Genomic DNA, 57,671 nt, shown 5'->3' on the forward strand with positions numbered 1-57,671 from the left:
TGTGTGGGAGGCCTTTTTCATTCAATCTCATCCATCATCATTACGATGAAAATAAAAAAGATTGTAGAAAAACATGAGTTTCTCTACAATCTGAGAACCGGCGATATCGCCGGTTCTTTCAGCGTGTAGACAAACCCTCGCATTCTTTGTCAGTCCTGCGTGCTGGTGCTCACGAATGCCAAATTCGCTCCGCTCCAGTACTCGTCCTTCCTAGGGTTGCAAAGGTTTTCTATCACGCTAAAAAGAAGACAAAGGGCTAAAATCAAGTTCATGTTAGCCCTTTATCAACAAAATGAAAAGAACCGGCGACCGCCGGTTCTTTTTGTTATATGGAAGTTCATTATTCGCTTATGATGATATTTTTACTTTTTTTCTCGTTGTTTCCCATTTGCCTCTGCTTGGACTATGAACAAGATCGTTATAGGCAAGCACGTTTAAGTCTCTTTGGATGGTTCTAGGTGTGATCCCGAATTCATCAACCAGTTCTTGTGTCGTCACAAGACCTTTCTCTTGAATGAACATATAAACTGATTTTATTCGAGTCATCATACGGTTTGTTGAAGGTTTCAAAAAACCACTCCCTATCAATAAGATCGGATGGACTTGACTAACCACAACTTACTACACTAAAACTGCGACATAAGGACATGCAACAATGGTAAATGTTCGTGTTTCTTAATGTTTTATTCTATTATACACGTTATTATGCATCTAGTTCCACCAAAAAGTCAACTTTACGTGTTTTTAAACTTGTCTTCATGAATGAAATTATGGTATATATCATGATTTGAATCCGGTTACAACCCAATAAACACAAGGCGTATAAAGAAGTTTACCACTTAAGAAAGATCAAAAAATAAACACAGAAAATTTACAAAATAAAAAATCATTCATACAAAAAAGACACATTCAAATGAGAAATGTGTCTTTTTATTTTGGCTATCCTTCTAAGAAAAAGAGCTGCAAGAAAAATAAGACGGCAAAAATGAGCACAAGAATATGCACTTCTTTCCATTTTCCTTTTGCCAGCTTCACAAGTGGATATGAAATAAATCCTAGTGAAATTCCTGTAGAGATGCTAGATGTCAGCGGCATGGAAAGAATCACAAGAAAAGCAGGAAATGCTTCGTCAAGCTCATTCCAGCGAATACGTGACACTGAATTCATCATCAAACAGCCGACAATGATTAAGACAGGTGAAGTGATGGACGGCAAAGACGAAATGGCTTGAACGAGCGGACCAAAAAACAAAGCCACAATAAACAATGCAGCAACGGTTAAAGAGGTCAGTCCAGTTCTTCCGCCAGCAGCAACTCCTGATGATGATTCAATGTAAGCTGTGGTTGGGCTTGTTCCAAACATTGAGCCAATTGTCGTCGCAGCAGAGTCAGCAAGTAAGGCTCTGCGTACTTTTGGGAGATGACCATTTTTCATTAAACCTGCTTGTTCCGCAACCCCGATCATTGTTCCTGTTGTATCAAAAATCGTCACAAGTAAAAAGGAGAAGACAACAGCATACAAGTGATGGGAAAACACATCGCCAAACGCAGCGAATGGATTTGTAATCAGCATTCCTTCAGGCAGTGCTGGGGTATCCACTAACACTTTAGGAAAATGAAGCTGACCTGTTGCAAGTGCAATTAACGTGGTTGCTAACATGCCGATAAACAGCGCTCCATTCACTTGAAGAACCATCAATATGACAGAAATCATTAAACCAACGAGTGTCAAAATGACAACAGGTGAGCTTAAATTGCCAAGCTTCACAAGATTTTGTGGATCAGCAGTGATGATTCCAGACTGTCTTAGCCCAATGAATGCAATAAATAATCCGATACCTGCTGTAATCCCGTACTTTAAATTATCTGGAATCGCCTCAATGAGTTGTTTTCTAAGGGATGTTAACGATAAAATAATAAAGAGTATTCCAGCAACAAATACCGCACTAAATGCTGTTTGATAGCTGAGACCTCCACCACCGACAACAGTGACGGTGAAATAGACATTCAGCCCCATACCTGGTGCAATGGCAATCGGATAGTTTGCAAAGAGTGCCATCCAGAGTGTACCGACAACAGCAGCGATAATGGTTGCAGTAAAGACTTGGTCAAAAGGAATGCCTGCATCTGAAAGGATTCCTGGATTGACGGCTACAATATATACCATCGTAAAGAATGTCGTCATACCAGCGAGTAATTCTTTCTTTATATTGGTTTGGTTCTCTTTTAACTGAAACATAAAATCCTCCATTTACGAACATTATTACAAAACACTTAATATAATATTCGCTTTAAGGGTGGATTGCAACCTTTTTTCAAGGAGGAATGGAAAAATGAATTGGGAAGCAGAAGTCATACGAAAAAAAGACAGTTTGATTCAGGATACACAATCTTTTTTACAAATTGAAAGTGTCTTGGATGAAGAAGGCGGCACAGCAGGAAAACCGTTCGGTGAAAAAGTGGATGAGGCTCTTCAGTATATGCTCAAAAAAGGGCAGGACGAGGGCTTCAAAGTGAAAAATGTTGATGGTTATGCTGGTCATATTGAATATGGAGAAGGCGAAGATATCGTCGGTGTGCTATGCCATGTGGATGTCGTGCCTGCGGGAGACGACTGGACAACCCCGCCATTTTCAGCGGACATAAGAGAAAATAAAATCTTTGCAAGAGGAGCCATTGATGATAAAGGGCCGACCATGGCGGCGTTTTACGCATTGAAAATGTTAAAAGATGCCGGTCTGCCGCTGTCGAAAAAGATTCGAATCATCATTGGCACAGATGAAGAAAGCGATTGGAGATGCGTCGATCACTATTTCAAGCATGAGGCGATGCCGCAAATTGGGTTTGCGCCAGATGCTGATTTTCCAATTATTCATGCTGAAAAAGGGATCATAGATGCCATCGTATCCTTTACATACGAACAATCAGAAGAAAACAAGCGTTACATCCTTAAGCAATTCACATCAGGCATGCGTCTCAATATGGTCCCAGATGAGGCTCGCGCGATTGTGGCAGCAGCAAATGATCACGATGCTGAAGCCTTAAAAACGGCTTTTGCAGCCTATCTTGCGGAAAATCAGTTAACCGGTGAGACAAATCATACAGCAGATGGACTGACATTCACATTAAAAGGTGTATCAGTTCATGCAATGGAGCCGGCGAATGGCACAAATGCGGGCATTCATATGGCGAATTTCTTATGTGCGCATGAATTAGATGAAAGAGGGCTCGCTTTTACATCACAAATAAATGCTTTATTTGATCAAGACACAAGAGGACAAAAACTCGGCATCGCTTGTAAAGATGATATTAGTGGTGACTTGACCTTGAATGTTGGCACAATCCGCTATTCGCAAAACGAAGAAGCGAAGCTTGGGCTGAATGTCCGCTATCCCGTGACAGCGGACGGTGAGGAAGTCAAAAAAGGGATTGAACGAATAAAAGGGGCAGCGATTGAGAAATTTGATGACAGTCCTCCTCATCACGTCTCAAAAGACCATCCACTTGTGAAAACATTACAGCGCGTTTACGAAGAACAAACAGGAGATCCTGCCCATCTTATTGCAATAGGGGGAGGAACGTATGCAAGGTCATTAGAAGCAGGCGTTGCCTTTGGTCCTTTATTCCCAGGAAGACCTGATTGCGCACACCAAAAGGATGAATATATCGAAATCGATGATTTACTAAGAGCAACTGCGCTATATGCACAAGCCATGTATGAATTGGCGAAATAAAAAAGGAAAGAGAAGAGGGGATTCACCGTGAAAAAAATGTTCTTATGCTCTTCATTCAAAGACAGCTATTCTCTCTTGTCTGACTTTGCAGGCGGCACCTTAAAAGGAAAAAGTGTGACATTCATTCCGGTAGCCAGTGAAGTGGAAGAAGTCACGCACTATGTCGATGCAGCAAAAGAAGCCTTTCATCAATTAGAAATGCGTATAGAGACTGTTCAGCTGACCGGGCAAACAGTTCAAGAGATCACACAGATCATTAGGAAGAATGATGTCATGTATGTATCTGGCGGCAATACCTTTTATTTGCTGCAAGAATTAAGAAAGCACGGGCTCGATCGTGTATTGAAAGAAGAGATCGGCAAAGGCAAGCTGTATATCGGAGAATCCGCGGGGAGTATTATCATGGCGCCAAGCATTGAATACATCTCACTGATGGATGATCAGGAGAAAGCGCTAGAGTTATCTTCCTTTGAAGGATTCAATGAGATCAACAGCTATCCGGTACCGCATATAAACAATCCTTATTTAGGTGAAGCCGCGCAGCATATCATAGAGAAAGATCAAAATACGCTCTCTTTATGCCCGCTCACTGATGAACAAGTTTTACTTGTGACAGGCGAACAGACTGAGGTCAAGACGGTCTGAGTTGTTCCTTTCAGCGTGTAGACAAACCCTCGCATTCTTTGTCAGTCCTGCGCTCTGGTGCTCACGAATGTGAAATTCGCTCCGCGCCAGTACTCGTCCTTCCTAGGGCTGCAAAGGTTTTCTATCACGCTGAAAAGAAGACAAAGGGCTAAAATCAAGTTCATTTTAGCCCTTTGTCAACAATCTGAAAGGAACAGGAGCATATGCCCTGTTCCTTTTTTAATCTTGAAACACATCACTTGATAAATAACGTTCACCCGTGTCTGCTGTCATACAAATGACAATGTGATCCTTTGGCATTTGCTTGGCTGCTTCAATGGCTGCATAGCATGCCGCGCCAGATGATGGACCGACTAAAATACCTTCAAGACGGGCGAGCTTTCGTGTGATGTCGTAAGCATCTTCATCACTCACTTGTACAATCTCATCATACACCTGTTCGTTTAAAATTTGTGGGATAAATCCTGGACTTGTGCCAACAAGCTTATGTTTGCCAGGTTTCCCGCCTGATAAAACAGGAGACCCCTTTGGCTCTGCCACATGTATCGTCAATTCCGGGAATGCTTTTTTGAGTTCCTCTCCAGTGCCTGTAATGGTTCCGCCAGTTCCAGCAGTTGCGACAAAAGCGGCAAGCGGCTGTCCAATCTGTTGCACTGCATCAATAATTTCTACAGCCGTTGTCCCTCTATGAGCATCGGGGTTCGCACCATTGTCAAATTGCATGGGAATAAAGCTGTTAGGAATTTGAGCAGCTAATTCTTCTGCCTTGCGAATACAGCCTGGCATTTTTTCCTCCCCCGGGGTTAAGACGACCTGTGCGCCGTATGCCTTTAAAATATTGATTCTTTCTTGGGTCATCGTATCAGGCATGATCAGAATGGCTTTGTAGCCTCTTGCAGCAGCGTTCATCGCTAAGCCAATTCCTGTATTCCCGCTTGTTGGTTCAATAATCGTTGCCCCTTTTGTGAGCTTTCCTTGTTTTTCTGCCTCAAGGATCATATTGTAAGCAGCCCGATCTTTTACACTTCCGCTAGGATTAAATGATTCCAGTTTTAAATAAATAGCAGCGCCATGTTCTGGCTGAAGGCGCTGTAATTTTACAAGTGGTGTATGACCTATTAATTCAGCTATATTTTGTGCAACCTTCATCATGTGACACCCTTTCTTCTCATTCCGCATTACTTTAGTTATACTATCATCAATGGGGATTCGTAAAGTTTGTTAAAAAGGACAGGTGAAAATATGGCCGAAAGCCGTCATTATTTTATCGGGATTCCAATCCCTGAACAACTCGCGAATCAAATGAAAGCGGATATAGACAAGAGGAGCGGACTTTCCTTTCAAAAATGGACAGCACCCATTGATTATCATGTCACCCTTGTGTTTTTAGGTGCGATTCCAGAGGACCGTTTAAATAAGATTTCTGAGCTACTTGCACAGCTGTCTCCTGAGGTGTCTGCTTTCCCGCTCAAGCTGAATGAAGTAGGGATATTTGGCCAAAAGGAGCGGCCGAGAGTCTTTTTTGCAAAGCCTAGTGAAAGTAAGCCATTGATGGATCTAAGAGAAAAGGTGAAAGCAGCCGTTTTGACAGCAGGTCATCCTGTCGAAAAGAGACCCTTTCATCCACATATGACGATTGCGCGCAAATGGAATAGGGAACAGTCCTATATAGAACAAGCACCCTTACGGAAAGAACCATATTCGATGGAGGTTTCTAGTATCGCTTTATTTGAAATCCGTCTAAAAGAAACCCCGCGTTATCACGCGATCAAACAATTTACACTACATAAATGATTCTAGAGGTTGGAGTGAGCAGCAGATGGCGCAAATTATTAAAATCCAAGATTATATATCACGATATGAACAAGACCCGCATCATTACATCAATCAGTTTATTCGGTTGAAAAAACAAAGATGGGACGAGTTAAAAAAGGCTTCCAAAGAGCAGGTGCAAAAGCAGGCTGACCAAGCCATCGAGCAAGCACCTGAACAAGAGGAAGAAAAGAGAAAGAAATTCTCCTTAAAAAGAAAGCAAAAAGAAGCCGATATGAAAAAGGAACGGGACCTGAGTCTTTTTAACGAGCCAACAGATATAGAACAAGGTGTCTTTACAAACGTTCCTACCGATGAAACGAAGCTGATTCACTTTTTTAAAGATCATCTTTACGATGTTCAGTTAAAATGGGCCAGCTCGACGATCTCTCATATTTCAACTGTCTCCCATCACATTCGCTATGATGAAAAGCTGCGGATGCTTGCAAGGCAGCTGCCAGATTCTTATTTTGTGATGTACAAGCCGGTGCTGCTCATTCAAAAAGCTGAGATGGAATTGTGTCCAGTGCTCATTACACCGCTTGAAGTCATCTGTTTATCTTTCTTAGAAGCAGAGCCAGACAGCGTATATATTGGATCGAAGGAACGTTTTTGGGAAAAGCGGGCGACGGGAAAAGCTGTTCAATCCGTTTTAAACCCTTGTGCAAGCCTTCTTCGCTCTGGAACTGTTGTGTCAAAAATTTTACAGCAAAGTGGTGTAGAGCTTCCTGTGAAAAAAATACTCATCAGCCGCACCTCGTATATTGATTTGCCCGAAGTTCCATTCGGGATGGAGGTTGTCGATAAGAAGAAAGCGGAGGATTGGTTTGACAAGCAGCGGAAAAACACGGCGCCGACAAAGCACCAGCAATTCAAAGCGACAAAGGCATTGCTCGCTTATGGTGAATCAGACAGCAAAAGAAGGCAGGAATGGCTCGATTAAAGGCATATCAAGGTCACCAAAAAATGAGACCTGAGTGGAGCTAATATATGAATGAATGGTACTTTATCGTCAATCCAGTAGCAGGACAAGGAAAAGGACTCCGCACTTGGAGAAGCATAGAGAAAGAATTACAAAAGGTAGAGATCTCATACAGATCGTTTCTTACCCAGCATGAAGGACATGCCGAAGTTTTGGCGAGACAAATTAGCGCTATGCAAGACGACAGATTGAAACGGCTGATCGTCATTGGCGGTGACGGCACATTTCATGAAGTACTGAATGGTTTAAAAGAAATTGATCATGTGCAGCTAAGCTTTGTCCCAGCAGGTCATTGGAATGATGCTGCGAAGGGGCTGGGCATCCAGCGTCATGATGTGATCAAAGAAGTGAGAAAACAAAAGAGGATGCTGACGAAAACATTTTCTCTCGGTTCCTTTCAAGATCATGCAGAAAGTCCGCAATCTGTTCTTTTTCTCAATCATATTGGTGTTGGTTTTGATGCGCATGTCTTGAAGAGAACGGTCCATTTTAGAGGGAAAAAGTGGCTCAACCGACTCAAACTCGGATTTATCATCTACCCGCTGTCCTTTCTACATTCGTTATGGTCTTTCAAACCGTTTGACCTTGCTCTTTTTATTGAAAATGAGAGAAAAGTTTTTCGCCAAGTGTGGTTTGTGATCGTATGTAATCACCCATATTATGGAGGCGGGCTGGAAGCAGCGCCGGAAGCAAGTGCGAGGCAATCAGGATTTCAAACAATCGTTGTCACGGATTTGAATCCATTGAAAGTCCTCTTATTTTTAAGTGCAATGGTTTTTAAAAAGCACCTTGTAATGGAGGGAGTCACCCTTTTTCAGCATGAAGAAGCCTACTTGGAGGCAGATGAAAAAATCCTATTTCACGCTGATGGAGAAGTGATTGGCGCCACTCCAGTGTTTGTTAAGGCTAGTGAGCGATCGTTAAAATTACGTGGCTAAGAAGCAGCCAGTGTGCGCACGAGCAAAAGAAACATGAAAAAAGACTTCCCTTTTCATAAGGTTCTTGTCCTGTTTTTCTAGTTTTGCTTGACGAGTATAAGAAGGTAGCGATAAAATCTATAGGACGGCTATTGTTTAGCATCTCATTCTCAATAGCTGTCCTTTTTGTTTTTATGATCATATAAATAAAAAATAAACAGCCAATTGATCTCAATCGGCTGAATTTTGTCGACTAAAAAAGCATGATTTAAAATATTTTAAGAAATGATGGGTTGAAAATTGATATGAACTGGTTGGGACAAATATTAGGTAGCGAATGGCACATCTCTCCTGCTGGAGGCGCTACAGGAGATGCGTACTTCGCAACACACAATGACCAAAAGCTATTTTTAAAACGCAATACGTCACCGTTTCTTGCGGTTTTGTCAGCTGAAGGCATTGTGCCGAAGCTTGTCTGGACAAAACGGATGGAAAATGGGGATGTCATCACTGCGCAGCACTGGCTGAGCGGCAGAGAGCTGAAGCCAAAGGACATGAATGACCGTCCTGTAGCGGAGCAGCTAAGAAAAATTCATACATCAAAAGAGCTGCTCGATATGCTGAAACGATTAGAAAAGCACTCGCTTGACCCGGCATCGATCTTGATGCATCTCAAGGCATCGATCTTAAAAGAGCAGATTGACTCACATGATATCACGCGCGCCATCCAGTATTTAGAGAAACATGTGGAGGCAGTTCATTTCGAGGATAAGGTCGTATGCCATTGTGACCTCAACCATAATAATTGGCTGCTGACAGATGAAAACCAGCTCTATTTAATTGATTGGGACGGGGCAATGATTGCGGATCCAGCGATTGATCTTGGACCGCTCTTATACCATTATGTTGAAGAAGAGAACTGGGAAAGCTGGCTCTCTATGTATGGTGCTCCGCTGACCGACAACTTGCGAAAACGCATGGCATGGTATGTGCTGGCTGAAACCGTCTCGTTTGTCGTTTGGCATAAAAGAAAAGGAAATGAAAAGGCGCAAAAAGAAGTGCAAGCCGAGCTACATGCACTCTTAAAACGGTTAAACATCCATTAAGACAGTGGAATGTTCTCGAGCCAGTCAGATAGATGCGATTGATGCGCTTCGATATGTGCATCAATTGAACTGACAGAGGTACCTTTTTGGCTGTAATCATAAATATCTGTTAGTAGCTGACGAACGTCAGCATCCAAATCTTCTTTTGCCAGCATTAATTGAATCACGCGTCCCACCTGTTCATATTCTGCAACAGTCCCGCAGCAATCCAGCTGGTGATCAGTTAAAATATCTTTGATTAATTGAAGCTGATGTTGGCGGTTTAATCCCATACGTATGCTCCTTTCAGGGCGTGTCATTTATGTGGTTAAACTGTGCATTCAGCTTTGATTTTATACATGAAGCAGACCAGCCCAATTAGCAGCTGGTCTTTTTCATATGTGCGGATAAGATGCTGTCTTGCGGCTCTTTATGTTTCATGGTATCTTGATAAAATGTAAAGAAAATAGAGGTGTATCAAATTGAGAATGCGACATAAACCATGGGCGGATGATTACTTAGCTGAAAATGCTCATATTGCTTTAGCCAACCCTGAACAATACAAAGGGAATTGGCATGAGCTGTTTGGAAATGATCATCCAATCCATATAGAAGTCGGTACAGGAAAAGGGAGCTTTATTGCCGGAATGGGCAAGCTTCATCCTGAGATAAACTATATCGGCATTGAATTATTTAAAAGTGTCATTGTGACGGCAGTCGATAAAATCAAAGAAACAGATGTAGAAAACGTAAAGCTTCTAAACATCAACGCAGAGACACTGACAGATGTCTTTGCGGAAAATGAGATTGATCGGGTGTATTTGAACTTCTCTGATCCGTGGCCAAAATCAAGGCATGAAAAACGTAGGTTGACGTTTAAAGCCTTTTTAAAGCGATATGAACAGATCCTCCGTCCCGGCGGTGAATTACATTTCAAAACCGATAACCGCGGACTATTTGAATATTCCTTGAAAAGTTTTTCGTCTTACGGACTCCTTTTAACATATGTGAGCCTTGATTTACATGAGGATGGTCTCGAAGGAAATGTCATGACAGAATATGAAGAGAAATTCTCTTCCATGGGACAACCGATCTATCGATCAGAAGTAAAATTCCCTGAATAACAAGCGAACAAAGCTGGCTGCAACGAACGATTGCGGTTAGCTTTTTTTGATAAAAAGATTAGCACATGCGATTTTCCTTTGTATTTGCTACGATAGAAAAAGGAGGGATGACAGCAATGGAGACAATGAAAATAGGTGAAATGGAACTGTTCTGGTTAAATGGGGGAGATACACACATGGATGGCGGTGCCATGTTTGGCGTGGTGCCAAAGCCATTATGGTCAAAAAAATACCCTGTGAATGATCGAAATCAAATTGAATTACGGTGTGATCCAATGCTCATACGGTGGAACGGTCTTCATCTGTTAGTAGATTCCGGCATCGGGTCAGGGAAGCTGACAGAGAAACAAAAACGCAATTATGGCGTCACAGAGGAAACGAAAATAGAAGAATCACTTGCGGCTCTCGGTTTGCGCCCATCTGATATAGATTACGTCTTAATGACTCATTTGCATTTTGATCATGCAAGCGGGCTGACAAAACGTGAAGGCGATGAGCTCGTGTCTGTTTTTCAGCAGGCAAAAATCATCACGTCCAAAATTGAATGGGACGAAATGAGAGCGCCGAACATCCGCTCAAGAAATACATATTGGAAAGAAAACTGGGAGCCTGTTGCCGATCAAGTCATGACATTTGAAGATAGCATCGAAGTAACAGAAGGCATTCGCCTGCATCATACAGGTGGACATAGCAATGGGCATAGCATCTTAACGCTCACAAGTCAGGGAGAAACAGCTATTCATTTAGCGGATATCATGCCGACACACGCTCATAAAAACCCGCTTTGGGTCTTGGCATACGATGATTATCCAATGACCTCGATCCCGGCGAAGCAAAAATGGCAGGCATTTGCCGAAGAAAACAATGCATGGTACTTGTTTTATCATGATGCCATCTACCGTGCTGTAAAGTGGGATGAAGACGGGGCAATGACCCATGAGGTCAAAAGAGAAACCGGAAGATAAAAGATCATCTGTATGTTTTTTCACCTTTCACACAAAATAACGACAAAATGAACTTGTGAAAGGAAGAGTGCAGGTGAATCAATTTTATCGTGTACATGGTGATGTCATCGAGACACCGTTAAGAGGGATCGAAGTCATGTCTGTCCCTTATTTAAACAAAGGGGTCGCATTTACAAAGGAAGAGCGGGAAGAGCTTGGGTTAAAGGGATTTCTGCCGCCGAAGGTGTTAACACTAGAAGATCAAGCAAAGCGTGCATATGAACAGTTCAAAGCACAGCCAGACGCACTTGGGAAAAATGTCTATTTAACTGCGCTTCATGACAGAAATGAAGTGCTCTTTTATAAATTATTAAATGAGCATTTGGCAGAAATGCTGCCGATTGTTTACACACCGACCGTAGGAACAGCGATTCAGCGTTACAGCCACGAGTATAGAAAGCCAAGAGGAATTTATTTATCCATTGATGACCTAGAAGGAATGGAAGAAATTTTTGCATCTTACGGAGTAGATGAATCAATTGATCTCATTGTCGCAACAGATGCAGAAGGAATTTTAGGCATCGGTGACTGGGGTGTAGGCGGAATCGCCATTTCAGTCGGGAAGCTGGCTGTTTATACAGCCGCAGCAGGTATTGATCCTAGCCGTGTACTGGCAGTGGTGCTTGATGCTGGAACCAACCAAGAAAGCCTTTTAAATGATCCGCTTTATGTGGGAAATCAGCACTCCCGCGTTCGAGGAGAGCGCTATGATCAGTTTATTGATCAATATGTTGAGCTTGCCCGTGCGACTTTTCCAAATGCACTTCTTCACTGGGAAGACTTCGGTACAAAAAATGCGCGCGCCATTTTGGAAAAATATAAGGACCGTATTTGTACGTTTAATGATGATATTCAAGGAACTGGAGCCGTCTCACTTGCTGCCGTTCTTGCTTGTGCAAAAGCATCGAAGGTTCCGCTGAAAGATCACCGAATCGTGATCTTTGGAGCAGGTACAGCAGGGATTGGTATAGCCGAGCAAATTCGTGATGCCATCGTGAGAGATGGTGTCAAAGAAGAGGAATCATATGATCATTTCTGGTGTATTGATAAAACGGGATTGCTCACAGATGATTCACCCGACATTCAGCCATTCCAAAAGCCGTATGCAAGACGTTCTGATGAAGTGAAGGATTATGCACGTAATGGTCCAAAGAATTCAATTGATTTGTTAGAGGTCGTGAAGCAGGCGAAACCTACGATCTTAATTGGTACCTCAACTGTAGGTGGGGCATTTACAGAGGAAATAGTGAAAGAAATGGCGTCACATGTAGAGCGGCCAGCGATTTTACCGATGTCAAACCCGACACCTCTTTCAGAGGCAAAGCCGGAAGATCTCATTGAATGGACAGAAGGACGTGCGCTTGTCACAACGGGAAGCCCGTTTGATCCAGTTGAATATGGCGGTGTGACATATGAAATAGGGCAGGCAAATAATGCTCTTGTGTTTCCAGGGCTTGGTCTTGGAACGATTGTGTGTAAAGCCCGCCTCATGACAGACAGCATGTTTGTTGCGAGTGCTGAAGCGATTGCGAGCATGGTCAATGTCGGAAAACCGGGTGCTGCGATGCTTCCAAGTGTTGATCAGCTCAGAACGGTTTCAGCGACAGTGGCTGTCCGTGTGGCACAAGCAGCGATTGACGAAGGAATTGCGGAAGAAACCCCTGATGACCTCATTCAGGCTGTGCAAGACGCCATGTGGCACCCTGTATACAAAAAAATCAAAGCCATCTAAAAAAAGCTTCGCAAGGACTTGTCTTTGCGAAGCTTTCTTATTAAGCAACAGAATCAATGACATCAACGATCATGCCTGTTTTTGCATCAATCATGACTTCATACTGTTCCAGCTCGCCAAAGGCGGAGCGTGTAATGCCAGATTTGTACACATCAATCGTTTCACCATTTACGGTATACGGTTCTGGTACAGTATAAATCCAAGAGCCATCAATCGGACCGCGCTGTTTAAAAGCGGATTTCACAATTTTTAACGCTTTTTCAGACGAGATATACGTCGGGAAAAAGACTTTCTTTGCAACAATTGCAGCGGCTACGCCAATACTCGCACCAATCAGAACATGTTTTAACTTCAACGTGCTGCACCTCCGTATTGCTGTTTTTTCCATTATACAAAACTTGTCCAGCGATGTTAAGAAATCCGAATACTTGAAAGCATATTCAAAATTTCTGGAGAGATACTTGGAAAACCGAAAGAATTCTTATAGTATAAAGTGAGTGTTATTTTTATAGGAATTTATATGGTCATTACATAGAAATGAGGGTAACTGTCAAATGAACGAAGAAACAATGTCACTTTTCCGAAATTTAACAGAACTACAAGGAACTCCAGGTAATGAGCACCATGTGCGTGCTTTTATGAAAAAGGAACTTGAGAAATATTCCGATGAACTCATACAGGATCGTCTTGGCGGAGTGTTTGGTGTCCGCAAAGGCCCAGAGAACGCGCCGAAGATTATGGTGGCTGGTCATATGGATGAAGTCGGCTTTATGGTGTCATCCATTACGAAAAACGGAATGATTCGTTTTCAAACACTTGGCGGCTGGTGGAGTCAAGTGATGCTTGCGCAGCGTGTGGATGTTCATACGGATCACGGGCCAATTCCGGGCGTTGTATCGAGCACACCTCCTCACCTTCTGACACCAGAACAAAAAAGCAAACCAGTAAAACCGTCAGATATGCTGATTGATATTGGTGCAGACAGTGAAGAAGAAGCGAAAGAGCTTGGTGTTCGCCCAGGGCAGCAAATCGTTCCTGCAACGGTCTTTACCCCAATGGCCAATCCGAAAAAGATTTTAGCCAAAGCTTGGGATAACCGTTATGGGTGCGGACTTGCCATTGAATTATTGAAAGAATTAAAAGACGAAGCTCTTTCATGTCAGCTATATTCAGGCGCAACCGTCCAAGAGGAAGTAGGGCTCAGAGGGGCTGAGGTAGCTGCGAATATGATTCAGCCTGATCTGTTCTTTGCTCTAGATGCGAGTCCCGCAAATGATGTGACGGGAGACAAATCACAATTTGGCCAGCTTGGAAAAGGTGCACTTCTTCGTATTTATGATCGCACGATGATTACGCACCGAGGCATGAGAGAATTTGTCCTCGATACAGCCGAAACAAACAATATTCCATATCAATATTTCGTATCGCCAGGCGGTACGGATGCTGGACGTGTCCATATCTCAAATCAAGGTGTACCGTCTGCTGTTATTGGTGTATGTGCGCGTTACATTCATACAAGTAACTCTGTCTTGCATGTGGATGATTATGCAGCGGCAAAAGAATTAATTGTTCGTCTTGTGAAAAATTGTGATCAAAGCACGGTGGATTCGATTTATCAACAAGTGTAAACGATAAGAAAAAGGCTGCCTCTTTTAAGAGCACAGCCTTCAGCGTGTAGACAAATCCTCGCATTCTTTGTCAGTCCTGCGTGCCGGTGCTCACGAATGTCAAATTCGCTCCGCGCCGGTACTCGACCTTCCTAGGGCTGCAAAGATTTTCTATCACGCTGAAAAGAAGAAAAAGGGCTAAAATCAAGTTCATTTTAGCCCTTTTTCTTATTCTTGTTCAAACACGTATGACAACGCCTTAATTGCTTGATTCACTGTTTCGACAGTGATATTTGCTTTGTTTGATAGTTCCTTTAGTGGATGATGTAATTCTTTAGGACGAATCAAAATAAGGGGTTTTCCTTTGGCGATGGCAGAAGAAGCATCCATTGCCGTGTTCCACTGTTTATATTTCTCACCAAAGCGGGCGATGACAACGTCTGCCTTATTTAATAATAGTTCGGTGCGGAAATTGTTCAAATCAGAAGCCGCATCGTCTTTCAAGATGGCATTTGGCTGCCCGCCTAAAATATCTTCTCCGATGTTATCTGATCGGTCATGATTCTCCATTGGACCAACAAACGTCACTGGCAGCTTCAAAGATTGGCTTTTCTCCTTGATTTCATCACGCCACTGGCTATGAATTTCTCCAGCTAAATAAACCGTTAATTGCATAACAATCTCCTCCTTGTGCACAAACTTAGTAAAGGTTTGCCCTGTTTCTTTTCATGTTACACAAGAAGTGCTTGATAAAGCAAAAAAAATATGATTATGATATTCATGGTAGAGACTATTTTTCATCGTAAGAAGACTACATATAATGGGAAGGACAGGCCTCTTCGTCTTTCCTATGAGAAAGCAGGAAGACGACGTTGATGACTTATTTAAAAAGAAAGGGTATTTCCCTTTCGCCAAAGGTCTATTTTATTGATGCACTCTCTTATATGGCTTTAGGTCTATTTGCTACATTAGTGGTAGGGCTGATTTTAAAAACAGCAGGCGGCCTGTTATCATTTCCTCTCATCGTGGAAATGGGAACGCTCGCAATGGGGCTGATGGGACCAGCAATTGGCGTAGCGGTTGCTTATCGCTTAAACGCTTCTCCTTTAATTATTTTCGCAAGTGTTGTTTCAGGTGCCGCCGGAGCAGAGCTTGGGGGACCTGCTGGAAGCTTCGTGGCTGCTCTTATTGGTGTGGAATTAGGCAAACTCATCAGTGGTGAGACAAGAATTGATATTATTTTAACGCCGCTTGTGACCATTATCACAGGTTTTCTCACCGCTGCTTTCATCGGCCCTGGGATTCAGGCGGTGATGACAGGGCTCGGCAGGCTGATCGTATGGGGGACTGACCAAAGTCCACTCATCATGGGCATGCTGGTTGCAACCATTGTTGGACTTGCTCTTAGCTCACCGATTTCAAGTGCTGCGCTTGCGCTGATGCTTGATTTAAGCGGTCTTGCTGCTGGTGCGGCGACGATTGGCTGCTGCGCGCAGATGGTCGGCTTTGCTGCTGCAGGATTTAGGGAAAATCGTTTTGGCGGTCTTGCTGCGGTAGGCATTGGTACATCAAAACTACAGCTGCCGAACATTGTGAAAAATCCGCTCATTCTCATTCCGCCGACGATTGCAGGACTGATTCTTGCACCAATTGGTATCATTGGCTTTGGGATGGTCAATAATGCGGCAGGAGCGGGTATGGGAACGAGCGGACTTGTCGGCCAGCTCATGACACTCACAGTCATGGGATTTCATCCTTCCGTTTTCCTCGCTATTGCTCTCTTGCATATCGTTGGCCCGGCAGTGATTAGTTTGGTAGTATCAGAATGGATGAGAAAGAAAGGCTATATACAATTCGGAGATTTAAGTATACAAACTGGAGGAATCAAACATGAAAAAAATTGAATCAAACGAAGAATTACAAAAAGTGATTCAAGAAGACTTAACCGTATTACTATTTTCAGCTGACTGGTGCCCGGACTGCACATTTATTGAGCCGTTTTTGCCAGAGCTTGAAGCAAACTATCCAGAATTTGAATACTTCTATGTGGATAGAGATCAGTTCATCGACACTTGTGCAGAGTGGGAAATTTACGGAATTCCAAGCTTTTTAGTCTTTAAAAACGGACAAGAGATCAACCGTTTTGTCAGCAAAGATCGTAAGACAAAGGAAGAGATTGAAGCATTTTTAACAGATTCTCTTTCTAAATAACGAAAGGAGAGTCTTATCATGGCGAAAATGACATCAAGACAGCTTGCCAATCAATTGAAAAGCCGTCTGACGAACGACAACTGGATACACCAGTTCGACAGGGAAAAAGATACGCTTCGTGTGGAAGATAAACATACAGGAAAGGGCATCACGCTTGAGCTCCCGCCGATTATTGCAAAGTGGGAAGTAAAGCCTGATGAAACACTGGATGAGATCGTTTATTATGTGAAAGAGGCGCTCAGCGCAATGAAAGGTGAAGCGCAGCACATCTCAGGCAAAGAGAAGCACATTTATCCGGTCATTCGTTCAACGTCCTTTCCAGAAACATCAAGTGATGAGATTCCGCTCGTTTTTGATGAGCATACAGCAGAGACAAGAATCTACTATGCACTTGACCTTGGAAGCACCTACAGATTAATTGACGAGAAGATGCTGCAAAAGGAAAACTGGACAAAAGAACGAATCAGAGAAACCGCAAGTTTTAACGTCCGTTCACTAAAGACTGTCGTGAAAATGGATGAAGTGGCGGGCAACCGTTTTTATTTTTTCCGTGCAAACGACGGGTACGATGCAAGCAGAATTTTAAATGAATCGATTTTACAAGAATACGCGCAAAAAGTAGAGGGGCAAATGGCCATTTCCGTTCCCCATCAAGATGTGTTCATCATTGCAGATGTACGCAATGAATCAGGCTATGATATTTTAGGGCAAATGTCGATGAGCTTCTTCGCCAGCGGCACGGTTCCGATTACGGCCTTGTCATTTTTATATGACGAAGGCAAGCTTGAACCGATCTTTATTCTTGCAAAAAGCAGACCAAAACAGCAGTAGAAGGGAATTTTGAAGAATGAACGTTTTTTATAATGCAGAAGGTGTCGGCGACACACTCCTTATTTCATTGAAAGATGTAACAAGAGAAGAAGTAGGTCATGAAACGTTTGGAGATGTCGTAAGAATCTTCAATCAAGACACAAAAGAAACAACAGGTTTTAATATTTTCAATGCATCTACTTACATGAAAATTGAAGAAAACGGATCTGTACCGCTTTCTGAAACGCTTGTTCAAGATATCAATGAAATTTTAAACCGCAACGGTGTCAGTGAAACATTAACAGTGGATCTATCACCTAAGTTTGTGGTCGGTTATGTGAAAGAAAAAGAAAAACATCCAAATGCAGATAAACTGAACATTTGCCAAGTAGATGTTGGCGATGAAACCTTACAAATCGTGTGCGGTGCACCAAACGTTGATCAAGGTCAATATGTTGTGGTTGCAAAGGTCGGTGCTGTGATGCCGAGCGGTTTGGTGATCAAAGATGCTGAACTAAGAGGTGTTCCTTCAAGCGGAATGATTTGTTCTGCAAAAGAATTAGATCTTCCGAATGCGCCTGCTGAAAAAGGAATCCTTGTTCTAGAAGGAAGCCGCCAAGCTGGCGAACCATTTGAAGCGTAACCTCCCATAAACGGGTACAAATGAGCGAAGAATGTGTTATACCAAAAGTCACTAAGTACGTACTTAGTGACTTTTTTTCATCTACAGACAGCATGAACAGCAAAGCGTAGCACTTTTCTCGCTTTTCTGCATGAAAAAGCAATGGTATACTAAAAATCGCCCAAGAAAACGTAAGGGGAGTTAAAGTGAGTGATAAATGATGAGTTGGTTAGATAAATTTTTTAGTGTATTTTTAGGAGAAGAAAAAAAAGAAGAAAAAGCTGAGAGGCCTGAAACAGGTCCGATTGCACCAAAGCAGCCAGCTGTTGAACAGCATAAAGAATATAAAAAAGTTGAAGATACGAAAGTGTATTATGAATATCCAAAAGGCAATTTCCGCTTTCCTCTCGTTCCAGATGAACCTGCACGTGAGGCAGCAAAGCAACAAGAAAGAAGGCGCACGCTGCCAAGTCAGCCAAAGGCAAAGCAGACGACCTATCAGCCAAAACAAACAGTGCAGCCTGATCTTAATAAAAAGCCTTTTAAACCAGAGCAAATCCCTTCACCCATCTATGGCTACCACCAGGATATGCGTCCAAAACATGCGGCAGCCAAAGAAGACACATCTTCTGTCAAAATGAAATCGGCAGCAGAAACGTCACAGCGTGTCACACTGTTATCAGAAGAAGCAGAGCGTGAACGGAATGTAAGACAGCAAATGAACATCCCGTCTATACGAAAAGAACAACGTATGGAAGACATGATGTCAGCCCAAACAGAAGAACAAGTAGAGAAGCAACCTGTCACGACGCCGCTTACTTTGCAAGAGGAACTCGCTTATCAAGATCACGTTCAATCAACGATGGAACGTTTATATGACGAGCCTTTCAGTGAGACAGAGGATCAAGATCAAGTTTTATCACAGACTGAAGACGATCCGGAAGCATTCTTACATATGGAGCAAGCTGAAGCATCTAAAGCGCCTCTAGAGATGGAGCAAGAACAGGCAGTCACCGTTGAACAAGAAGAGCCGATGATTCCGCTTGAAGATGATGCTGAAAAAAAAGAGAGCTTTACATTTGAAACAGCTGAAAGCGCATCACCAGCACTCGACATGGAGATAGAAAGCCCAGTAGAAGAAACTGCGGTGCTGGAAGAGAACGAAGTAGAGGCTGCGGAGGAAACAACAGAGGCTGCATGGATAGAAGAAAGTCAAGCAGACGTGTCAGCGGCAGCATTTGAACAAGAAGAACCGGTGAACATACAAGATTCGCAAGATGATGATTCTCTGCCGGAAGAAAAATTAACAGATGATGAAGTCATGTCAGTTGAAGAAGCATCAGATGAATTTGCTGACTCTGGACAAGCAGAGATCGCCGGGGATAGGGCAGAAGAACTTGAGGAAACACCTAAAGAAACGCCTGAAATAAAACGTGAAGAACCAAAACCGTCTTCTCCACAGCCAAAGCGCTCAAGCGGTCAAACCCCCACCGTTCCTTTTAACGTCATGATGTTAAAAAGTGATCAGCGCGTGCAAGGACAGAAGAAAACGGCAGATGCACAAGGATATGTATTTCCGAGTTTAGCCCTTCTAGACGTTCCGCCAGCACAAAAAGAAGAGGACGGAACATGGGTGAAAGAACGGGCAGAACTGCTCAATGCCACACTGAAAAATTTCAATGTCAGAGCAAGTGTTGTTCATGTGACGCAAGGTCCTTCTGTTACAAGATTTGAAGTGCATCCTGAACCAGGCGTGAAAGTGAACAAAATTACAAACCTGTCAGATGATATCAAACTCAGTTTGTCAGCAAAAGATATTCGCATCGAAGCGCCGATTCCTGGGAAGAACACGATTGGAATCGAAGTGCCGAACCTTCACAGTAAAATGGTTTTCTTAAGAGAAATGATCAGAAGCAGTGCTTTTAGAGACAACCCATCTCCATTAACGGCAGCGCTCGGATTGGATATTTCCGGTCAGCCCGTTGTGGTTGATTTGCAAAAAATGCCGCACGGCTTAATTGCCGGAGCAACAGGTTCAGGGAAAAGTGTCTGTATTAATACCATTCTCGTAAGCCTGATGTTTAAAGCCTCACCTGATGAAGTGAAAATGCTGTTAATCGACCCTAAAATGGTCGAACTGGCGCCGTATAATCACATTCCGCATCTTGTGAGCCCAGTTATTACTGATGCCAAGACAGCAACAGGTGCTTTGAAATGGGTAGTAGATGAAATGGAAAGACGCTATGAACTGTTTGCACACTCTGGTGTGAGAGAAATCAAACGATTTAACGAACTGGTGAAAGAAAAACAAATGGGTGAAAAACTACCATATCTCGTCGTTGTCATTGATGAGTTGGCTGATTTAATGATGGTCGCACCAAATGAAGTCGAAGAAAGCATTTGCCGAATTGCCCAAAAAGCAAGAGCATGCGGGATTCACTTACTCATTGCGACGCAAAGACCTTCTGTTGATGTCATTACAGGCCTCATTAAAGCAAACATCCCAACAAGAATTGCTTTCTCTGTTTCAAGCCAAGTGGATTCAAGAACCATTATTGATATGGCAGGTGCTGAAAAGCTTCTTGGAAAAGGAGACATGCTGTTCTTAGAAAATGGCTCTGGCAAACCGACAAGGCTGCAAGGGAACTTTGTATCAGATCGAGAGATTGATGAAGTGGTAGCGCATGTGAGAAAACAGCGCAAACCTGTGTTCCTTTTTGAACAGGAAGAATTGATGCTCCAAGGCTCTGCCATTACAGACGAAGATGAATTGTTTATGGACGCATGCAGATTCGCCATCGAGCAAAATAGTGCTAGTACATCCAGTTTGCAAAGAAGATTTAGAATTGGCTACAATCGAGCAGCGAGATTAATTGATATGATGGAACGTGAAGGAATGATCTCTGGGGCAAAAGGCAGTAAGCCAAGAGAGGTCCTCATGACACTGAGTGACTTAGAACAATTGATCTAAACAAACCACTTCATTTTTTTGATAAACATGGTATGATAGCACATAGGTGCAATTTTTGAATTGGACGCTTTTCGCATGCCTGTCTGAACGCTTTTTAACGAAAATGAGCGAAAGCAGGTGTTAGAAATGGGAAAGTTGTCGGATACTAATCATAGTTAATATTGATTAGAATAGGAAGATCGGAAAAAAATCTTTATTTGGAGCTGCGATTTGTGATCAGCTAGAGACAAAAATCACAAGTTGCAAATTGAAATGAGCGTCATATACTGTAAGTCAGATAGACGTTTGTTGGAGGTACAATTATGACTGTTTATCATTTTGTTGGAATAAAAGGGACAGGTATGAGTCCACTGGCCCAAATTCTTCATGATACTGGGTATACTGTCCAAGGATCGGATATCGAAAAACATATCTTTACACAGAAAGCATTAGAAGAACGAAATATTAAAATTCTTCCATTTGACCCAGATAATATTCAGCCAGGGATGACGGTGATTGCAGGAAATGCATTCCCAGATACACACCCTGAGATTGAGCGTGCTCTTTCTGAAGGGATTCCTGTCATTCGTTATCATAAATTTCTTGGAGAATACATGGATTCATTCACAAACGTTGCAATTACGGGTGCTCATGGTAAAACATCGACAACAGGTCTGCTTGCACATGTGATGCAAGCGGCAAAACCAACTTCCTACTTAATCGGTGATGGATCTGGAATGGGGAAAGAAAACAGCGAGTATTTTGTATTTGAAGCGTGCGAATACCGCAGACATTTCCTCAGCTACCATCCAGACTATGCGATCATGACCAATATTGATTTTGATCACCCTGATTATTTCACGGATATTGATGACGTGTTCGATGCGTTTCAAAACATGGCACTTCAAGTGAAAAAAGCCATCATCGCCTGCGGTGATGACGAGCATCTTCTCAAGATCCAAGCAAAAGTACCTGTTGTGTACTACGGATTCAATGAAGAAAATGATTTCCAAGCACGAAATGTTGTGAAAAACACAGAAGGCACGACATTTGATGTATTTGTACGTAATACGTTTTATGATACCTTCTACATTCCTGCTTACGGAAACCACAATGTCCTTAACTCATTAGCGGTTATTGCATTATGCCACTATGAGGCCATTGATGTAGAGCTCATCAAAGGTGCTTTAACGACATTTGGCGGTGTGAAACGACGCTTTAATGAAAAAGTAGTCGGTGAACAAGTCTTAATTGACGACTATGCGCACCATCCGACTGAAATTGAAGTCACGATCGAAGCAGCCCGCCAGAAGTATCCAGACCGTGATATTGTAGCAGTCTTCCAGCCGCACACTTTCACTCGTACACAGCAATTTTTAAGTGAATTTGCGGACAGTCTGAAAAAAGCAGACTATGTATACCTCTGTGATATTTTCGGTTCAGCTCGTGAAAACATTGGGAAACTAAGCATTGAAGATTTGCGGGAAAAAATTCCGCAAGCCCAATTGATTGAAGAAGAAGAGACATCTGTGCTGAAAGCACATGAAAATGCGATCTTGGTCTTTATGGGAGCAGGAGATATTCAAAAGTATCTTCGTGCTTATGAGAAAGTCGCAGTATAATTGCCTGTCAAAAAGTGCCGATTCAATCGGCGCTTTTTTATTTTGAATAAAATGTGACAAAGGGGCTAAATGTGACAAGATGTGCCGCTTTTTTTCGTTCGCTGTGGACAGGAATTGGCGAATAAGTGTAGAATTATTATTCAATCGGTCATTCTAGGCGATGTTTGAATGATACAACGAGAGGGTATTGAATTGAATATGCCCGCAGCAAAGGAGGTATCAGATGATTATTATTCTCTATTTAAGCGTTGCACTCATCGCAATCGCTTTCCTCATTCTTGTCATCTACTTGTCCAAAACATTGAAATCCTTACAGCTGACATTAAAGAATGTCGCATCAACTTTAGAAGGTCTTGAAGGACAGATGCAAGGCATCACCACAGAGACAGCACAGTTGCTACATAAGACCAATCAGCTTGCTGAAGATATTCAAGACAAATCGGCAAAACTTAACACAGTTGTGGATGCGGTGCAGGGAATTGGTGGCTCGATCAACCAATTTAATACAAGCATAAAGCAGGCAGCTGGTGCGGTTTCTTCATCCGTTGAACGAAATCAAGAGAAAGTCACGGATGTGGTAAGCTGGAGTAACGCAGCACTTGAAATCTATAAAAAATGGAAACAGCGTAAACAACAATAAACAACCATTTTCGCATAGGAGGAATAATCATGAGCAAAGACGGAATCAATAGCAAAGACTTTTTGATCGGAACACTTATCGGTGGCATTATCGGTGCAACAACGGCATTATTTTTAGCACCAAAGTCAGGGAAAGAGCTTCGCGATGATTTAAACACCCAAGCGAATGCCCTAAAAGAAAAAACAGATCGTCTTACAACAGATGCAAAGGAAAAAGGCACTGAATATGTGACGATTGCGAAAGACAAAACATCTGAATTGTCTCAGCTCGTAGCAGAGCAGTCAAACCAGATTTTAGACAAAGTAAAAGACATAAAAGATCGTACAGCTGGAAAAGCTAAACAAGTAAAAAGCGAAGCAGAAGATGCTGCAGCAAATATTGCAAATGAAGCTTCAGATGTAGCAGATGAAGCAAAAGTAAGAGCACAAGAAGCAAAAGCAGACATTGAAGACGGCATCAAAGATGTCAAAGAAAAAGTAGAACAATCTACGAAAGGCTAACTCGCTGCTTAAGTTAGGAAGGAGCACATCATGTCTAAACAACTCATAGAAACAGAAGAACAGTTTGATCAACTAACGAATCAAGACGGAACCTTTGTCTTTTTTAAGCACAGTTTGACATGTCCAATCAGCCAAGCTGCTTTTCAAGAGTTTGAAGCGTTTGCGTCAGAACATGAGGATGTTCCTGCTTATTTCTTGCAAATTCAAAACACAAGAGAACTTTCATCCTATGTGACTGAAAAGTCAGGGATCAAGCACGAAAGCCCGCAGGCACTCATCTTTAGCGGTGGCAAAGTAAAGTGGCATGCTTCTCACTCAAGCATTACAAAAGAAGCGCTTGAACATAACATGTAGAAAAACGTCAGCGATTGCTGACGTTTTTTTTATAAAAAAGGTTTACTTGCATCAAAAGTATGCTATAATCTTACACATAATACTTTATCGCTTAAAAGCGTTTGGGTAATAAAGAATTTTTTCGTGACAATTCCGAAATCTTTGTTTATAATAAACCCTATTATAAGAGATCAAAAATAAAAAGCGAGAGCGGGCAGAGGAAAGGATGACAAAAATGAGCAACAATGAATTGGAACAATTGAGACAGCAAGCAGATGAACTAAATCTTCAAATCTTAAAACTGATCAATGAAAGAGGAAACATTGTAAAAGAAATTGGAAAGGCAAAAGAAGCGCAAGGTGTCAACCGTTATGACCCTGTCAGAGAGCGCACAATGCTTAATCAAATTCTTGAAGAAAATGATGGCCCATTTGAAAATTCAACGATTCAACATATTTTCAAAGAAATTTTCAAAGCAGGTTTAGAGCTTCAAGAAGATGACCACAGCAAAGCACTTCTTGTTTCTCGTAAGAAAAAACCAGAAAATACAATTGTAAATATCAATGGAGAAGCGATCGGTGACGGAAAACAACGTTTCATCGTTGGGCCATGTGCCGTTGAAAGCTACGAGCAAGTTGCAGAAGTAGCGGCAGCAGCGAAACAGCAGGGACTAAAACTTCTTCGTGGTGGCGCATTTAAGCCTCGCACAAGTCCATACGACTTCCAAGGACTTGGCGTAGACGGTCTAAAAATTCTAAAACGTGTAGCAGATGAATACGGTCTTGCAGTTATTAGTGAAATCGTGAATCCTGCTCATATTGAAGAAGCGATTGAGCATATCGATGTCATCCAAATTGGAGCACGTAACATGCAGAACTTCGAGCTTTTAAAAGAAGCTGGATCAGTGAACAAACCAGTTCTTTTAAAACGCGGTTTAGCAGCAACAATTTCAGAATTCATCAATGCAGCTGAATACATCATCGCACAAGGAAATGACCAAATCATCCTTTGCGAGCGAGGCATCCGCACATACGAAACAGCCACAAGAAATACACTAGATATCTCGGCTGTGCCAATCTTGAAACAAGAGACACATTTACCAGTCTTTGTTGACGTGACACACTCAACAGGACGCAGAGATCTACTCCTTCCAACAGCTAAAGCAGCTCTTGCGATTGGAGCAGACGGTGTGATGGCAGAAGTGCATCCAGATCCATCTGTTGCCCTATCTGATTCAGCGCAGCAAATGGACATTCCACAATTCGAAAAATGGTTAGATGCGTTAAGACCACTTGTCAACATTCACGCGTAACCATAAATAGAAAAGCCGCCGGATGACAGCCCGGCGGTTTTTTCATGAAAAAATACGATTAAGATTGGCAATGAAAGGAAGAGAGCACATTGCAAGCTAAAAATATGCTTGTTCACAATGTTTTCATTTTTAAAATTCGATAGAATCTGCTAAGATCATTGTCATAGCTGACGTTCACGACGATTTTTGGTGAAATATGATTCAATTTACAGGTAACAAGCTCATTAAAGTTTGTTTAATTTAGTTATAAAAAGAAAGGGAACGTTTTCATATGAAGAAAAAACGTGTATAATTTCATAAAAGAATGTCATTTTGATGTAGATTGAAAAATTATGTGTCTCTTTTCATCGTTTTAATGACAAATAGGATATTATTTTCCTCGTATCTGACATGTCTCTATCCAATTGGTGAATGCTATAGATATGAAGTGTATTTGAAGGAGTGATTTATGTGAATAATGTTACAATATATGATGTAGCAAGAGAAGCAAACGTAAGTATGGCAACGGTATCACGCGTTGTTAATGGTAATCCAAACGTAAAACCAACAACAAGAAAAAAGGTGCTTGAAGCAATTGATCGTCTCGGCTACCGTCCAAACGCAGTCGCACGAGGCCTTGCAAGTAAAAAGACCACAACAGTCGGGGTCATCATCCCTGATATTTCAAGTATTTTCTATTCAGAGCTTGCACGAGGAATTGAAGATATTGCAACGATGTACAAGTACAACATTATTTTGAGCAACTCAGACCAAAATACTGATAAAGAACTTCATTTGTTAAACACAATGCTTGGCAAACAAGTAGATGGAATCGTTTTTATGGGCGGAAACATTACAGATGTGCATGTGGAAGAATTTAAGCGCTCTCCTGTACCCATTGTACTTGCAGCATCTGTTGAAGAGCAGGCACAAACACCATCAGTCAACATTAACTATGAACAAGCCATTTATGATTCAGTTCAGCTATTAGTTGAAAAAGGACATAAACGAATTGCGTTTGTATCTGGACCAATGTCAGAACCAATTAACTCTATGAGAAAGCTTGCTGGTTATAAGCGTGCGCTTGAAGAAGCTGGTATCGCGTTTGACGAAGCGCTTGTTGCTGAAGGAGACTACTCATATGACTCTGGTATTGAAGCGCTGGCTAATCTGCTTGAGCAATCTGACAAGCCGACGGCTGTAATTGCAGCTACTGACGAAATGGCGCTAGGTGTCATTCATGGAGCGCAGGACAGAGGCGTATCAATTCCTGAAGATTTAGAAGTGATTGGTTTTGATAACACAAGACTATCCCTCATGGTACGCCCTCAATTGACAACAGTTGTTCAGCCGACTTACGATATTGGCGCTGTTGCGATGAGACTTTTGACAAAACTCATGAACAAAGAACAAGTAGAAGATCAAATTGTTGAATTGCCACATAGAATCGAAGAAAGACAATCGACGAAATAAAAAAGAAAGCAGGCTCACTTGATCAGTGGACGCCTGCTTTTTTTTATGCCTTTTTCTTTTCTCGTCGAACAGGCATGAGTGCTTTTTCTACCGTTTGTGCATTTTTTTCTGTAATTTCTGCTCTTCTTGGAATCGGTGGATATAAATCGTCAGGATCTAGCCATGTGGATGGAAGCGGAACAGGCGATTGTTTTTCCCATGCCCGAATCCATTCCGGAGGAAGCGCATCTGGTGGTGTGATGCCTTTCATCTCAAGCCAAATGCGGCTCCATGCTCTTGGGACGACACGCCAAATATCATAGCCGCCTCCGCCCACAGCGATCCATTTTCCATCACAATATTGATGCGCCAGCTCATGGGCAATTCTAGGAATTTCCTCATATATTTTCATGGTAGCAGATAAATGTGTCAAAGGGTCATAATAGTGGGCATCTGCTCCATTTTGCGTCAAAATGACGTCTGGTTTAAAAAAAGCAGCAATCTCTGTCACTGCTGTTCGATAGGCTTCTAAAAATGATTCGTCTTCTGTAAATGCGTCAAGCGGGATATTATATGCATAGCCATAGCCTTTATCATGACCCCTTTCCTGTACTTGTCCAGTTCCAGGGAACAAATAGCGCCCTGTTTCATGAATGGAAACAGTACATACCTCTGGATCATCATAGAAGCTAAACTGTACACCATCGCCATGATGAGCATCTGTATCAATATATAAAATTCTAGCGCCATATGTCTTTTGAATATACTGAATGGCCACAGAGCTGTCATTATAAATACAAAAGCCAGAAGCACGCCCTTTAAATCCATGGTGAAGCCCGCCGCCAAGATTGAGCGCATGCTGCGAATGTCCAAGCATCACTTGATCAACCGCTGTTAATGTCCCGCCAACTAGGAGAGAAGCTGCCTCATGCATCCCTGCAAACATCGGGGTATCCTCAGTGCCAAGACCATAACGTTCCCCCTCTGCGGTGGACAGTTTTCCTTCACTTGCCCGCTGTACTGCTTGAATGTAGTCTGCTGTATGGACAAGCTTTAACTCCTCCAGCGTCGCCATACGAGGTGCGACAATCTCATCATCCGTTAATGCCTTCATTTTTTGAAGAAGATCATAAGTTAAGTAGACGCGAAGCTGATTGAAGGGATGATCTTGGTGAAACTGGTACGTTTGAAAAGATGGTGAAAAAACAAAGGTCGCTTCCTTCATTTGATCGTCTGCTCCATAGGCCAGAGCACTTTATAGCCTTTTGCACGAATCAGCTTCATCACATGATCTGCATGCATCGTTTGAAGGCGGAAGACGAGCACTTTAGAGGCTTCATTGGCATGTGGGTACACGAGTACACTCAGCATTTGAATATGCTGCTCTTTTAAAATGGACGTAATGTCTGCAAGACCCTCTGTCACTTGCGCTACTTCAACCTCTAAATGTGATCCAGGCTGATCTGCACCTGTTAGTCTTACAAACGTACGAAGTAAATCTGTTTTTGTGATGATCCCTACAAGCTTGCCGCGTCTCACAACGGGAAGACAGCCAATTCCGTGTTCAAAAAAGACACTTGAAATCTCCTCAACGAAATCAAGCGGATGAGCGGTAATCGTCTCTAGCACCATGATGTCTTCAACCGGCCGCTGAATAAAAAGCTGCCTTTTCTCTGTTTCAAAAATACTTGGACTGGCATTTTTAATATCCCGATCTGTCACCATCCCAATGACAGATACCTGCTCAGATACGATGGGAATATGCCGAATGTGATGTGCACTCATTTTTTGAATGGCCTCTTCAATCGTATCGGTTTTTCGCAGCGTGATCACATCACGCTCCATAATTTGTTCAATCATCATGATTACCAATCCCCTTTGCCAAAAAAACGAATTGAACGTTAATACATAAAGCGCTGATGGAAGCGAAGACGATCGAAACGCTCGATCGAATCAGGACTCACATGTTTTCCAATTCTGGCCATTAAACAATTGGCTGGATGTGAGCTAATCTCTGGCTCGTCTGTTGCAAACCAGACAAGACCGCCGGCGTTCATCATTTTCTCCATCATTTTGCGGTACTCCCACACGTTTTTCTTTGTCCCCTTTAAATCCCAATGCCAGTAATATTCAGTTGTAATGATAATGTAATTCTCCATTTGCTCATCCATCATGCTCACATCCAGTAAATGCTTGCCAAGTGAGCAGCCTCTGAATGGAGGAGCGACTTCAATGGCACCGAGCTCAATTAAATTGTCCATGTTGCCTTCTGACCAGCGTTCAAGCGGATCAGGGTACAAATACGTGACATAGCCTACGACAAGCTCATCCACCCTAGCAATGATAATACGTCCTTCAGGAAGATCTGCTATTTCAACAAGTGCTTGTTTCTGTTCCTCAGGCGTGCGAAATGCCGTTAGTCCTTCATGAAACGTATAGTTCGCAAGCTCTGATGCAGGTACCGGTCCTTCAATCAGGATGGAACCTGTTTCTCGCTCAATGGTTTTTGAATAATAAGTTTTAGGATGCTCCACGTATCCACCGCCTCAAATTCTAGTGAGTCGTCTCTATTCTATCTTAAATCTCGCAATAATTAAAACGGTTTCATCAGAAGTTTTTTAAAAATTGAGAAAAAAAGTCATCTATACTATAATGGTCATTGTAAACGTATGCAAAGGGGGACTGTTTGATGAAAGTGGAAACGCTACCATCAGTAAAAGGGGACTATCATTTAAATGATTATGAGCAAGCATACAAAGAATTTTCATGGGAGGAAGCGAGAAAAAATTTCTCTTGGTATGAAACAGGAAAAGTAAATGCAGCTTATGAAGCGATTGACAGACATGCGGACTCGTTTCGTAAAAACAAGGTGGCGCTTCACTACAAAGATTCACAGCGGGATGAAAAGTATACGTTCAGGGATATGAAAATCAAGACAAACAAAGCAGGAAATCTATTAAGAGAACAGGCACATGTGCAAAAAGGGGATCGCGTGTTTATCTTTATGCCAAGATCACCTGAGCTCTATTTTCTACTGCTTGGTGCTGTCAAAATTGGTGCGATCGTCGGTCCGTTATTTGAGGCATTTATGGAAGGTGCCGTCAAAGATCGTTTAGAAAATAGTGAGGCAAAAGTGATTGTGACAACGCCTGATCTGCTTGAGCGGATTCCGTTTGCAGAACTTCCAAAGCTTGAATCCGTCATCATTGTCGGCGGTGAAAAAGAGGATGCAGGTGATGTGCGGACGATTCACTTTGAAGAAGCATTTGAACAGGCAGCGAAGGAACTTGAAATCGAGTGGATGGATGAAAAAGATGGATACCTGCTTCATTACACGTCAGGGTCCACTGGTACGCCAAAAGGTGTGCTCCATGTTCATGGCGCAATGGTGCAGCAAGGCCAGACGGGTAAATGGGTACTTGATTTGAAAGAAGAAGATGTCTACTGGTGTACAGCTGATCCAGGCTGGGTAACAGGGACGGTGTACGGTATTTTTTCTCCGTGGCTGAATGGAGCGACGAATGTCATTTTAGGCGGCAGGTTCAATCCTGATACGTGGTACGAAACCATTGAATCGCTTGGTGTGACCGTTTGGTACAGTGCACCGACAGCCTTCAGAATGCTGATGGGAGCAGGAGACGATCTCATTCAAAAATATGATCTCAGCTCACTCCGTCATGTGTTAAGTGTAGGAGAGCCACTTAATCCAGAAGTAATCCGCTGGGGAGACGCTGTATTTGGTAAACGAATTCATGACACTTGGTGGATGACAGAAACAGGTGCACAACTGATTTGTAACTATCCATGCATGGATATCAAACCAGGTTCGATGGGGAAACCAATTCCAGGCGTTGAAGCTGCGATTGTAGATAATGCCGGAAATGAACTTCCGCCATACCGGATGGGGAACCTTGCCATCAAAAAGGGCTGGCCGTCTATGATGCATACGATCTGGAACAATCCTGAAAAATATGAATCTTACTTTATGCCGGGAGATTGGTATGTTTCAGGAGATTCAGCTTATATGGATGAAGATGGATACTTCTGGTTCCAGGGACGTGTCGACGATGTCATTATGACGTCAGGAGAGCGGGTCGGTCCATTTGAGGTAGAAAGTAAACTGGTGGAACATCCGGCCATTGCAGAGGCTGGTGTCATCGGAAAACCAGATCCTGTGCGCGGTGAAATTATTAAAGCATTTATAGCGCTTAGAAGCGGATACGAACCGACAGATGAGCTGAAAGAAGAGATTCGTACGTTTGTGAAAAAAGGACTCGCTGCACATGCAGCACCGAGAGAAATTGAGTTTAAAGACAAACTGCCAAAAACACGCAGCGGTAAAATTATGAGACGTGTGCTAAAAGCGTGGGAACTGAATTTACCTGCTGGCGATCTCTCGACAATGGAAGATTAATCGCTTCCGTCAGTTGACTTGATATCAAAAGTATGTTAAAAATGACTTTAGTTGAATACGAAAAGGTTTTGACTGAGATTCAGTAGAATCATCTTTCCCTGTCCAAGAGAGCTGACGGCTGGTGCGAGTCAGTACAAAGAGATATTCGAATTACCCTCACGAACCGCTTTTACGAAAAGGAGCATGCATGTTGCCTGATTAGTGAAAGAACGGATCTGTCCGTTATCAGTGTAAGTGAAAAGACGTGTTGTTTTGTCTTTTAAGCAGGGTGGTACCGCGATATATATCGTCCCTTCGTTCATTCGAAGGGGCGTTTTTTATGTTGAATTGTAAAAAAAGGAGATTTGGATATGAGTCAATTGATGGAAGAATTATCGTTCAGAGGATTAATTCAGCAACAAACAGATGAAGAAGGTTTAACAAAATTATTAGCAGAAGAAAAAATCAAGCTATACTCCGGCTTTGATCCAACAGCTGACAGCTTGCACATTGGTCACTTACTGCCAATATTAACATTGCGCAGATTCCAAGAAGCAGGCCATCATCCGATTGCACTTGTTGGCGGCGCAACTGGACTGATTGGTGACCCAAGTTTCAAAAAAGCAGAACGTTCACTAAACCCAGCAGAAATCGTCGAACAGTGGTCAGAGAAAATCAAAGGCCAGCTCTCTCAATTCCTTGATTTTGAAGCAGGTGACAACCCAGCTGTCATCGTCAATAACTATGACTGGATCAGTCAAATGAATGTCATCACGTTCCTTCGTGATATTGGAAAGAACTTCGGTGTCAACTTCATGCTCGCAAAAGATATCGTCAGCTCCCGTATTGAAACAGGGATTTCGTACACAGAATTCAGCTACGTGATTCTGCAATCGTTAGACTTCTTGAACCTTTACAGAAATGAAAACTGTAAGCTGCAAATTGGCGGAAGTGACCAATGGGGAAATATCACATCTGGACTTGAGTTGATCCGTAAGTCTGAAGCAGAAGGCGCAAAAGCATTCGGTCTCACAATGCCGCTTGTGACAAAAGCAGACGGCACGAAGTTTGGGAAAACAGAAGGCGGCGCCATCTGGTTAGATAAAGAAAAAACATCTCCATATGAGTTCTACCAGTTCTGGATCAACACAGATGACCGTGACGTTGTGAAATACTTAAAATACTTTACGTTCTTATCGAAAGAAGAGATCGCATCTTACGAAGAAAAAGTGCAAACAGCACCTGAAAAACGTGAAGCACAGCGCCGTTTGGCAGAAGAAGTCACAACACTTGTGCATGGCCGTGAATCACTAGAACAGGCTGTCAACATCTCAAATGCGCTATTTAAAGGCGAGATCAAATCTCTTACAGCAGAAGAAGTGAAAGTAGGCTTTAAAGATGTGCCATCAATGGAGAAAGACAGTGCAGAAGAATTAACACTGGTTGATGTTCTTGTCGAATCAAAACTGTCTCCATCAAAACGTCAAGCACGTGAAGATATCACAAACGGTGCCGTCTACATCAACGGAGAGAGGCAAACCGACAAAGACTATGTCCTTTCAGCAGATGACCGAATTGAAAACCAATTTACGGTCTTAAGAAGAGGGAAAAAGAAATATTTCCTTGTGACGTATAAATAAATCCTTATGAAACAGTAAGTATCATGAAAAGCACCTCAAATGTTCATATACATTGAGGTGCTTTTCTTTTTTATTCAGAAGTAGGAATTCAGCTTTTACAGAGCGGTTTTCTCTCATTTGTCTGTTTCTTACTCAAGGAGTGAATCTTCGTTTGTATAAGCATGTTCTACCTTACAAATTCGGGTTGTATAGGATTCATACCAATCTTTTTTTCCTTTTTTTTGAACACGCTGATGTGCTGTATGTGCTTTCCATTCTTTGATGGCTGCTAATGAATCCCAGTAAGAGACAGTGATTCCAACACCATGTTCATCTCGTACACTTTCTATTCCAAGAAACCCGTCTAGTTCTTTCGCTAATTCTTCCATTTTTTGAGCAGCCACGGCGTATTCTTTCTGCTCGACATTTGTTCGTTTTGATGTGAAAATCACGGCATAATAGGGTAGTGCAGGTGTTTGAGTAAACAGCATCTAGCAGAACCTCCTTTTGTCTATTCACATTATATATGAAAGATAGAGGGGCTCGTAGTCTTTTTGTTTTAATTTAAAAAAGTCCAAGGTGCTTTATGATTATTTATATTTCTGTAAAATCATCTCATAAACATTACCTTGTTCACTTTTCTGACATATTTTTCTTGTATAAAATAGAGTCAAATAAGATGAATAAGGGGGAATGAAAGTGATTCGATTTAAGAAAAAGAGTTTGCAAATTCTTGTTGCCCTTGCCTTAGTGCTAGGTTCAATGGCCTTCATCCAGCCGAAAGAAGTCAAAGCGGCTACGCATAATCCGGTTGTGATGGTGCATGGCATGGGTGGTGCGTCTTATAACTTTGCTTCGATCAAACGATACTTAGTATCACAGGGATGGGATCAAAACCAACTTTTTGCAATCGATTTCATAGACAAAACAGGCAATAACCTAAACAATGGCCCGAGGCTCTCTAGATTCGTCAAAGATGTACTAGCCAAAACGGGCGCCAAAAAAGTAGATATTGTGGCTCATAGTATGGGCGGTGCGAACACGTTATACTATATTAAGAACCTAGACGGCGGAGATAAAATTGAAAACGTCGTCACACTTGGTGGAGCGAATGGACTCGTTTCACTCAGAGCATTACCAGGCACCGATCCAAATCAAAAAATTCTTTACACATCCGTCTATAGCTCAGCCGATCTCATCGTCGTCAACAGCCTTTCGCGTTTAATTGGCGCAAGAAATGTCCTCATCCACGGCGTTGGACATATCGGTCTATTAACCTCAAGCCAAGTCAAAGGCTATGTGAAAGAAGGATTGAATGGCGGAGGACAGAATACGAATTAAAAAATAAAAAAGACAGCGATTTGTGCTGTCTTTTTTGATGTCATGGTTATATAGAATCTGCTAGGTGTTGCAGAAGGTTTTTAGGAGGATAAAAGATGACGCAAAAACTCAAATATGCTTTCTTAGGCTACTTTCTCTATTTCCCATGTTCATTTCTGATCATCTATATGATCTGGATGGCAATCGTCAAATCAGTGCAATGGGCAGAAGTCATATCTAATTGTACATCCATCATTGGTATCTATTACTTAATAGCCAGTGTGTGGTTTGTCTTTTTACTGCAAAAACAGACAAAACATCGTACATAGCCAAATAAAAACATGTACAAATCAATCGCCATTCCTTACACTACATATAATGAACGAGAATCTTCGGAGGTGGGTATTTGTGCAACATCATCAAAAGGCTTTGATTATGGTCGATGTACAGAAAGCATTCGAGCACGAAAAATGGGGAGAACGGAATAACCTAGATGCAGAGAAGAACATCAGTCGTCTATTGACGTTTTGGAGAGAAAAAGGATGGACAGTCATTCATATTCAGCATACATCGGATCAGCCGCACTCCTTATTTCATCCAGCAAATGAAGGGCACTCCTTCAAAGAGATCGCTAAACCGTTAGATGAAGAAATGGTCATACAAAAGAAAGTCAACAGCAGCTTTATAGGTACAAACTTAGAGGAACAACTAAGATCAAACGAGATCAACACTGTTGTGATTGCTGGACTCACAACACCGCACTGCGTATCTACCACAACAAGAATGAGTGGAAACCTAGGCTTTAATACATACCTCATTTCGGATGCAACAGCCGCCTTTGGACTCGCAGATCAAACCGGTACATACTATGAACCAGAAACGATCCATCGCCTTTCACTTGCAACACTGCATGACGAATTTGCGACTATCCTGACAACTGAGCAGCTGATCACAAATTGGGCAAGCAAAAGCTCCTAGAAATCATCTCTAGGAGCTTTTTGCTTGTTCATCCAGCGGCTGTTTTCGTTGTTCAATACTTGAGTAGATAAGATCAATTCCAATAAATAAGAAGCTGACAAAGAAAGATAAAATGAGTGTGCCGTGCTCCCAAATTGAGACATTGACTATGTTCATATTAAGTACAAACTTAATTGAGAAATGCACAACGATCCATGAGAGTAAAAATTCAAAGATAAACGTGAACCATTGAGGAAATCTTAGCAAAGAGGAAATTCCTTTACCAATGAATACTAAAAAGATCGACCAAAAAAGAACAATCCCACTGACGAATAGACAGAAGGTCAATAATGAAAGAAATGATGCATAGGTAATATATTCTCCAAAAAGAAAATTCACTCCTAATGAAACAACATAAAGTACAGAACTTGGAATGATGATGACAAAACTAATCGAAAAAAAGATGAGTAAAATGAGGAGAATTTCAGCGATAGCTCCAGGCGCTTCATCGACAACTTTTGTCTTTCTCAAAACCGCATAGATAACAATTGAAATGAGCATAAGTGCTAACATAAATGAAATGATCGACAAATTGTTTTCCTCCTTAACGTTCCTTACATTATTGTTTTAAGTTGTGAGTTATCCAGTAAATGTAATTGTAAGAGGAAAACGAAAAAGAGTAAAGAGTAATCGGTGTTCTAATTTTCTTGTGTGCAAATAAGTTATTTGTAGCTAGAGAGTATCGTACAAAAAACCAAACAAAAAACCCTAGAAATCCTTGAACAATCAAGGTCTCTAGGGTTTGTTTGATCACTCTCTGAGAGAGTCATGAAATTAACGAGAGTAGAACTCAACGATTAGTTGTTCGCTGATTTCAGGCGCTAATTCAGAACGCTCTGGAAGACGAGTGAAAGTTCCTTCAAGCTTTTCAGCATCGAAAGTAAGGTATTCAGGTACGAAGTTGTTCACTTCAACTGATTCTTTCACAACTGCAAGGTTTTGAGATTTCTCACGAAGAGCAATCGTTTGACCTGGTTTCACAGAGAAAGATGGGATGTCTACACGGCTTCCATCAACAAGGATGTGACCATGGTTTACTAGCTGACGAGCTTGGCGGCGCGTACGAGCAAGGCCAAGACGGTATACTAGGTTGTCAAGGCGAGTTTCAAGAAGGATCATGAAGTTTTCACCTTGTTTACCAGGAAGTTTAGCAGCTCTGTCAAATAGTGTACGGAATTGACGTTCGTTGACACCGTACATGTGACGAAGCTTTTGCTTCTCTTGTAATTGTAAACCGTATTCAGATAGTTTTTTGCGTTGTCCTGGACCATGTGGGCCTGGAGCGTAAGGGCGTTTTTCAAGTTCCTTACCTGTTCCGCTTAATGAAATGCCTAAACGGCGGGAAATCTTCCAACTTGGACCTGTATAGCGAGCCATAATGTGACTCCTCCTTATTGTTTTTATTTGTGAAAAATAAAAACCGTCTGTTCTTTGTCTTTTCCGTCATTATGTTTTCATGCATCCTCGCTCCAGCAGCAGGGAGTTACAAGATGCACCTCCATATAGAAGGAACAAAATGATACAAAAAAGCCGAACAAAAAGGCTGCCATATTTCACACAAACTCTATTATATGACGCCAGATAGGAGAAGTCAACCTATTTAAAGAGGAGAATGTCAAACACGGCCGGCTTTTACCGAGAAAGAAAACAAAATAAAAAAGCAGACACATTGTCTGCTTTTCACGCATCATGACGCATCAGTAGAGGCTGATAACGCATTTTGGAGAACCTCTGTAAATTGAACTAAGTACGTTTCATCCACTTCATTGAAACGATCTTTCACTGGACTGTCAATATCGAGTACCCCAATGATTTGTCCATTTACTTTAAGTGGGATCACAATTTCAGATTGCGATGCTGCATCACATGCAATATGACCAGGGAATGCATGGACATCAGCGATACGCTGTACATCACCTGTCGCAAAAGCTGTACCGCAAACCCCTTTTCCAGAAGGAATGCGTACACATGCGGGCAGTCCGTTGAATGGACCAAGCACAAGCTCTCCGCCTTTTGCTAAATAAAATCCTGCCCAATTGACTTCAGGAAGCGAGTGATAAAGCAGCGCCGCAGCATTGGCTAGGTTGGCAATGAGATCAGGTTCACCATCCGTAATCGCTTCTACTTGCTTGATGAGTAATTGATAGTCTTTCGATGGATCACCAGACTGTTTTTCGACATGAAACATGAAAATCTCCTACTTTCTATCTCAAAAATACATAACTTGCGCTTCGCATGTGGGATTTGTCGAGCAATGATTAAAGGAACTTCCGCCTTCACCTTGAAGTATGTACACATGAAGAGGGGTGAGCGGATGAAAACATCAACAACCGTGCAAACAAAAGACCGTATTATTGAAGCTGCCATCAGACTTTTTAACCAAAAAGGATTTTCTGGAACCTCTGTCCGTGAGATTGCGAAGGAAGCAAACGTCAACGTTGCCCATATATCTTATTACTTTCAAGGAAAAGGAGGGCTGCTCGAGCAGCTCGTATCCGATTTTTATGAAGGCTATATTCAGATGATTGAATCGCACATCCAGCACATGGAAAACCGTCATGCAAAAGAATGTTTACTTCATGTGGTTTTTGATATTTTATCTTATCAGCATGAAAATCGTCAATTAACCCGTTTCGTTTATCGAGAGGTGACCATTGATTCAACGCTGATCAGGGAAATCATGTCCACTTATTTAACAAAGGAAAAATACTTGTTTCAGCTCATCATTGAAAAAGGAAAAAGCACCCATGTGATTTGTAAGCAGCTGTCACTCTCATCATTTATGATCCAGCTAAAATCACTTCTGATGATGCCATATTTACAGCCGCATTATTTAACAGAGGTGCTTTATATCAACCCAAACGAGCCTTACTTTTATCAAACGTACTATAAGGAACTGAGCCGGTCGCTTCATCATCTGTTAGAACCAAACGAATCGGCACTTGATCCTCACCTGAAACTCATGATGTCTTCAAATTGATCATAGGCATACCCGAGATCTTCCGCTTGATGGGCATCAGACCCGAATATGAGCGGAATTTTTTTCTGTTTTGCAAGATCAATCATCCATGGATCTAAATAGATACTTCTGGCATATGTTTTACGAAGACCTGATGTATTAAAATCTAAGGACATGCCTTTTTTTGCCGTTTCTTCAAGACAAAGGGTGACCATTTGACATAGTTCTGGCGACATTTCGTATGGGAAAAGTTGTTTGAATTTCTGGACAAGGGTGATATGACCGATTCTCTTTGGCTTATATGGACCTAAAGATGATAGAATAGAAGAATGAATTTGGTCATAGTAGCTTTGATAGACGTGTTCGGTGCTGCCATAGATGCTGATCAGCTGCTTGAAGGCGTGCTCATCAAAATCAAGACAAATATAATCATTGCCAGCAGGAAGAAAGTGAACAGATAAAATGCTATCGTCTAGTTCAGGGCCGTAGCAGTCTAAAAAGGCACTTGTTTCCTCTTCATACTCTTTGATATAGTCGACCTCAAGCCCAGTTTTTACTATTAACTGTCCTTTGTATTCCTGTTTCAGCTGATCCAGCTTCGTCAAATAGGCTTCAAGGTCTCGAAGCTTCATGGCGCTATCCTGCTCAGGCGTTGGATCTCGAAACGAAGGAGGCAACGGGGCATGCTCGGTAAAGGTGATGGAATCAAATCCCTTTTTCATTGCTTTTTCAATATAAGAATGAAAAGGATCAAGCGTACCGTGCGGGCAAAATGGCGTATGTAAATGTGCATCTTGTTTCAACATGTCGTCACCTCTTGTCGATATTTTGAAAAACGTCATGTTTATCAGCGAAAATAATGAAAAATCATGACCAAAAATGCTGGTTACATGGTATCATAATAACAATGAAAACGACAGCTTCCGCATACATAAAAACAGGTCACATCAATACATGTGATCAAATGATAGAAAGCCTGAATGACTTTCTTGAAAAAACATACATAAAACCGTGAATGGATCGTATTGGGAAAAATACAATCCTGCTTATAAAAAACAAATGCAAAGCGGACACGAAAGGGTTCTCAGGTCTACTCGGGACACTACCCTGACATCACTTAGATCACAACAAGGGGGCTCATTATGGAGTTTATCATCGGTTTAATTGTCATTTTGCTTGCTTTGTTTTCAGTCGGTTATTTCCTCAGAAAAAATATATATAAAGAGATTGACCGATTGGAAGCATGGAAAATTGAAATTTTAAACAGATCAATTGTAGAAGAAATTTCAAAAATCAAACATTTAAAAATGACCGGAGAAACAGAGCAGTTTTTTGAAAGATGGCGTGCAGAGTGGGACGATATCGTCACAGCCCATCTTCCAAAGGTAGAGGAGCTATTATATGATGCAGAGGAGTATTCTGATAAATATCGATTCTCCAAAGCGAAGCAAGTTCTTGCACATATAGGAGATCTGCTCACCGCTGCTGATTCAAACATCGAAGACATTTTAAAAGAGATTGCAGACCTTGTCACAAGTGAAGAGCAAAACCGAAAAGACATCGAGAAGGTCAAAGAGCAATATCAAACGGTACGAAAAAATCTACTTGCTTACAGCCATTTATACGGCACCCTTTATGACAAAATGGAGCAGGACTTAGATGAGGCCTGGGAAGGGATCAAGCAGTACGAGGAAGAAACAGAAAACGGAAACTACATGACAGCAAGGAAAATTTTGCTTGAGCAAGACCGCAGACTCGATCAGCTGCAATTATATATCAATGATGTACCGAAGCTCATCGCAGACTGCAAACAAACGGTGCCAGGTCAGCTGACGAAGCTGAAAGACGGTTATAAAGAAATGACAGACAAAGGCTACAAGCTAGAGCACATCCAGATCACAAAAGAGCTGGAGAACTTGAATAAACAGCTGACCCGGGCGGAGAAACTGCTGATTGATGAACTCAATTTAGATGAAGCATCAAGCATTCTGCAAATGATTGATGATGCGATTCAGACGCTGTATGATCAGCTAGAAGCAGAAGTAGAAGCAGGTCAGGAAATCAAGAGCAAAATGCCTGAGCTGACCGAGGCATTTGAAAAACTTGAACAAGACCACACGCAGACAAAGGCAGAAACGGCTCTTGTGAAAGAAAGCTACAAGCTGACAGCGGGAGAGCTGGATCAGCAGAAAGCCTTCGAAAAACGATTAGAAGAAATTGAAAAGCTCATGAAGCAAATACGAGAGAAGCTTGATCGTGACCATGTCGCATACACATTATTAATGGATGAAATCAATCAGCTTGAGACCTTTATTGAGGATGCAAAAACGCTTCATGAAGCGTTTAAAGATCACCTTCAATCGTTACGAAAAGAAGAATTACAGGCAAGAGAAACATTGGCTGAACTTAAAACCATGCTGACAGATACAGTGCGCCAGCTGCACAAAAGCAACATTCCAGGTGTACCTGCTGACATCAAAGACCGTGCTGAAAAAGCGCAGGAGATGATTCAGCAAGTGCAGGAGCAGCTAGAGAATTTGCCGCTGAATATGCCAGCAGTGAACCAACAATTAAAAGAAGCCTCTGAAACAGTTAGACATGTCGTTGATGAAACACATGACATGCTTCGTAAAGTGGATCAAATTGAACGGATTATACAATACGGCAACCGGTTTAGAAGTCAAAACCACATTCTTTCAGAGCAATTAAAAGAGGCAGAACGAAGATTTTATGCCTATGATTATAACGATTCATTTGATGTGGCAGCAGCAGCTGTCGAAAAAGCATCACCTGGAGCCGTTCAGAAGCTTTTAACTCAGCAAGAAAAAGAATATCAGCATCAATAAAAAAGCTGAAGTCCATTTTAGGACTTCAGCTTTTTCCATGTTATGAAGCTTGCTTTTGGCGTTCTTCTGAAGCAGAAGAAGTGAATAGAGAGATAACAAATCCAATTACGATTCCGAGTATGGCAGGTACAATCCAGCCAATGCCAAGGTCATATAGCGGCAAGATCGTTTGAAAGAGATCTTTCACAGGACCAATCGGCAGTTTCGCCGCTGCTAAGCCGTCAAATAGACTGACGCAGCCAGTTAAAATCAAAGTAAGGACATACACAGGTCTTCTATGACCAAGCCATTTGTCAGCAAGTGATAAGACGATAATCACAATCGCTAACGGGTAAATCGCAGTTAACACAGGTACTGAAAAAGCGATAATATGAGCAAGTCCAAAATTTGAAATGATAAAACTGAATAATGTGACGAGTGTAACGACCATTTTATAAGAAAGTTTAGGTAATAAATTTGAGAAATACTCTCCGCACGATGTCACGAGACCGATACTTGTGGTTAAACAGGCAACCGTAATCGCCGCGCCTAACACAATATTACCTAAACTGCCAAAAAGAAATTGCGAAGACTGAGCCAAGATTTTACTGCCATCTCCAACAAAACCAATCGCGTGTGTACTTGAAGCGCCTAAATAAGCAAGTGATAGATAAACAAATGTTAATCCGCAAGCTGCAATGAGGCCTGCTTTGATACAAGCAGATGTGAGTGCTTTTTTACTTGTTACACCACGTCCTTTAATGGCGTTGATGACAACAACTCCAAACACAATAGATGCAAGAGCGTCCATGGTTTTATAGCCTTCTAAAAACCCTTTGAAAAATGATCCATTGCTATAGGACACATCAGGTGTGCCAATGACGCCCATCGGTGTCAAAATGGCTTTGACGATAATAATCAAAATGATCGTAAATTTAATCGGTGTTAACACTTTCCCTACACGATCCACAATTTTCGTTGGATTTAGTGCAAGATAATACGTAATACCAAAAAAGGCCAGTGTAAATAAAAGAAGTGAGAGCCAAGCTGGTACACCAGCTAAAAAGGGTAGTGCACCAATTTCATATGAAACCGTTCCTGTACGAGGAATAGCGAAAAGTGGCCCGATGGATAAATATAAAATGACGGTAAACGCTGTTCCAAAAGCTGGGTGAGCTTTATCAGCTAATCCTTTCGCATCTCGACCTGTCAAAGCGATTGCAATAATCCCTAGAAGAGGTAAACCGACACCTGTTAATAAAAATCCGCCCATTGCTTTCCACACATTTTGCCCAGCATATTGCCCAAGCTCTGGTGGATAAATCATATTACCGGCGCCGAAGAATAGAGCAAACAGCATAAAACCTATGATAACCGTATCTTTCGTCGACAAAGTTGCCTTCATTGCATTTAAAGCCTCCATTATTATGTTGAAATATTCTGTTAATTAGTTGCTAGGTAACCGTTCATCATTAACAATCACTAATTATAAAGGATGTACGCCTGATGTCAACATGTGTTTTCGTACAAAAGTCATGAATTTTTCTATTTTAGTATATGAAGAACAATAAAAAAACATCCCCTTCTTCTTTGGAAGGGGATGTTTTGGCTTGTGATGATTATGAGGCAAGTTGCTTTGGTGGGCTGGTAAACATGGAAATAAGTACACCAATCAGAGCACCGATAATAGCTGGTATGATCCAGCCAATGCCTAAATCGTAAAACGGAACAATTGATTTCAAGATGCCAGGCAATCCGCCTAGATTCACTTTGGCAGCTAATAATCCATCAGTGATGGCAAAGAAACCAGTAAAGATGAGAGAAGTGATATAAATGACTCTTCTGCCGTTAATCCAGCGGTCAAGGAACGATAATAAAATAATGACAATGGCCAGTGGATAGATCGCTACGAGTACAGGCACCGACAGAGAAATGATTTGTGCCAGTCCGAGGTTTGCAACGAATGTGCTAAATAAAGAAACAATTAGAACGACAGTACGATAAGAAAGTGCTGGGAAGAGCTTTGAAAAGTATTCTCCACAAGATGAAATAAGTCCAACACTAGTCGTTAAACAAGCGAATAAAATGGCTGCGCCAAGAACAATGTTACCAGCAGAACCGAATAAAAAGTTGGCAGAAAGTGAAAGCAGTTTGCCGCCATCATTTGCTCCAACCATTCCCGTGGCATCGGGGCTTGAAGCACCCACATAAGCAAGTGAAATGTACACGAGTGCCAGTCCAACAGCTGCTACGATTCCTGCCTTAATACAAGCTGCTGCAAGAGATTTTCGCTCTGTGATGCCTCTGTCCTTAACAGCTGTCACCACGACGATTCCAAATACGATAGAAGCAAGTGCATCCATTGTTTTATAGCCTTCTAAAAATCCAGTGAAAAGCGGATTTGCCTCATATGTTTTATCTGGAGCACCGATCATTCCCATTGGCGTAGCAATGGCTTTAATGACAATAATAGCAATAACAGTTAATAAGATCGGTGTCAAAATTTTACCAATACGATCAACCAGCTTTGAAGGATTTAACGCAAGCAAGTATGAAATAGTGAAAAACACTACGGTAAAGATGAATAGTGGTACCCATGAAGTGGCTTGGGCACCTGAGAGAAATGGAGCTAATCCAATCTCATACGAAACCGTACCAGTTCGCGGAATGGCGAAAAATGGTCCAATGGATAAATACAGAATAACGGTAAAGATAGTCCCGAATTTAGGGTGTGCTTTATCGGCAAGACCTTTGGCGCCGGTACCTGTAAGGGCGACAGCAATAACCCCTAATAGTGGAAGACCTACGCCTGTAAGTAGGAATCCGCCGATGGCAAGCCATACGTTTTCACCAGCATATTGTCCAAGAACAGGCGGGAAAATCATATTTCCTGCACCAAAGAATAATGCAAAAAGCATTAGTCCAATAGCCAATGTCTCTTTTATACTTAAACTATTATTCAAAATAGTCCCTCCTCAATCAGTGTATTGTGTCAAATTTAAATATTCTGACAATTTAGGTGTTTATATGACAATTGCACTATGGATGATATAGTGAAAATAAAAAGTTGTCAACTGCCATTTTCAGAAAATTCTCTGTCTGACTTCATTATGGTAACATATAAATGCATTTATTTTTTAAGTTTTTTTGTAAGGAGTTTAAGATATGATTTATCTTGATAATAGTGCTACAACAAAGCCTTATCCAGAGGTTTTACAAGTACATCAGCAAGTGAGTGAGCGTTTCTTTGGGAATCCGTCTTCGCTGCATCAACTTGGAATTGATGCGAGCCGTCTATTAAGTGAAACGCGAAAACAAATCCTTCACTATACAGGTTTTACACAATATGAGATTATTTTTACTTCAGGTGCAACAGAAGCAAATAACATTGCCATCAAAGGGGCTGCTCTTGCCAAGATGAACCGAGGCAGACATATTGTCACAACAGCGATTGAGCATCCATCTGTCATCGAATCGTTTGAACAGCTGAAAACATTATTTGGCTTTGATATTTCCTATATTCAAGTAAATGAGCATGGCCGTGCAGATATGACGCATTTAAAAGAAGTGCTTCGCCCTGATACAGTGCTTGTCAGTCTCATGCATGTAAACAATGAAACAGGCGCGATTCAGCCGATAGAGGAAGCGGCCAGCATCATTCGGAAGTATGCCAAAGAGGCGATTTTTCATGTTGACGGCGTACAAGGAATTGGCAAGGTTCCGCTGCCTAAAGGGATGGATATTGATCTTTTAACGATGTCAGGCCACAAGATTCACGGCCTGAAGGGAACAGGTGCCCTCTTTTTAAAGAGAGAGATCGTACTTGCACCTTTTATCACAGGAGGAGAGCAAGAACTAGGCCTTCGCTCAGGGACTGAGAACCCTGCTGGAGCTGTCAGTTTAGCAAAAGCCATAAAGCAATCATTTGAATATTTAAACAAGCATCATGATGAGATGATCGCCTTAAAAACGGAGCTAGAGCAGCAGCTTGGAAAGATAGAAGGCGTCGTCATAAACACACCGCTGACGCATAGCGCACCGCACATTGTGAATTTTTCAGTGCCAGGTATTCAGATCGAAGTCCTTCTGCATATGCTCGAAAAAGAAGGCATTTACGTTTCGACAACGTCTGCTTGTTCTGCTAAGAAAAAGGAACCAAGCCGTGTCCTGCTCGCGATGGGAAAATCAGAAGAAGCAGCCAAAAGTAGCATGAGAATCAGTTTGACATATGGACAAGGACCAGAGCTAGCGCCACAAATCATCACATCGATCGCACAAAGTGTGAAAAAATTAAAAGGAATGAGATAACAACATGAAGTATGACCATATTTTAGTCCGTTTTGGTGAGATTTCAACAAAAGGGAAAAATAGAAAGAAATTTATCGAAAAACTAAGACAGCATATCCGGTTTGTATTAAAAGACTTTGAAGCATTAAAGTATGCATCTGACAGAGACCGCATTACGATCATGCTAAACGGAGAAGATCCTGAACCGATTTCAGAACAGCTTAAAGGTGTATTTGGCATTCAAAGCTTTAGCCTGGCTGTGAAATGTGAGACAAATCTTGATGCCATCAAAGAAGCGGCACTCTCAGCGGTTCAGGAAGTGTATAAACAAGGAAATACATTTAAGGTCTCAACGAAACGCTCTTATAAACAATTTGAGCTTGATTCAAATGAAATGAACCGAGAAATTGGTGGACATGTTTTAAGGAATACAGACAACTTAACCGTTAATGTGAAACAGCCAGATGTTCACTTGCGAATTGAAATAAGAGAACACGCGACGTACATTACATTTAAAGATGTAAAAGGTGCAGGCGGACTGCCAGTTGGTTCAAGTGGAAGAGCGATGCTGATGCTCTCTGGCGGTTTTGACAGCCCAGTGGCCGGCTATCAGGCAATGAAACGAGGCATTCAAATTGAAGCTGTTCATTTCTTTAGCCCACCTTATACAAGTGAACGTGCCAAGCAAAAGGTCATTGATCTAGCGGAATGCTTAGCTGCCTATGGAGGCGAAGTCAAGCTTCACATCGTTCCTTTTACGAAAATCCAAGAGCTCATTCACAAACAAGTACCAGAAAACTATACGATGACTTCAACGAGAAGAATGATGCTCAAAATTGCAGATAAAATAAGAGCCAAGCGTGATGCGCTTGCCATTATTACAGGGGAAAGCCTTGGTCAAGTGGCAAGTCAGACACTTGAAAGCATGTATGCCATTAATCATGTCACAAACACACCGATCATTCGCCCGCTGATTGCCGTGGATAAGAATGACATTATCGAAGAAGCGAGACGAATTGGCACATATGAGACAAGCATTCAGCCATTTGAGGATTGCTGCACGATCTTTACGCCGCCATCTCCAAAAACAAAACCAAAGCTTGAAAAAGTAGAACGCTACGAAAGCTTTGCTGAATTCGAGCCAATGCTTGATGAGGCAGTGGAGCAGATCGAAACAATCGTTGTCACAAATGAAAAGAAAGCAGCTGACAAATTCGCTGATTTATTCTAAATAAAAAATTTCATAATAATTACCATAAAATCAATCGCATGAAGTCATGTGTTTCTACACATTCTATATTCACAAGGAGGTGAGAACACATGGCTCAACAAAACAGACAAAGCAGTTCTAATCAATTAGTCGTTCCAGGCGCTGCACAAGCGATCGACCAAATGAAGTACGAAATCGCTTCAGAATTTGGCGTAAACCTTGGACCAGAAACAACAGCTCGCGCTAACGGATCAGTTGGTGGAGAAATCACTAAGCGTCTTGTATCTTACGCTCAACAACATATGGGTGGCGGATCTTTCTAAGACACACAATTAAAAAGCTATGGCTTATGAGCGGGTTCATTCCCGCTCTTTTTTTTGTACATAAATTGTTAGAATATTTTTAAAAAAGAAGACGAAATGAAAAAATTATGGCATAATACTAGGAGTAGGTCCTAATTCAAGCATTTTTCAGTTATGAGTGTTAGAATAGGTAAATTGAAACATGATTCGTTTCATAGAAAGAGGCTAAAAGGAGCTGTACCATGAAAAGAGAAGACTTAATTGCACCAGAACAATATAACTTAGTCAGTGAGATTGAAGCGTTCAGTCATGACCAGGAGAAAATCGCCCTGCACTGGCAGGACGGAAATGGCCATGAAGCACATGTGACATATGCAACATTAGTGGAAGAGGCGAATAAAATTGGTCATGTTCTATTAAATGCAGGCTTTAAAAAAGGCGATAAAATCATTGTGATGGTGCCTCGTATGCTAGAGGCATACAGCATTTATTTAGCCATTTTAAAAACAGGAATGGTTGTGATTCCTTGTTCAGAAATGCTTCGCGCTAAAGATATAGATTACCGAATTGAACATGCAGAAGCAAAAGGAGCGATTGTTTACGCATCATTCATTCAATCGTTTGAAGGAACCAATCAGCCAAAAGATTTCAAAACATTCTCGATTGGTGAGAATGATCATGGCTGGACAAACATTGTTGCGCAAAAGGAAGAGCAGTCAAGCGAGTTGAAATTGGCAGACACAACACGTACAGACATGGCGTTTCTCTCTTATACATCAGGCACAACAGGTAACCCAAAAGGGGTTGTTCATACACATGGCTGGGCGTATGCACATTTACGTACTGCGGCCAAAGCATGGCTCTCCATTAATGAAGGGGATAAAGTATGGGCAACAGCAGGACCAGGCTGGCAAAAATGGGTGTGGAGTCCTCTCTTATCTGTTTTAGGAAGCGGAGCAGAAGGTTTTGTTTATGGAGGGAAATTTAATCCGAATACGTACTTAGAGCTGCTTCAAAAAAATGAAATCAATGTTCTATGCTGTACACCAACAGAATATCGATTTATGGCAAAAGTGGATGACCTCAGTCAGTACGAGCTACCAACATTGCATAGTGCTGTTTCTGCGGGAGAGCCGCTCAACCGTGAAGTCATCGATACGTTCAAAAAACATTTCGATATCGAAGTGCGAGATGGTTACGGGCAAACAGAAAGCACGCTGCTAGTCGGGGTGCTGAAAGGAATGGACATCAAGCCAGGTAGCATGGGCAAACCAACACCTGGCAATGAAGTAGAGATCATTGATGAGAATGGCCAGATCTGTGCTCCAGGAGAAATAGGTGACATTGCCGTTCATCTTGAAACGCCGGCTTTATTCAAGGAATACTACAAAGATGCAGAGCGTACAAAGGCGCAGCGCCGTGGGGATTACTTTATTACCGGTGACCGTGCGAAAAAAGATGAAGACGGGTATTTTTGGTTTGAAAGCCGCAGGGATGACATCATTGTCAGCTCAGGTTATACAATTGGTCCATTTGAAGTCGAAGATGCACTCATTAAACACCCAGCAGTGAAAGAATGTGCGGTTGTGGCAAGTCCAGATGAAATCAGAGGATCAATCGTGAAAGCATACGTCGTCCTGCGTGATGCATCTGCACAAAGCGATGAGCTGATTAAAGAACTGCAAACACACGTGAAAAATACAACAGCACCGTACAAATATCCAAGAGAAATCGAATTCATTGACGAGCTACCAAAAACTCCGTCAGCGAAAATTCGACGTGTCGAGCTGAGAGAAAGAGAGCTTGCACGAAAATCATCATAACAGTAGAAACAATAAGCGTCTGGATGGAAAATCATCCAGCGCTTTTTTTATTGGACAAATCAAATATGTAAAATTCGTTCATGATGTTTTATGTTAAAATGTGTAAGGATGACTTGAAAAGGAGAATGTTCTGAAAATGTCGATTGCGATAATTCATGGGATTGTGCTTGCCTTTGGCCTTATTTTACCTTTGGGCGCACAAAATGTATTTGTATTTCAGCAAGGAGCCCTTCAGCCGCGATTATATCGCGTACTGCCTGTGGTCATTACAGCTGCTCTCTGCGACACACTTTTAATTACTTTAGCTGTCATTGGGGTTTCGGTTGTTGTACTCACCATTCCTATCTTGCAAATGGGTCTTTTTATCATTGGATTTTTCTTTTTACTTTATATGGGATGGTCAGTTTGGAACACGAGCTCCGCAACAGGTAATCAAGAAAAGATGGACTTGATGCCTATGAGAAAACAAATCATATTTGCCTGTTCCGTTTCACTTTTAAATCCTCACGCGATTCTCGATACAATAGGAGTGATAGGAACGAACTCTCTTCAATATCATGGGGCGGAAAAGGTGGCATTTACCGCAGCCTGTATCATTGTCTCGTGGTTATGGTTTATGGGTCTTGCCCTTCTCGGGAAAATGTTAGGAAAGCTAGATACAAACGGCAAGTGGATGAACCGGATCAATAAAGCCTCTGCGGTCATGATCTGGCTAGTTGCATTATATATCGCCTATCAGCTTATTGGATAAAGGATACATAGAGCAAAAGAGACGTGATGTTGAACATGTCATTTGAAGAAGCGTTGGATGGAAAACATCCGGCGTTTTTTTGTTGTCTACTGTCTCGGGGCAAGCATCGGTTACACCCCGTTCATTTATCTCAGACATACTGACGATTCAATTACCTGGAGGAAATGATCAAAATAGAATGTATGCTACACTATAAAAAATGTATTTTATTGGATGTGGAGGTTTTCAAATGGCTCATAAAGAACAGCGTAAAGGGGCAGTGCTTGCTGTCTTTGATACATTGACGTTTGGTGTACCAGTCTTGTTGTGGAATTTATATAAGAATACGAATAAAACATTGAAGCTGATGATCCCGATTATTCCAATAGTAGGTTTCATCACGTATCTTTTAGCATCTCTTTACTAATGTGTTCAAAAATCATTTGCATGAGCGATACGCTCATGCTTTTTTCATTCGATCATTTTTTGAAGATGGTTTGATTTAATAGACGAAGAGCTTGTACGATATCATCCATTTGATTTTGGTCAGAGGAAGAAAGGCTGTCCATGAGCATGGATTCAATTTGTTGAAATGCTTTGTCCATACACGCACGGCCTTTTTTAGACAGCATAATGACATGTTTTCGCTTGTCATCTTTATCTTCTTGTCTATCAATGAATTGTTTTTCGTGAAGCTTTTTCAATTCTCTGCTGACATTCGGAAGAGACATGTGCTGACAATCGGCGATTTCACTAGGTGTTAGCGGCTCACTGATGGCTAACTGCTCCAGAATCAAATATTGTAGAGTGGTTAGATCAGATGGTTTGATCTTGTTCATCATGGCGTGTTTCAGCTCAGAAAAAGTAGAAGCAAATGTGACAAACTCTTTGAAAAAATGTGGGTTTTTCATCATTTTTCACCTCCTACGTACCATACCAAATTTGTTATCAAAAAACAATTATCATTTGACAACTAAAAAAGAGGAGTGTATGCTTTTTGTTATCAAATGATAACTAAAGGAGACAAGCCATGAATGTACTCATTATTTATACTCACCCCCATCACAATAGTTTAAATGGTGCTTTTTTTAAAGAAATCCTAAAGGGCAGTGAAGAAAATCCAAATGTTCAAGAAGTGAGAATCATAGATTTATACCAAGACAAATTTGATCCTGTACTTATTTTTAATGAGGAGAAAAAAAGACGTGATATGCATAAGGACCCTGAGATTCAAGAATATCAAGAGAAAATCAAATGGGCAGACAACATCGTGTTTGTTTATCCGATTTGGTGGGGGCGGCCGCCAGCCATGCTACTTGGTTTTATTGATCGCATGTTTGCAGCGAATTTTGCTTACCGTCAAACAGGCGGGCTGCTTCCAGAAGGCTTGTTAAAAGGAAAGAGGGCTGTATGTGTATCGACAATGCAAGGACCGACCCACTACCCTTTCTTCTTTTTGCAAAATGCCCACAAGGTGTTAATGAAACGAGCTCTTTTGCAATATGTCGGGATTAAACCGGTGAAGTTCTTTGAATTTGGCATGATGGAAAGTCCAAAAGGGAAGCATGACGTGAAATTAAAACGGATATACAACTATTTTCGGAATATCAGCTCATAAAACCACATTCCTTGAGTCACTTTTCTTCTAATTTGAACCTGTTATGTCTTAAAATGACAGAGAGAGTGAGTGACTCATTCTCTTTATTTGAAAAGGGGGATATGGATGAAGAAAACATTGTTTAAAGATGCGGCTCTTATCACACTTGATCCATCTTTAGGTTTTCTGGAGAAGGGAGATCTATTAATTGAAGGGGCACATATTTTAGAAGTCGGACCTTCGATTGAAGTAAGCGGTGCTGATGTTGTTGATGCGTCTGACATGGTCATCATGCCAGGGCTTGTGGATACCCATCGTCATGTGTGGCAATCTGTTATACGGGGAATCGGAACAGATTGGTCTTTGCAAACGTACTTGAGCAAAATTTATTATGGCAACTATGGGGCGATGAGACGTCCATCAGATGATCGAATTGCTAATTATTTAGGCGCATTAGAGGCATTAGATGCAGGAGTGACCACGTTTTTCGACTGGACGATGATCAATTCTATGGATCATACAGAAGAACTCATTGGAGGTTTAAAAGATGCGGGTATTCGAGCGGTCTTTGGTTTTGGTACCTCTGGAGATGCAGCGTATTGGGACAGAGAGAGTACGCTCACGAATATGGAAGACGCAGCCCGCGTGAAACAAAAACATTTTCAATCATCGGATCAGCTGTTGACGATGGGACTTGCCATTCGTGGACCTGAATTTTCTTCATGGGAGACGACCGTCTTTGAAATTGAAACAGCGAGATCACTAGATGCATTATGCAGTATGCACATTGGCTTTGGAAATTGGGGAGCGGCGGATCGATCGATTGAGCGGCTTCATCAAGCAGGGCTGCTCGGGCCTGATTTGAATATGGTGCATATCAATGCAATTGATGCAGATCAAATGAAGATGTTAGCTGACAGCGGAAGCTCCATCTCTATTACACCTGAGATTGAAATGATGATGGGACACGGATATCCTGTCACAGGGCTCGCCATTGAAAATGGCGTTCTGCCAACGCTTGGTGTAGATGTGGTGACAGCGACAGGCGGAGATTTATTTACCCAAATGAAATTTGGACTACAGGCGGAGCGGGCGATTCAAAATCAATCTTTATTGATGGAAGGGACGATGCCAGGACCTGAACTTGGATTGTCTGCACAGCAAATGCTTGAAGCAGCCACTATAAACGGGGCTCGTGCCTTGAAGCTTGATGACAAAATCGGCTCACTCACACCTGGAAAAGAAGCTGATTTTATCTTGATCGATCGGACAAGCATGAATCTTCTTCCGATGACAGATCCGGCTGGGGCAGTTGTGCAAACGGCACACCCTTCAAATGTTGACTCTGTCTATGTGGCTGGAAAAGCAGTGAAACAAAATGGGAAGCTAGTTGGAGTGAACTTAGAAGAGATCAAACAAAAAGCTTATGCGGCAAGAGATCATATTTTATCGCATCAGTTTGAATCAACAAAATGACGTGCAATATCCCCATAGGCCACTGCCTATGGGGAATACTTTACAACGATTCTTTAATGACTTTTTTATAATATTGGACAGATAGGAATCCGAAGACTGAGTATAAAACGGTATAAATCGCCATGACAATCAGCATAGGTGTCCACAGTTCGCTGCCAAATAAAAACCAGCCAGATTGTACAGCAAAGTAGCTGTGCAAGAGCCCGACGAGAAGCGGAATGCCAAAGTTGAAAAGCTGTTTGAGCCGAATGCCTTTTAAGAGATCTGTCTCCGTAAAACCAAGCTTACGCAGAATCGTGTATGAGCTTTGTTCCTCTTCGCTCTCATTCATCTGTTTGAAGTATAAAATACAGCCTGATGTCACAAGGAAGCTGAGGCCTAAAAATCCGACTACAAACATCATCAGTCCGATGGTTTGTTTTTGCTGCTGAGTGGTAGCAAATCTAGACATGCTTTCATCACTCAATTTCACAGACATAAAGACGTCATTGGCTTGTTCAACTTTTCCTTCATCTTTTATATTGATCGCAATATATTGGTTATTCTCACGCTGCAGCTTAGGGTCTTTGTTTTGATCAAGCTGCTCAAAGACGTTTTGACTGACGACAGCAACAGGTAGGCCGCCAGAAGTGAACTGGTAAGAGATTAAATGATCCTTTTTCATATCAATTACTTTTAAATCAATTGGTTTTTTTATTAAAAGTTTCACATCACCAGAGCTTTTAATCGGCATGAATTTTTTCAATAAATCATTGTAGCCACTTAACATGACTTCGTTGTTCTCTACATGAATATTTGGTACGTTTTTCTCGCTGATCACAGGTAGTGTTAAGACTCCTGGAGCTTTATTCACACTGCTTAACTTCGTATCGATGATTTGATTTGCATCAAAATCGGCTTGAATGACCTCGAACTGCTTTTTCTCATAGGCAATATGCTGATCAGAAAGTGCGCGAGTGAATGTGCCAGCATCTTTCTCAGATCCCATGACAAAATGTGCTGGAATTTGCTGTTCAGCTGTTTTTTCTGCTGAGTAGTAGGAAATATAGCTGAGTGATAACAAACCGATGGCAAGTGCAGATACGGTAGTAATAATCGTTAACAGCAATGCATTTGATTTTAAACGGAACATGATCGACGATAAAGACAAGACTTCATGAATGGCAAGGTAGCCATTTTTTCTTTTTCGTACGATATTGGCAATAAATGAAACAGAGCCTTTATAGAAAAGGAAAGTACCAATAATGACAGAACCTAAAATATAGATCATGGCTAAAGATAACGAAAACATCGATGTGTATGAGCCATTAAAAAGCTGAGAAGAAATGTAATAGCCTGAGCTGATAAAGGCAATGCCTAGAACCCCGATGATGATTTCAAAGACAGAGATTTTTTTAATACGCTGCTCTGTAGAAGAGGTTGTTCTAAACAAAGCTAAGATCGTTTGCTTCTGAATAAAACGTCTATTTCTTAGCATGATGACAACATAAATCAAGAGAAACACGATGATTGTTTGCAAAAGAGCCGTGCCAGAAAAATGAAGATTGGCAATTGCATGAACACCTGTGACTTTAAATAGAACCATCAGCATCAGCTTTGAACCGATAAATCCGGCCAATATTCCAATAGCCATCGAAATCATATAGAGGATAAAATTTTCTGCATGGAGCAGCTTGGAAATTTTTTGTTTCGTCATTCCAATGAGCTGCAAGAGACCGATTTCTTTTCCTCTACGTTTGATGAAAATGCTATTTGCATATAAAAGGAAGATGCCGACGATGGCGATCAGCAGAATAGAAGCGGCTTTAATGGATGCACCGCCTTTAATAGACCCTTTCACATCATCAAGTGCTGGTGAATACTGCAAGGTGACAAAGGAAAAATAGAGCGCCACACTAAATACAAGTGCAAACACGTATAAATAGTAATTTTTTAAGTTTTTCTTCAGATTGCGGAAGACGAGCTGATTAATGTTCATGCTTCACACCGCCTAAAACACCTTGCGTTTTCATAATATCCTCGAAAAACATCTTTCTCTCTAATGCGCCTTTATTCAATTGTGTATAGATCTGTCCATCTTTGATAAAAATCACTCGTCTTGAATAACTGGCTGCAACAGGGTCATGCGTCACCATGACAATGGTTGCTTTGCGCTTGTGATTGAATTCTTGCAGCTTGTTCAGTAAGTCAGACGCAGATTTGGAATCAAGTGCTCCGGTTGGTTCATCAGCAAAAATAAGGCTTGGTTCATGAATAAAGGCACGTACCGCAGATGTCCGTTGCTTTTGTCCACCAGACAGTTCATTTGGATATTTGTCTCTTAGTTCATAAATCCCCATATCCTCTGCAAGCTGTTGAAAGCGTTCAAAAGCTTCTTTTTTAGGCGTTTTGGAGATGGATAATGGCAAGAGGATGTTCTCTTTAACCGTGAGTGTATCAAGTAAGTTATAATCCTGAAAAACAAAGCCAAGCTGTTTCTTTCTAAATTCAGCGAGCTGCTGATCTTTCATTTGCGTCATTTCTGCATCTGCGATCCGAATCGATCCGCTGGACACATGATCAATCGATGACAATACGTTCAAAAGGGTCGTTTTCCCCGAGCCTGATGGCCCCATGATGCTGACAAATTCTCCAGCTTCTATCGTCAAATCAATGCCTTTCAGCACCTCTTGTTTATTGAATTTATTTCCATAGCTTTTATATAATTTACGAGCTTCTAAAATGTTCATCTGTCGAACCCCTTTTTTATTTAATTGATATCTCTAGTATAAAAAGAAGCCGATCAGACTTCCTGCGATTTGGCGAACAAAACAGGCGTGCATGTGACATTGTTGTCACATGCTTGTTTTATATGTCAAAGCCTTATGTAGAATTCAGATTGTTATTCAATTATTTTATCTGTTTTTCGCGATGATGTATCAAATTTCTTGTTTTTTCTGATGAACCTTTACAGAGTATGTGATTTCATGTAAGATATGCATATCAAATATATGCATAGTAAATCTATGTATTAGAGGTGACGATGGATGAAAGTGAGTAAAGAGCTTCTAAAGGGGAGTACTGCTACCCTTATTTTAAGCTTGCTAAATGAAAAGCCGATGTATGGATATGAAATGATTAAGCAATTAGAGTCGAAATCCGAAGGGATTTTTAGCTTCAAAGAGGGAACCATTTATCCTATTTTGCACACTTTGGAGGGGAAAGGATTCATTGTGTCTTACTGGGGCGAAGGGAATGGCAATCGAAAAAGGAAGTATTACAAGATTAATGAACAGGGCAAAGCGTTTATGAAAGAAAAGAAGGAAGAATGGACTGTCTTCAAAGATGCAGTAGATGGCGTTTTGAATGGGGAGAAAGTCGTATGGGACTAGAGAAAAAGTTTGAACAATATATCAAAAATGTGTGTAAACGAATCAAAAATAAAGACGTACATGCAAGTATAAAGCTTGAGCTTCGTGATCATTTATACACGCTGAAAGAGGAAGCGGTAAGTGCGGGCATGTCAGAAGAAGAGGCGGTAAATCAAGCGCTCGATCAAATTGGAGATGCAGCCATACTCGGAATGCAGCTCCATGAAACACACAAAACTCAAGTGGACTTTAAAACGATACTTCTTGTACTAGCTACTTGTTCATTTGGGCTGTTTGTGATGTATTATTTTCAGTTTCATTCTCATTTACTTCATTTTCAAGACACGAATATCTTTTATAAAAGTCTCATTTACTATGTATTTGGTCTTGCGTTGATGTTTGGGCTGTTTGCTTTTGATTATCGGCGCTTTTTACCCTATTCTTGGCATTTATATATAGGAACGATTGGAATGCTGATTCTTACAATGATGATTGGGACAAGAGTGAACGGTATTCTCTTTTTAAGCTTAAATAATGGATCGATCAATCTGACTGAAATTTTTCCATTTCTGATGATTATTTCGTTAGCGGGCATTTACCAATCTTGGAACTGGAAGAATGGTTTTAAGTCTTGGTTAGGGTTAGCGATTGTCACTTTACCCATTATTTTATTACATATAGTCGGATCTCTTTCTGCAACCATCACCTTTATGGTCATATGCATAACGATGATGTATGTATCTCATGCAAGAATGAGACAGCTTATTCCGTTTACAGCAGCAGGTATTGTCTATCTCATTGTTCAATTATTTTCTCTTTATCAAGCTGATATGTCCCACTTTTACCAATACTCACTTCATGAATTTAGCTCAAATGGTTTTCAGATAAATCCGTACGCATTGTATGATGTTCACACTGATTGGATGTTGACGTATATCATTTATTCATTCGGATGGTTTGCAGGATTGGCCGTTTTTATTTTGTTTGTGACTTTGATTTATAGAGTAGTTCATACAGCGAAACGAGTTCAATCTGCTTATGGCAAGATGTTAATGATTGGTTTGGCAACCACATTTGCAGCAAAATTTATCTTAAGTATTTTCACAAACTTTGGATTATTGCCTATATCAGGAGTTTCCATGCCTTTTATGAGCTATGGGGGATCTCATATTCTTCTAGAAATGATGTCAGTCGGGCTGCTAATGAGTATTTATAGAAGGAAACAGCTAGGAGAAATGTGCCGTGAAGTAGCGTGATATGGCTGTATAAAATAACCCAATCTCTTCAATGCATCGTTGAATGAAGAGATTGGGTTTCTTGAACTGCATGTTCACATGCTTGCAATATGCACAAAATCATTCTTTTTCGGAAAGATAAAGGTGAAAGTTGTCCCTTGATCTAATGTGGAGTTGACCTCGATTGTGATATGAAGAGCGTCAGCTCCCTTTTTTGTTAAATAGAGCCCCATGCCTGTGGAGGCCGTGTCATTGTGATGTCTTGTGGAGGTAAAGCCTTTTTCAAAAATACGGGACACGTCTCTTGGGTCAATTCCTCTGCCTTGATCTGTGATGGTGAGCACCACTTGTTCGTTCATTTGTTTGCTTTCGATGATAATGTCAGATGATTGGCTGTACTTGACGGCGTTTGTCAGCACTTGTCTGATCATAAAGGATAACCATTTTGTATCACTT

Annotated in this window: 58 protein-coding genes and 1 other annotated feature (1 of these 59 running past the window's edge); of the genes, 38 read left to right on the forward strand and 20 right to left on the reverse strand. The window is 41.5% G+C overall.

Annotated elements, in window-relative coordinates; all coding sequences use genetic code 11:
• Positions 1-348: 348 nt before the first annotated feature.
• Both M2369_RS00005 and M2369_RS00010 read right to left on the reverse strand, forming a co-directional pair.
• The gene (locus M2369_RS00005; protein ID WP_008356419.1) at positions 349-570 is read right to left on the reverse strand and encodes a DeoR family transcriptional regulator; all 222 of its coding nucleotides are present in this window, start codon (positions 568-570) and stop codon (positions 349-351) included.
• Positions 571-939: 369 nt separating this feature from the next.
• A complete protein-coding gene (locus tag M2369_RS00010) occupies positions 940-2,238 on the reverse strand; it encodes an NCS2 family permease (RefSeq protein ID WP_259253247.1) in 1,299 nt (432 codons plus the stop codon).
• Positions 2,239-2,332: 94 nt separating this feature from the next.
• Here M2369_RS00010 and pepV point away from each other — a divergent pair, with 94 nt between their 5' ends.
• Positions 2,333-3,733 (forward strand): dipeptidase PepV, encoded by a 1,401-nt coding sequence (gene pepV / locus M2369_RS00015; protein WP_100325631.1) that lies wholly within the window; start codon positions 2,333-2,335, stop codon positions 3,731-3,733.
• A gap of 27 nt (positions 3,734-3,760) precedes the next feature.
• A complete protein-coding gene (locus M2369_RS00020; protein ID WP_212361432.1) occupies positions 3,761-4,378 on the forward strand; it encodes a Type 1 glutamine amidotransferase-like domain-containing protein in 618 nt (205 codons plus the stop codon).
• 219 nt (positions 4,379-4,597) lie between these two features.
• On the opposite strand, the gene cysK is transcribed toward M2369_RS00020, so the two are convergent.
• Positions 4,598-5,527 carry a cysteine synthase A gene (gene cysK / locus M2369_RS00025; RefSeq protein ID WP_039964135.1) on the reverse strand — a complete coding sequence of 310 codons (930 nt, stop codon included), beginning with the start codon at positions 5,525-5,527 and terminating at the stop codon, positions 4,598-4,600.
• 93 nt (positions 5,528-5,620) lie between these two features.
• On the opposite strand from cysK, the gene thpR reads away from it, so the two are divergent.
• The 4 genes from thpR to M2369_RS00045 all read left to right on the forward strand — a co-directional run bounded on the left by thpR (position 5,621) and on the right by M2369_RS00045 (position 9,195).
• Entirely contained in the window at positions 5,621-6,172 is a 552-nt protein-coding gene (gene thpR, locus M2369_RS00030) for an RNA 2',3'-cyclic phosphodiesterase (RefSeq protein ID WP_041507656.1), read from the forward strand.
• A gap of 25 nt (positions 6,173-6,197) precedes the next feature.
• Positions 6,198-7,133: a hypothetical protein gene (locus M2369_RS00035; RefSeq protein ID WP_039168403.1), complete on the forward strand. Its 936-nt coding sequence runs from the start codon at positions 6,198-6,200 to the stop codon at positions 7,131-7,133.
• A 47-nt stretch (positions 7,134-7,180) separates the two neighbouring features.
• Complete coding sequence (locus tag M2369_RS00040) at positions 7,181-8,110, forward strand: YegS/Rv2252/BmrU family lipid kinase (RefSeq protein WP_163116531.1); 930 nt, start codon at positions 7,181-7,183, stop codon at positions 8,108-8,110.
• Positions 8,111-8,394: 284 nt separating this feature from the next.
• The gene (locus tag M2369_RS00045) at positions 8,395-9,195 is read left to right on the forward strand and encodes a phosphotransferase family protein (RefSeq protein ID WP_025207816.1); all 801 of its coding nucleotides are present in this window, start codon (positions 8,395-8,397) and stop codon (positions 9,193-9,195) included.
• On the opposite strand, the gene M2369_RS00050 is transcribed toward M2369_RS00045, so the two are convergent.
• Positions 9,192-9,467 (reverse strand): YtzH-like family protein, encoded by a 276-nt coding sequence (locus M2369_RS00050; protein ID WP_259253248.1) that lies wholly within the window; start codon positions 9,465-9,467, stop codon positions 9,192-9,194. The genes M2369_RS00045 and M2369_RS00050 overlap by 4 nt on opposite strands.
• A 189-nt stretch (positions 9,468-9,656) precedes the next feature.
• Here M2369_RS00050 and trmB point away from each other — a divergent pair, with 189 nt between their 5' ends.
• The 3 genes from trmB (at position 9,657) to M2369_RS00065 (ending at position 13,034) form a co-directional block, all read left to right on the forward strand.
• Complete coding sequence (gene trmB, locus M2369_RS00055; RefSeq protein WP_259253249.1) at positions 9,657-10,298, forward strand: tRNA (guanosine(46)-N7)-methyltransferase TrmB; 642 nt, start codon at positions 9,657-9,659, stop codon at positions 10,296-10,298.
• Between the two features lie 116 nt (positions 10,299-10,414).
• Positions 10,415-11,263 (forward strand): YtnP family quorum-quenching lactonase, encoded by an 849-nt coding sequence (locus M2369_RS00060; protein WP_035391091.1) that lies wholly within the window; start codon positions 10,415-10,417, stop codon positions 11,261-11,263.
• Between the two features lie 73 nt (positions 11,264-11,336).
• Positions 11,337-13,034 (forward strand): NAD-dependent malic enzyme, encoded by a 1,698-nt coding sequence (locus tag M2369_RS00065; RefSeq protein ID WP_259253250.1) that lies wholly within the window; start codon positions 11,337-11,339, stop codon positions 13,032-13,034.
• 40 nt (positions 13,035-13,074) lie between these two features.
• Here M2369_RS00065 and M2369_RS00070 read toward each other — a convergent pair whose 3' ends face one another.
• The gene (locus M2369_RS00070) at positions 13,075-13,389 is read right to left on the reverse strand and encodes a PepSY domain-containing protein (RefSeq protein WP_003217759.1); all 315 of its coding nucleotides are present in this window, start codon (positions 13,387-13,389) and stop codon (positions 13,075-13,077) included.
• Positions 13,390-13,588: 199 nt separating this feature from the next.
• On the opposite strand from M2369_RS00070, the gene M2369_RS00075 reads away from it, so the two are divergent.
• Positions 13,589-14,662: a M42 family metallopeptidase gene (locus tag M2369_RS00075; RefSeq protein WP_259253251.1), complete on the forward strand. Its 1,074-nt coding sequence runs from the start codon at positions 13,589-13,591 to the stop codon at positions 14,660-14,662.
• A 207-nt stretch (positions 14,663-14,869) separates the two neighbouring features.
• On the opposite strand, the gene M2369_RS00080 is transcribed toward M2369_RS00075, so the two are convergent.
• Positions 14,870-15,316: a YtoQ family protein gene (locus M2369_RS00080; RefSeq protein ID WP_007501817.1), complete on the reverse strand. Its 447-nt coding sequence runs from the start codon at positions 15,314-15,316 to the stop codon at positions 14,870-14,872.
• Positions 15,317-15,516: 200 nt separating this feature from the next.
• Between M2369_RS00080 and M2369_RS00085 the strand changes: the two genes are divergently transcribed.
• The 11 genes from M2369_RS00085 (at position 15,517) to ccpA (ending at position 27,093) form a co-directional block, all read left to right on the forward strand.
• The gene (locus M2369_RS00085) at positions 15,517-16,545 is read left to right on the forward strand and encodes a PTS sugar transporter subunit IIC (RefSeq protein WP_019743715.1); all 1,029 of its coding nucleotides are present in this window, start codon (positions 15,517-15,519) and stop codon (positions 16,543-16,545) included.
• A complete protein-coding gene (locus M2369_RS00090) occupies positions 16,532-16,852 on the forward strand; it encodes a thioredoxin family protein (protein WP_003217665.1) in 321 nt (106 codons plus the stop codon). The genes M2369_RS00085 and M2369_RS00090 overlap by 14 nt, the downstream gene beginning before the upstream one ends.
• An 18-nt stretch (positions 16,853-16,870) precedes the next feature.
• On the forward strand, positions 16,871-17,683 hold the full coding sequence (locus M2369_RS00095) for a DUF1444 domain-containing protein (RefSeq protein ID WP_096881746.1): 813 nt from the start codon (positions 16,871-16,873) through the stop codon (positions 17,681-17,683).
• Between the two features lie 16 nt (positions 17,684-17,699).
• Positions 17,700-18,305 (forward strand): YtpR family tRNA-binding protein, encoded by a 606-nt coding sequence (gene ytpR / locus M2369_RS00100; RefSeq protein WP_007501813.1) that lies wholly within the window; start codon positions 17,700-17,702, stop codon positions 18,303-18,305.
• A gap of 196 nt (positions 18,306-18,501) precedes the next feature.
• On the forward strand, positions 18,502-21,255 hold the full coding sequence (locus M2369_RS00105) for a DNA translocase FtsK (protein ID WP_310503948.1): 2,754 nt from the start codon (positions 18,502-18,504) through the stop codon (positions 21,253-21,255).
• 302 nt (positions 21,256-21,557) lie between these two features.
• Positions 21,558-22,856: a UDP-N-acetylmuramate--L-alanine ligase gene (gene murC, locus M2369_RS00110; RefSeq protein WP_008343047.1), complete on the forward strand. Its 1,299-nt coding sequence runs from the start codon at positions 21,558-21,560 to the stop codon at positions 22,854-22,856.
• A 223-nt stretch (positions 22,857-23,079) separates the two neighbouring features.
• Positions 23,080-23,496, forward strand: a complete 417-nt coding sequence (locus M2369_RS00115; RefSeq protein ID WP_017367864.1) for a DUF948 domain-containing protein — start codon at positions 23,080-23,082, stop codon at positions 23,494-23,496.
• A 29-nt stretch (positions 23,497-23,525) separates the two neighbouring features.
• Positions 23,526-23,996 (forward strand): YtxH domain-containing protein, encoded by a 471-nt coding sequence (locus M2369_RS00120; protein ID WP_007501807.1) that lies wholly within the window; start codon positions 23,526-23,528, stop codon positions 23,994-23,996.
• A gap of 30 nt (positions 23,997-24,026) precedes the next feature.
• Positions 24,027-24,350, forward strand: a complete 324-nt coding sequence (gene ytxJ / locus M2369_RS00125; protein ID WP_007501805.1) for a bacillithiol system redox-active protein YtxJ — start codon at positions 24,027-24,029, stop codon at positions 24,348-24,350.
• A 214-nt stretch (positions 24,351-24,564) separates the two neighbouring features.
• Positions 24,565-25,641: a bifunctional 3-deoxy-7-phosphoheptulonate synthase/chorismate mutase gene (locus M2369_RS00130; RefSeq protein ID WP_017358315.1), complete on the forward strand. Its 1,077-nt coding sequence runs from the start codon at positions 24,565-24,567 to the stop codon at positions 25,639-25,641.
• 450 nt (positions 25,642-26,091) lie between these two features.
• Entirely contained in the window at positions 26,092-27,093 is a 1,002-nt protein-coding gene (gene ccpA, locus M2369_RS00135; RefSeq protein ID WP_008343056.1) for a catabolite control protein A, read from the forward strand.
• A gap of 43 nt (positions 27,094-27,136) precedes the next feature.
• On the opposite strand, the gene M2369_RS00140 is transcribed toward ccpA, so the two are convergent.
• From M2369_RS00140 to M2369_RS00150, 3 genes are read right to left on the reverse strand one after another with little or no spacing between them, the layout of a single operon-like run.
• On the reverse strand, positions 27,137-28,297 hold the full coding sequence (locus M2369_RS00140; RefSeq protein WP_041092585.1) for an acetoin utilization protein AcuC: 1,161 nt from the start codon (positions 28,295-28,297) through the stop codon (positions 27,137-27,139).
• Entirely contained in the window at positions 28,294-28,935 is a 642-nt protein-coding gene (locus M2369_RS00145) for a CBS and ACT domain-containing protein (RefSeq protein WP_113767068.1), read from the reverse strand. Before M2369_RS00145 ends, M2369_RS00140 begins: the two co-directional genes overlap by 4 nt.
• Positions 28,936-28,973: 38 nt before the next feature.
• Positions 28,974-29,606 (reverse strand): GNAT family N-acetyltransferase, encoded by a 633-nt coding sequence (locus tag M2369_RS00150; protein WP_159159892.1) that lies wholly within the window; start codon positions 29,604-29,606, stop codon positions 28,974-28,976.
• Between the two features lie 155 nt (positions 29,607-29,761).
• On the opposite strand from M2369_RS00150, the gene acsA reads away from it, so the two are divergent.
• Together acsA and tyrS are read left to right on the forward strand one after the other, a co-directional pair.
• Complete coding sequence (acsA, locus tag M2369_RS00155; RefSeq protein WP_144667131.1) at positions 29,762-31,486, forward strand: acetate--CoA ligase; 1,725 nt, start codon at positions 29,762-29,764, stop codon at positions 31,484-31,486.
• A 59-nt stretch (positions 31,487-31,545) separates the two neighbouring features.
• Positions 31,546-31,783: a binding site (T-box leader), on the forward strand.
• 53 nt (positions 31,784-31,836) lie between these two features.
• The gene (gene tyrS / locus M2369_RS00160; protein ID WP_008343066.1) at positions 31,837-33,105 is read left to right on the forward strand and encodes a tyrosine--tRNA ligase; all 1,269 of its coding nucleotides are present in this window, start codon (positions 31,837-31,839) and stop codon (positions 33,103-33,105) included.
• 128 nt (positions 33,106-33,233) lie between these two features.
• Here the strand turns inward: tyrS and M2369_RS00165 are convergent, their stop codons facing one another.
• A complete protein-coding gene (locus M2369_RS00165; RefSeq protein ID WP_039170277.1) occupies positions 33,234-33,575 on the reverse strand; it encodes an antibiotic biosynthesis monooxygenase family protein in 342 nt (113 codons plus the stop codon).
• 271 nt (positions 33,576-33,846) lie between these two features.
• Here M2369_RS00165 and M2369_RS00170 point away from each other — a divergent pair, with 271 nt between their 5' ends.
• From M2369_RS00170 to M2369_RS00180, 3 genes are all read left to right on the forward strand, one after another.
• On the forward strand, positions 33,847-34,425 hold the full coding sequence (locus M2369_RS00170; RefSeq protein ID WP_373422528.1) for an esterase/lipase family protein: 579 nt from the start codon (positions 33,847-33,849) through the stop codon (positions 34,423-34,425).
• Positions 34,426-34,520: 95 nt separating this feature from the next.
• On the forward strand, positions 34,521-34,733 hold the full coding sequence (locus M2369_RS00175) for a hypothetical protein (protein WP_039170275.1): 213 nt from the start codon (positions 34,521-34,523) through the stop codon (positions 34,731-34,733).
• A gap of 49 nt (positions 34,734-34,782) precedes the next feature.
• Entirely contained in the window at positions 34,783-35,382 is a 600-nt protein-coding gene (locus M2369_RS00180; RefSeq protein WP_110487343.1) for a cysteine hydrolase family protein, read from the forward strand.
• 9 nt (positions 35,383-35,391) lie between these two features.
• Here M2369_RS00180 and M2369_RS00185 read toward each other — a convergent pair whose 3' ends face one another.
• The 3 genes from M2369_RS00185 to M2369_RS00195 form a co-directional block, all read right to left on the reverse strand.
• The gene (locus tag M2369_RS00185) at positions 35,392-35,952 is read right to left on the reverse strand and encodes a hypothetical protein (RefSeq protein ID WP_024718693.1); all 561 of its coding nucleotides are present in this window, start codon (positions 35,950-35,952) and stop codon (positions 35,392-35,394) included.
• A gap of 243 nt (positions 35,953-36,195) precedes the next feature.
• On the reverse strand, positions 36,196-36,798 hold the full coding sequence (rpsD, locus tag M2369_RS00190) for a 30S ribosomal protein S4 (protein WP_007501777.1): 603 nt from the start codon (positions 36,796-36,798) through the stop codon (positions 36,196-36,198).
• 310 nt (positions 36,799-37,108) lie between these two features.
• Positions 37,109-37,609, reverse strand: coding sequence for a GAF domain-containing protein (locus M2369_RS00195; protein WP_041092574.1), 501 nt, complete (start codon positions 37,607-37,609; stop codon positions 37,109-37,111).
• 126 nt (positions 37,610-37,735) lie between these two features.
• Between M2369_RS00195 and refZ the strand changes: the two genes are divergently transcribed.
• Complete coding sequence (refZ, locus tag M2369_RS00200) at positions 37,736-38,401, forward strand: forespore capture DNA-binding protein RefZ (RefSeq protein ID WP_259253254.1); 666 nt, start codon at positions 37,736-37,738, stop codon at positions 38,399-38,401.
• Here refZ and hisJ read toward each other — a convergent pair.
• Entirely contained in the window at positions 38,371-39,186 is an 816-nt protein-coding gene (gene hisJ, locus M2369_RS00205) for a histidinol-phosphatase HisJ (RefSeq protein ID WP_259253255.1), read from the reverse strand. The genes refZ and hisJ overlap by 31 nt on opposite strands.
• Before the next feature lie 336 nt (positions 39,187-39,522).
• Here hisJ and ezrA point away from each other — a divergent pair, with 336 nt between their 5' ends.
• The gene (gene ezrA, locus M2369_RS00210; protein ID WP_259253256.1) at positions 39,523-41,226 is read left to right on the forward strand and encodes a septation ring formation regulator EzrA; all 1,704 of its coding nucleotides are present in this window, start codon (positions 39,523-39,525) and stop codon (positions 41,224-41,226) included.
• A gap of 40 nt (positions 41,227-41,266) precedes the next feature.
• Here the strand turns inward: ezrA and brnQ (M2369_RS00215) are convergent, their stop codons facing one another.
• Positions 41,267-42,610 (reverse strand): branched-chain amino acid transport system II carrier protein, encoded by a 1,344-nt coding sequence (gene brnQ / locus M2369_RS00215; protein WP_024718689.1) that lies wholly within the window; start codon positions 42,608-42,610, stop codon positions 41,267-41,269.
• Between the two features lie 214 nt (positions 42,611-42,824).
• Positions 42,825-44,168, reverse strand: a complete 1,344-nt coding sequence (brnQ, locus tag M2369_RS00220) for a branched-chain amino acid transport system II carrier protein (RefSeq protein ID WP_144667149.1) — start codon at positions 44,166-44,168, stop codon at positions 42,825-42,827.
• A gap of 202 nt (positions 44,169-44,370) precedes the next feature.
• On the opposite strand from brnQ (M2369_RS00220), the gene M2369_RS00225 reads away from it, so the two are divergent.
• The 6 genes from M2369_RS00225 (at position 44,371) to M2369_RS00250 (ending at position 49,984) form a co-directional block, all read left to right on the forward strand.
• Complete coding sequence (locus tag M2369_RS00225; protein ID WP_259253257.1) at positions 44,371-45,513, forward strand: cysteine desulfurase family protein; 1,143 nt, start codon at positions 44,371-44,373, stop codon at positions 45,511-45,513.
• A gap of 4 nt (positions 45,514-45,517) precedes the next feature.
• Positions 45,518-46,723, forward strand: coding sequence for a tRNA uracil 4-sulfurtransferase ThiI (gene thiI, locus M2369_RS00230; RefSeq protein ID WP_024718686.1), 1,206 nt, complete (start codon positions 45,518-45,520; stop codon positions 46,721-46,723).
• A gap of 89 nt (positions 46,724-46,812) precedes the next feature.
• Positions 46,813-47,025, forward strand: coding sequence for an alpha/beta-type small acid-soluble spore protein (locus M2369_RS00235; RefSeq protein ID WP_003216385.1), 213 nt, complete (start codon positions 46,813-46,815; stop codon positions 47,023-47,025).
• Between the two features lie 221 nt (positions 47,026-47,246).
• A complete protein-coding gene (mbcS, locus tag M2369_RS00240) occupies positions 47,247-48,827 on the forward strand; it encodes an acyl-CoA synthetase MbcS (protein WP_259253258.1) in 1,581 nt (526 codons plus the stop codon).
• A gap of 136 nt (positions 48,828-48,963) precedes the next feature.
• Positions 48,964-49,578, forward strand: a complete 615-nt coding sequence (locus M2369_RS00245) for a LysE/ArgO family amino acid transporter (RefSeq protein WP_041506718.1) — start codon at positions 48,964-48,966, stop codon at positions 49,576-49,578.
• A gap of 229 nt (positions 49,579-49,807) precedes the next feature.
• Positions 49,808-49,984 carry a hypothetical protein gene (locus tag M2369_RS00250; protein WP_008356320.1) on the forward strand — a complete coding sequence of 59 codons (177 nt, stop codon included), beginning with the start codon at positions 49,808-49,810 and terminating at the stop codon, positions 49,982-49,984.
• 52 nt (positions 49,985-50,036) lie between these two features.
• Here M2369_RS00250 and M2369_RS00255 read toward each other — a convergent pair whose 3' ends face one another.
• Positions 50,037-50,468, reverse strand: coding sequence for a MarR family winged helix-turn-helix transcriptional regulator (locus M2369_RS00255; RefSeq protein ID WP_041506807.1), 432 nt, complete (start codon positions 50,466-50,468; stop codon positions 50,037-50,039).
• A 119-nt stretch (positions 50,469-50,587) separates the two neighbouring features.
• Between M2369_RS00255 and M2369_RS00260 the strand changes: the two genes are divergently transcribed.
• Together M2369_RS00260 and M2369_RS00265 are read left to right on the forward strand one after the other, a co-directional pair.
• Entirely contained in the window at positions 50,588-51,175 is a 588-nt protein-coding gene (locus tag M2369_RS00260) for an NAD(P)H-dependent oxidoreductase (protein WP_017358293.1), read from the forward strand.
• 105 nt (positions 51,176-51,280) lie between these two features.
• A complete protein-coding gene (locus M2369_RS00265) occupies positions 51,281-52,630 on the forward strand; it encodes an amidohydrolase family protein (RefSeq protein ID WP_041506719.1) in 1,350 nt (449 codons plus the stop codon).
• A 40-nt stretch (positions 52,631-52,670) separates the two neighbouring features.
• Here M2369_RS00265 and M2369_RS00270 read toward each other — a convergent pair whose 3' ends face one another.
• Together M2369_RS00270 and M2369_RS00275 are read right to left on the reverse strand one after the other, a co-directional pair.
• Positions 52,671-54,608 (reverse strand): ABC transporter permease, encoded by a 1,938-nt coding sequence (locus M2369_RS00270; RefSeq protein ID WP_259253259.1) that lies wholly within the window; start codon positions 54,606-54,608, stop codon positions 52,671-52,673.
• Complete coding sequence (locus M2369_RS00275) at positions 54,598-55,359, reverse strand: ABC transporter ATP-binding protein (RefSeq protein WP_007501759.1); 762 nt, start codon at positions 55,357-55,359, stop codon at positions 54,598-54,600. Before M2369_RS00275 ends, M2369_RS00270 begins: the two co-directional genes overlap by 11 nt.
• Before the next feature lie 297 nt (positions 55,360-55,656).
• Between M2369_RS00275 and M2369_RS00280 the strand changes: the two genes are divergently transcribed.
• Positions 55,657-56,001, forward strand: coding sequence for a PadR family transcriptional regulator (locus M2369_RS00280; protein ID WP_144679988.1), 345 nt, complete (start codon positions 55,657-55,659; stop codon positions 55,999-56,001).
• Positions 55,992-57,236: an FtsW/RodA/SpoVE family cell cycle protein gene (locus M2369_RS00285; protein ID WP_259253260.1), complete on the forward strand. Its 1,245-nt coding sequence runs from the start codon at positions 55,992-55,994 to the stop codon at positions 57,234-57,236. Before M2369_RS00280 ends, M2369_RS00285 begins: the two co-directional genes overlap by 10 nt.
• Before the next feature lie 74 nt (positions 57,237-57,310).
• On the opposite strand, the gene M2369_RS00290 is transcribed toward M2369_RS00285, so the two are convergent.
• Positions 57,311-57,671 carry the end of a sensor histidine kinase gene (locus M2369_RS00290; RefSeq protein ID WP_025207788.1) on the reverse strand. 644 nt of this gene lie beyond the right edge of the window, so the window shows 361 of its 1,005 coding nt (coding positions 645-1,005); the start codon falls outside the window, past its right edge — the gene reads right to left on this strand; it ends in the stop codon at positions 57,311-57,313.

The organism is Bacillus sp. JUb11 (assembly GCF_024807925.1).
GTDB lineage: Bacteria > Bacillota > Bacilli > Bacillales > Bacillaceae > Bacillus > Bacillus altitudinis.

Bases quoted from the DNA above. Each gene is read 5' to 3' on its own strand.
- M2369_RS00010 (WP_259253247.1), bottom strand. From the start codon at position 2,238: ATGTTTCAGTTAAAAGAGAACCAAACCAATATAAAGAAAGAATTACTC.
- pepV (WP_100325631.1), top strand. From the start codon at position 2,333: ATGAATTGGGAAGCAGAAGTCATACGAAAAAAAGACAGTTTGATTCAG.
- cysK (WP_039964135.1), bottom strand. From the start codon at position 5,527: ATGAAGGTTGCACAAAATATAGCTGAATTAATAGGTCATACACCACTT.
- thpR (WP_041507656.1), top strand. From the start codon at position 5,621: ATGGCCGAAAGCCGTCATTATTTTATCGGGATTCCAATCCCTGAACAA.
- M2369_RS00035 (WP_039168403.1), top strand. From the start codon at position 6,198: ATGGCGCAAATTATTAAAATCCAAGATTATATATCACGATATGAACAA.
- M2369_RS00040 (WP_163116531.1), top strand. From the start codon at position 7,181: ATGAATGAATGGTACTTTATCGTCAATCCAGTAGCAGGACAAGGAAAA.
- M2369_RS00045 (WP_025207816.1), top strand. From the start codon at position 8,395: ATGAACTGGTTGGGACAAATATTAGGTAGCGAATGGCACATCTCTCCT.
- M2369_RS00050 (WP_259253248.1), bottom strand. From the start codon at position 9,467: ATGGGATTAAACCGCCAACATCAGCTTCAATTAATCAAAGATATTTTA.
- M2369_RS00060 (WP_035391091.1), top strand. From the start codon at position 10,415: ATGGAGACAATGAAAATAGGTGAAATGGAACTGTTCTGGTTAAATGGG.
- M2369_RS00075 (WP_259253251.1), top strand. From the start codon at position 13,589: ATGAACGAAGAAACAATGTCACTTTTCCGAAATTTAACAGAACTACAA.
- M2369_RS00080 (WP_007501817.1), bottom strand. From the start codon at position 15,316: ATGCAATTAACGGTTTATTTAGCTGGAGAAATTCATAGCCAGTGGCGT.
- M2369_RS00085 (WP_019743715.1), top strand. From the start codon at position 15,517: ATGACTTATTTAAAAAGAAAGGGTATTTCCCTTTCGCCAAAGGTCTAT.
- M2369_RS00090 (WP_003217665.1), top strand. From the start codon at position 16,532: ATGAAAAAAATTGAATCAAACGAAGAATTACAAAAAGTGATTCAAGAA.
- M2369_RS00095 (WP_096881746.1), top strand. From the start codon at position 16,871: ATGGCGAAAATGACATCAAGACAGCTTGCCAATCAATTGAAAAGCCGT.
- ytpR (WP_007501813.1), top strand. From the start codon at position 17,700: ATGAACGTTTTTTATAATGCAGAAGGTGTCGGCGACACACTCCTTATT.
- M2369_RS00105 (WP_310503948.1), top strand. From the start codon at position 18,502: ATGATGAGTTGGTTAGATAAATTTTTTAGTGTATTTTTAGGAGAAGAA.
- murC (WP_008343047.1), top strand. From the start codon at position 21,558: ATGACTGTTTATCATTTTGTTGGAATAAAAGGGACAGGTATGAGTCCA.
- M2369_RS00115 (WP_017367864.1), top strand. From the start codon at position 23,080: ATGATTATTATTCTCTATTTAAGCGTTGCACTCATCGCAATCGCTTTC.
- M2369_RS00120 (WP_007501807.1), top strand. From the start codon at position 23,526: ATGAGCAAAGACGGAATCAATAGCAAAGACTTTTTGATCGGAACACTT.
- ytxJ (WP_007501805.1), top strand. From the start codon at position 24,027: ATGTCTAAACAACTCATAGAAACAGAAGAACAGTTTGATCAACTAACG.
- M2369_RS00130 (WP_017358315.1), top strand. From the start codon at position 24,565: ATGAGCAACAATGAATTGGAACAATTGAGACAGCAAGCAGATGAACTA.
- M2369_RS00140 (WP_041092585.1), bottom strand. From the start codon at position 28,297: ATGAAGGAAGCGACCTTTGTTTTTTCACCATCTTTTCAAACGTACCAG.
- M2369_RS00145 (WP_113767068.1), bottom strand. From the start codon at position 28,935: ATGATGATTGAACAAATTATGGAGCGTGATGTGATCACGCTGCGAAAA.
- acsA (WP_144667131.1), top strand. From the start codon at position 29,762: ATGAAAGTGGAAACGCTACCATCAGTAAAAGGGGACTATCATTTAAAT.
- tyrS (WP_008343066.1), top strand. From the start codon at position 31,837: ATGAGTCAATTGATGGAAGAATTATCGTTCAGAGGATTAATTCAGCAA.
- M2369_RS00165 (WP_039170277.1), bottom strand. From the start codon at position 33,575: ATGCTGTTTACTCAAACACCTGCACTACCCTATTATGCCGTGATTTTC.
- M2369_RS00170 (WP_373422528.1), top strand. From the start codon at position 33,847: ATGGCCTTCATCCAGCCGAAAGAAGTCAAAGCGGCTACGCATAATCCG.
- M2369_RS00175 (WP_039170275.1), top strand. From the start codon at position 34,521: ATGACGCAAAAACTCAAATATGCTTTCTTAGGCTACTTTCTCTATTTC.
- M2369_RS00180 (WP_110487343.1), top strand. From the start codon at position 34,783: ATGAACGAGAATCTTCGGAGGTGGGTATTTGTGCAACATCATCAAAAG.
- rpsD (WP_007501777.1), bottom strand. From the start codon at position 36,798: ATGGCTCGCTATACAGGTCCAAGTTGGAAGATTTCCCGCCGTTTAGGC.
- M2369_RS00195 (WP_041092574.1), bottom strand. From the start codon at position 37,609: ATGTTTCATGTCGAAAAACAGTCTGGTGATCCATCGAAAGACTATCAA.
- refZ (WP_259253254.1), top strand. From the start codon at position 37,736: ATGAAAACATCAACAACCGTGCAAACAAAAGACCGTATTATTGAAGCT.
- hisJ (WP_259253255.1), bottom strand. From the start codon at position 39,186: ATGTTGAAACAAGATGCACATTTACATACGCCATTTTGCCCGCACGGT.
- ezrA (WP_259253256.1), top strand. From the start codon at position 39,523: ATGGAGTTTATCATCGGTTTAATTGTCATTTTGCTTGCTTTGTTTTCA.
- brnQ (WP_024718689.1), bottom strand. From the start codon at position 42,610: ATGAAGGCAACTTTGTCGACGAAAGATACGGTTATCATAGGTTTTATG.
- M2369_RS00225 (WP_259253257.1), top strand. From the start codon at position 44,371: ATGATTTATCTTGATAATAGTGCTACAACAAAGCCTTATCCAGAGGTT.
- thiI (WP_024718686.1), top strand. From the start codon at position 45,518: ATGAAGTATGACCATATTTTAGTCCGTTTTGGTGAGATTTCAACAAAA.
- M2369_RS00235 (WP_003216385.1), top strand. From the start codon at position 46,813: ATGGCTCAACAAAACAGACAAAGCAGTTCTAATCAATTAGTCGTTCCA.
- mbcS (WP_259253258.1), top strand. From the start codon at position 47,247: ATGAAAAGAGAAGACTTAATTGCACCAGAACAATATAACTTAGTCAGT.
- M2369_RS00245 (WP_041506718.1), top strand. From the start codon at position 48,964: ATGTCGATTGCGATAATTCATGGGATTGTGCTTGCCTTTGGCCTTATT.
- M2369_RS00250 (WP_008356320.1), top strand. From the start codon at position 49,808: ATGGCTCATAAAGAACAGCGTAAAGGGGCAGTGCTTGCTGTCTTTGAT.
- M2369_RS00255 (WP_041506807.1), bottom strand. From the start codon at position 50,468: ATGAAAAACCCACATTTTTTCAAAGAGTTTGTCACATTTGCTTCTACT.
- M2369_RS00260 (WP_017358293.1), top strand. From the start codon at position 50,588: ATGAATGTACTCATTATTTATACTCACCCCCATCACAATAGTTTAAAT.
- M2369_RS00265 (WP_041506719.1), top strand. From the start codon at position 51,281: ATGAAGAAAACATTGTTTAAAGATGCGGCTCTTATCACACTTGATCCA.
- M2369_RS00270 (WP_259253259.1), bottom strand. From the start codon at position 54,608: ATGAACATTAATCAGCTCGTCTTCCGCAATCTGAAGAAAAACTTAAAA.
- M2369_RS00275 (WP_007501759.1), bottom strand. From the start codon at position 55,359: ATGAACATTTTAGAAGCTCGTAAATTATATAAAAGCTATGGAAATAAA.
- M2369_RS00280 (WP_144679988.1), top strand. From the start codon at position 55,657: ATGAAAGTGAGTAAAGAGCTTCTAAAGGGGAGTACTGCTACCCTTATT.
- M2369_RS00285 (WP_259253260.1), top strand. From the start codon at position 55,992: ATGGGACTAGAGAAAAAGTTTGAACAATATATCAAAAATGTGTGTAAA.